Annotated in this window: 49 protein-coding genes (2 of these 49 only partly in view); 28 read left to right on the top strand and 21 right to left on the bottom strand. The window is 75.0% G+C overall.

Going from position 1 to position 56,605, the window contains the following annotated elements; all coding sequences use genetic code 11:
• The 9 genes from ACP7CD_RS14885 to ACP7CD_RS14845 all read left to right on the top strand — a co-directional run.
• Positions 1-179 carry the 3' portion of a Gfo/Idh/MocA family protein gene (locus ACP7CD_RS14885; protein WP_095650257.1) on the top strand. The gene continues 1,024 nt to the left of window position 1, outside the view, so the window shows 179 of its 1,203 coding nt (coding positions 1,025-1,203); the start codon falls outside the window, past its left edge; the stop codon is at positions 177-179.
• A complete protein-coding gene (locus ACP7CD_RS14880; protein WP_426120535.1) occupies positions 176-1,441 on the top strand; it encodes a dihydrodipicolinate synthase family protein in 1,266 nt (421 codons plus the stop codon). Before ACP7CD_RS14885 ends, ACP7CD_RS14880 begins: the two co-directional genes overlap by 4 nt.
• Positions 1,438-2,337, top strand: coding sequence for a sugar phosphate isomerase/epimerase family protein (locus ACP7CD_RS14875; RefSeq protein WP_284562872.1), 900 nt, complete (start codon positions 1,438-1,440; stop codon positions 2,335-2,337). Before ACP7CD_RS14880 ends, ACP7CD_RS14875 begins: the two co-directional genes overlap by 4 nt.
• 13 nt (positions 2,338-2,350) lie before the next feature.
• Entirely contained in the window at positions 2,351-3,559 is a 1,209-nt protein-coding gene (locus ACP7CD_RS14870; RefSeq protein WP_426120534.1) for a glycerate kinase, read from the top strand.
• Between the two features lie 152 nt (positions 3,560-3,711).
• Entirely contained in the window at positions 3,712-4,668 is a 957-nt protein-coding gene (locus tag ACP7CD_RS14865) for a carbohydrate ABC transporter permease (RefSeq protein ID WP_017834668.1), read from the top strand.
• Positions 4,661-5,605 (top strand): carbohydrate ABC transporter permease, encoded by a 945-nt coding sequence (locus ACP7CD_RS14860; protein WP_251356022.1) that lies wholly within the window; start codon positions 4,661-4,663, stop codon positions 5,603-5,605. The genes ACP7CD_RS14865 and ACP7CD_RS14860 overlap by 8 nt, the downstream gene beginning before the upstream one ends.
• A gap of 97 nt (positions 5,606-5,702) precedes the next feature.
• Entirely contained in the window at positions 5,703-7,091 is a 1,389-nt protein-coding gene (locus ACP7CD_RS14855) for a Gfo/Idh/MocA family protein (protein WP_126346627.1), read from the top strand.
• Positions 7,088-8,053, top strand: a complete 966-nt coding sequence (locus ACP7CD_RS14850; RefSeq protein WP_017834671.1) for an NAD-dependent epimerase/dehydratase family protein — start codon at positions 7,088-7,090, stop codon at positions 8,051-8,053. Before ACP7CD_RS14855 ends, ACP7CD_RS14850 begins: the two co-directional genes overlap by 4 nt.
• Entirely contained in the window at positions 8,050-9,141 is a 1,092-nt protein-coding gene (locus tag ACP7CD_RS14845; RefSeq protein WP_426120533.1) for a mandelate racemase/muconate lactonizing enzyme family protein, read from the top strand. Before ACP7CD_RS14850 ends, ACP7CD_RS14845 begins: the two co-directional genes overlap by 4 nt.
• Before the next feature lie 80 nt (positions 9,142-9,221).
• Here ACP7CD_RS14845 and ACP7CD_RS14840 read toward each other — a convergent pair whose 3' ends face one another.
• From ACP7CD_RS14840 to ACP7CD_RS14825, 4 genes are all read right to left on the bottom strand, one after another.
• Positions 9,222-10,286 (bottom strand): M24 family metallopeptidase, encoded by a 1,065-nt coding sequence (locus ACP7CD_RS14840; RefSeq protein ID WP_095650262.1) that lies wholly within the window; start codon positions 10,284-10,286, stop codon positions 9,222-9,224.
• Complete coding sequence (locus ACP7CD_RS14835; RefSeq protein ID WP_426120531.1) at positions 10,283-12,310, bottom strand: DUF6807 family protein; 2,028 nt, start codon at positions 12,308-12,310, stop codon at positions 10,283-10,285. Before ACP7CD_RS14835 ends, ACP7CD_RS14840 begins: the two co-directional genes overlap by 4 nt.
• A gap of 112 nt (positions 12,311-12,422) precedes the next feature.
• On the bottom strand, positions 12,423-13,697 hold the full coding sequence (locus ACP7CD_RS14830; RefSeq protein ID WP_043739617.1) for an ABC transporter substrate-binding protein: 1,275 nt from the start codon (positions 13,695-13,697) through the stop codon (positions 12,423-12,425).
• A 148-nt stretch (positions 13,698-13,845) separates the two neighbouring features.
• Positions 13,846-14,979 carry an L-talarate/galactarate dehydratase gene (locus tag ACP7CD_RS14825; protein WP_426120530.1) on the bottom strand — a complete coding sequence of 378 codons (1,134 nt, stop codon included), beginning with the start codon at positions 14,977-14,979 and terminating at the stop codon, positions 13,846-13,848.
• Between the two features lie 214 nt (positions 14,980-15,193).
• Here ACP7CD_RS14825 and ACP7CD_RS14820 point away from each other — a divergent pair, with 214 nt between their 5' ends.
• Genes ACP7CD_RS14820 through ligM form a run of 3 tightly spaced genes read left to right on the top strand, consistent with a single transcriptional unit; the run spans position 15,194 to position 18,405 of the window.
• Positions 15,194-16,066, top strand: a complete 873-nt coding sequence (locus tag ACP7CD_RS14820) for a methylenetetrahydrofolate reductase (RefSeq protein ID WP_426120529.1) — start codon at positions 15,194-15,196, stop codon at positions 16,064-16,066.
• Positions 16,067-16,083: 17 nt separating this feature from the next.
• Positions 16,084-16,938 carry a formyltetrahydrofolate deformylase gene (purU, locus tag ACP7CD_RS14815; RefSeq protein WP_109268461.1) on the top strand — a complete coding sequence of 285 codons (855 nt, stop codon included), beginning with the start codon at positions 16,084-16,086 and terminating at the stop codon, positions 16,936-16,938.
• A 57-nt stretch (positions 16,939-16,995) separates the two neighbouring features.
• Positions 16,996-18,405 carry a vanillate/3-O-methylgallate O-demethylase gene (ligM, locus tag ACP7CD_RS14810; protein ID WP_017834679.1) on the top strand — a complete coding sequence of 470 codons (1,410 nt, stop codon included), beginning with the start codon at positions 16,996-16,998 and terminating at the stop codon, positions 18,403-18,405.
• Here ligM and ACP7CD_RS14805 read toward each other — a convergent pair.
• Genes ACP7CD_RS14805 through ACP7CD_RS14795 form a run of 3 tightly spaced genes read right to left on the bottom strand, consistent with a single transcriptional unit; the run spans position 18,402 to position 21,666 of the window.
• The gene (locus tag ACP7CD_RS14805) at positions 18,402-20,519 is read right to left on the bottom strand and encodes a bifunctional anthranilate synthase component I family protein/class IV aminotransferase (RefSeq protein WP_176336960.1); all 2,118 of its coding nucleotides are present in this window, start codon (positions 20,517-20,519) and stop codon (positions 18,402-18,404) included. The two genes, ligM and ACP7CD_RS14805, sit on opposite strands and share 4 nt — an antisense overlap.
• Positions 20,520-20,526: 7 nt before the next feature.
• On the bottom strand, positions 20,527-21,237 hold the full coding sequence (locus tag ACP7CD_RS14800; RefSeq protein ID WP_426120528.1) for a FadR/GntR family transcriptional regulator: 711 nt from the start codon (positions 21,235-21,237) through the stop codon (positions 20,527-20,529).
• A gap of 45 nt (positions 21,238-21,282) precedes the next feature.
• Positions 21,283-21,666 carry a hypothetical protein gene (locus ACP7CD_RS14795; RefSeq protein WP_017834682.1) on the bottom strand — a complete coding sequence of 128 codons (384 nt, stop codon included), beginning with the start codon at positions 21,664-21,666 and terminating at the stop codon, positions 21,283-21,285.
• Between the two features lie 136 nt (positions 21,667-21,802).
• On the opposite strand from ACP7CD_RS14795, the gene ACP7CD_RS14790 reads away from it, so the two are divergent.
• Complete coding sequence (locus ACP7CD_RS14790; RefSeq protein ID WP_017834683.1) at positions 21,803-22,123, top strand: putative quinol monooxygenase; 321 nt, start codon at positions 21,803-21,805, stop codon at positions 22,121-22,123.
• A gap of 82 nt (positions 22,124-22,205) precedes the next feature.
• Positions 22,206-23,003 (top strand): IclR family transcriptional regulator, encoded by a 798-nt coding sequence (locus ACP7CD_RS14785; RefSeq protein ID WP_017834684.1) that lies wholly within the window; start codon positions 22,206-22,208, stop codon positions 23,001-23,003.
• A gap of 21 nt (positions 23,004-23,024) precedes the next feature.
• Here ACP7CD_RS14785 and ACP7CD_RS14780 read toward each other — a convergent pair whose 3' ends face one another.
• Together ACP7CD_RS14780 and ACP7CD_RS14775 are read right to left on the bottom strand one after the other, a co-directional pair.
• On the bottom strand, positions 23,025-24,623 hold the full coding sequence (locus tag ACP7CD_RS14780) for a GMC family oxidoreductase (RefSeq protein ID WP_426120527.1): 1,599 nt from the start codon (positions 24,621-24,623) through the stop codon (positions 23,025-23,027).
• Positions 24,620-25,234 carry a hypothetical protein gene (locus ACP7CD_RS14775; protein WP_017834686.1) on the bottom strand — a complete coding sequence of 205 codons (615 nt, stop codon included), beginning with the start codon at positions 25,232-25,234 and terminating at the stop codon, positions 24,620-24,622. Before ACP7CD_RS14775 ends, ACP7CD_RS14780 begins: the two co-directional genes overlap by 4 nt.
• Positions 25,235-25,364: 130 nt before the next feature.
• Between ACP7CD_RS14775 and ACP7CD_RS14770 the strand changes: the two genes are divergently transcribed.
• On the top strand, positions 25,365-25,802 hold the full coding sequence (locus ACP7CD_RS14770) for a GNAT family acetyltransferase (protein ID WP_017834687.1): 438 nt from the start codon (positions 25,365-25,367) through the stop codon (positions 25,800-25,802).
• 7 nt (positions 25,803-25,809) lie between these two features.
• Here the strand turns inward: ACP7CD_RS14770 and ACP7CD_RS14765 are convergent, their stop codons facing one another.
• Positions 25,810-26,736 (bottom strand): DUF5996 family protein, encoded by a 927-nt coding sequence (locus tag ACP7CD_RS14765; RefSeq protein WP_109221395.1) that lies wholly within the window; start codon positions 26,734-26,736, stop codon positions 25,810-25,812.
• A 218-nt stretch (positions 26,737-26,954) separates the two neighbouring features.
• Between ACP7CD_RS14765 and ACP7CD_RS14760 the strand changes: the two genes are divergently transcribed.
• Together ACP7CD_RS14760 and ACP7CD_RS14755 are read left to right on the top strand one after the other, a co-directional pair.
• Positions 26,955-28,415, top strand: coding sequence for an MFS transporter (locus ACP7CD_RS14760; RefSeq protein WP_017834689.1), 1,461 nt, complete (start codon positions 26,955-26,957; stop codon positions 28,413-28,415).
• 187 nt (positions 28,416-28,602) lie between these two features.
• A complete protein-coding gene (locus ACP7CD_RS14755) occupies positions 28,603-30,183 on the top strand; it encodes an alpha/beta hydrolase (protein ID WP_109243154.1) in 1,581 nt (526 codons plus the stop codon).
• Positions 30,184-30,393: 210 nt separating this feature from the next.
• On the opposite strand, the gene ACP7CD_RS14750 is transcribed toward ACP7CD_RS14755, so the two are convergent.
• The gene (locus ACP7CD_RS14750) at positions 30,394-31,356 is read right to left on the bottom strand and encodes a DMT family transporter (protein ID WP_109221392.1); all 963 of its coding nucleotides are present in this window, start codon (positions 31,354-31,356) and stop codon (positions 30,394-30,396) included.
• Positions 31,357-31,449: 93 nt separating this feature from the next.
• Here ACP7CD_RS14750 and ACP7CD_RS14745 point away from each other — a divergent pair, with 93 nt between their 5' ends.
• From ACP7CD_RS14745 to ACP7CD_RS14735, 3 genes are all read left to right on the top strand, one after another.
• Positions 31,450-32,625, top strand: coding sequence for a PQQ-dependent sugar dehydrogenase (locus ACP7CD_RS14745; protein WP_035923394.1), 1,176 nt, complete (start codon positions 31,450-31,452; stop codon positions 32,623-32,625).
• 190 nt (positions 32,626-32,815) lie between these two features.
• A complete protein-coding gene (locus ACP7CD_RS14740) occupies positions 32,816-33,997 on the top strand; it encodes a glycosyl hydrolase family 8 (RefSeq protein WP_126349750.1) in 1,182 nt (393 codons plus the stop codon).
• A gap of 119 nt (positions 33,998-34,116) precedes the next feature.
• Positions 34,117-35,292 carry a DUF418 domain-containing protein gene (locus ACP7CD_RS14735; RefSeq protein ID WP_035923391.1) on the top strand — a complete coding sequence of 392 codons (1,176 nt, stop codon included), beginning with the start codon at positions 34,117-34,119 and terminating at the stop codon, positions 35,290-35,292.
• Between the two features lie 54 nt (positions 35,293-35,346).
• Here ACP7CD_RS14735 and ACP7CD_RS14730 read toward each other — a convergent pair whose 3' ends face one another.
• From ACP7CD_RS14730 to ACP7CD_RS14710, 5 genes are read right to left on the bottom strand one after another with little or no spacing between them, the layout of a single operon-like run.
• Positions 35,347-36,399 carry a siderophore-interacting protein gene (locus ACP7CD_RS14730; RefSeq protein ID WP_426120526.1) on the bottom strand — a complete coding sequence of 351 codons (1,053 nt, stop codon included), beginning with the start codon at positions 36,397-36,399 and terminating at the stop codon, positions 35,347-35,349.
• The gene (locus ACP7CD_RS14725; protein ID WP_017834696.1) at positions 36,396-37,361 is read right to left on the bottom strand and encodes an ABC transporter ATP-binding protein; all 966 of its coding nucleotides are present in this window, start codon (positions 37,359-37,361) and stop codon (positions 36,396-36,398) included. The genes ACP7CD_RS14730 and ACP7CD_RS14725 overlap by 4 nt, the downstream gene beginning before the upstream one ends.
• On the bottom strand, positions 37,358-38,437 hold the full coding sequence (locus ACP7CD_RS14720) for a FecCD family ABC transporter permease (RefSeq protein ID WP_426120525.1): 1,080 nt from the start codon (positions 38,435-38,437) through the stop codon (positions 37,358-37,360). Before ACP7CD_RS14720 ends, ACP7CD_RS14725 begins: the two co-directional genes overlap by 4 nt.
• On the bottom strand, positions 38,434-39,525 hold the full coding sequence (locus tag ACP7CD_RS14715) for a FecCD family ABC transporter permease (RefSeq protein WP_426120524.1): 1,092 nt from the start codon (positions 39,523-39,525) through the stop codon (positions 38,434-38,436). The genes ACP7CD_RS14720 and ACP7CD_RS14715 overlap by 4 nt, the downstream gene beginning before the upstream one ends.
• 13 nt (positions 39,526-39,538) lie before the next feature.
• The gene (locus ACP7CD_RS14710; protein ID WP_373419185.1) at positions 39,539-40,645 is read right to left on the bottom strand and encodes an iron-siderophore ABC transporter substrate-binding protein; all 1,107 of its coding nucleotides are present in this window, start codon (positions 40,643-40,645) and stop codon (positions 39,539-39,541) included.
• A gap of 213 nt (positions 40,646-40,858) precedes the next feature.
• Here ACP7CD_RS14710 and ACP7CD_RS14705 point away from each other — a divergent pair, with 213 nt between their 5' ends.
• From ACP7CD_RS14705 to ACP7CD_RS14685, 5 genes are all read left to right on the top strand, one after another.
• The gene (locus ACP7CD_RS14705; protein WP_426120523.1) at positions 40,859-42,328 is read left to right on the top strand and encodes a pyridoxal phosphate-dependent decarboxylase family protein; all 1,470 of its coding nucleotides are present in this window, start codon (positions 40,859-40,861) and stop codon (positions 42,326-42,328) included.
• Entirely contained in the window at positions 42,328-43,686 is a 1,359-nt protein-coding gene (locus ACP7CD_RS14700; protein WP_251356034.1) for a lysine N(6)-hydroxylase/L-ornithine N(5)-oxygenase family protein, read from the top strand. The genes ACP7CD_RS14705 and ACP7CD_RS14700 overlap by 1 nt, the downstream gene beginning before the upstream one ends.
• Positions 43,683-46,082, top strand: a complete 2,400-nt coding sequence (locus ACP7CD_RS14695) for a GNAT family N-acetyltransferase (RefSeq protein ID WP_426120522.1) — start codon at positions 43,683-43,685, stop codon at positions 46,080-46,082. Before ACP7CD_RS14700 ends, ACP7CD_RS14695 begins: the two co-directional genes overlap by 4 nt.
• A gap of 91 nt (positions 46,083-46,173) precedes the next feature.
• Positions 46,174-47,286 carry a hypothetical protein gene (locus ACP7CD_RS14690; RefSeq protein WP_109221383.1) on the top strand — a complete coding sequence of 371 codons (1,113 nt, stop codon included), beginning with the start codon at positions 46,174-46,176 and terminating at the stop codon, positions 47,284-47,286.
• Positions 47,287-47,379: 93 nt separating this feature from the next.
• The gene (locus ACP7CD_RS14685) at positions 47,380-48,396 is read left to right on the top strand and encodes a DNA topoisomerase IB (RefSeq protein WP_052132701.1); all 1,017 of its coding nucleotides are present in this window, start codon (positions 47,380-47,382) and stop codon (positions 48,394-48,396) included.
• A 43-nt stretch (positions 48,397-48,439) separates the two neighbouring features.
• Here the strand turns inward: ACP7CD_RS14685 and ACP7CD_RS14680 are convergent, their stop codons facing one another.
• Positions 48,440-49,675, bottom strand: a complete 1,236-nt coding sequence (locus ACP7CD_RS14680; protein ID WP_126346612.1) for an FG-GAP repeat domain-containing protein — start codon at positions 49,673-49,675, stop codon at positions 48,440-48,442.
• A gap of 280 nt (positions 49,676-49,955) precedes the next feature.
• Positions 49,956-50,189 carry a hypothetical protein gene (locus ACP7CD_RS14675; protein WP_017834706.1) on the bottom strand — a complete coding sequence of 78 codons (234 nt, stop codon included), beginning with the start codon at positions 50,187-50,189 and terminating at the stop codon, positions 49,956-49,958.
• 360 nt (positions 50,190-50,549) lie between these two features.
• Here ACP7CD_RS14675 and ACP7CD_RS14670 point away from each other — a divergent pair, with 360 nt between their 5' ends.
• Positions 50,550-51,311 carry a DUF6544 family protein gene (locus tag ACP7CD_RS14670; RefSeq protein ID WP_126346611.1) on the top strand — a complete coding sequence of 254 codons (762 nt, stop codon included), beginning with the start codon at positions 50,550-50,552 and terminating at the stop codon, positions 51,309-51,311.
• A gap of 58 nt (positions 51,312-51,369) precedes the next feature.
• Here the strand turns inward: ACP7CD_RS14670 and ACP7CD_RS14665 are convergent, their stop codons facing one another.
• Together ACP7CD_RS14665 and ACP7CD_RS14660 are read right to left on the bottom strand one after the other, a co-directional pair.
• Positions 51,370-52,956 carry a DUF4389 domain-containing protein gene (locus ACP7CD_RS14665; protein WP_426120521.1) on the bottom strand — a complete coding sequence of 529 codons (1,587 nt, stop codon included), beginning with the start codon at positions 52,954-52,956 and terminating at the stop codon, positions 51,370-51,372.
• Between the two features lie 154 nt (positions 52,957-53,110).
• The gene (locus ACP7CD_RS14660) at positions 53,111-54,109 is read right to left on the bottom strand and encodes a zinc-dependent alcohol dehydrogenase family protein (protein ID WP_426120520.1); all 999 of its coding nucleotides are present in this window, start codon (positions 54,107-54,109) and stop codon (positions 53,111-53,113) included.
• Between the two features lie 287 nt (positions 54,110-54,396).
• On the opposite strand from ACP7CD_RS14660, the gene ACP7CD_RS14655 reads away from it, so the two are divergent.
• The gene (locus tag ACP7CD_RS14655) at positions 54,397-55,269 is read left to right on the top strand and encodes a VOC family protein (RefSeq protein WP_426120519.1); all 873 of its coding nucleotides are present in this window, start codon (positions 54,397-54,399) and stop codon (positions 55,267-55,269) included.
• 66 nt (positions 55,270-55,335) lie between these two features.
• Here ACP7CD_RS14655 and ACP7CD_RS14650 read toward each other — a convergent pair whose 3' ends face one another.
• Complete coding sequence (locus tag ACP7CD_RS14650) at positions 55,336-55,593, bottom strand: DUF6480 family protein (protein ID WP_133411055.1); 258 nt, start codon at positions 55,591-55,593, stop codon at positions 55,336-55,338.
• A 288-nt stretch (positions 55,594-55,881) separates the two neighbouring features.
• On the opposite strand from ACP7CD_RS14650, the gene ACP7CD_RS14645 reads away from it, so the two are divergent.
• Positions 55,882-56,605 carry the 5' end (the start) of an ABC transporter substrate-binding protein gene (locus ACP7CD_RS14645; protein ID WP_426120518.1) on the top strand. The gene runs 968 nt beyond the window's last position, so the window shows 724 of its 1,692 coding nt (coding positions 1-724); the start codon lies at positions 55,882-55,884; its stop codon lies off the right edge, out of view.

Raw genomic sequence — 56,605 nt, 5'->3', positions numbered from 1 at the left:
AGGAGTTCCTGGCCGACGTCGCAGCGGGCCGCGAGCACCGGTTCGGGCTGCTCTCCGCCGCGCGCGGGGTGCAGCTGGCCGAGCTTGGCCTGCGCTCCTCGGCCGAGCGCCGCACCATCGACATCCCGGCGATCGAGCTCTCCCCGGCCGAGCGGCGCACCGCCGAGGCCGTCCGGTGAGCGCCGTGCTCCTGCCCGACGGCAGCGGATCCCGCACCGAGCACGTGCTCTCCGGGCCGGGGAGCTGGACCCGGCCGCAGGCGCCCCTCACCGCGCGCAAGGCCTACGCCGCCGCGCACGTGGTGCCCCTGGTGCTCGCGGACAACACCCCCGGGGCGCCGGCGCAGCTGGACTGGGACGCGACCCTGGGCTTCCGCCACGACGTCTGGTCCTACGGGCTGGGCGTGGCCGACGCCATGGACACCGCCCAGCGGGGGATGGGACTGGACTGGCCGGCCACCCAGCAGCTGATCCGGCGCTCGACCGCCGAGGCCTCGGCGGCGCTGGCCACCGGCAGCCCGGCCCTGGCGGGCAGGACCGTCCGCGACCTCATCGCGTGCGGGGCGGGCACGGACCAGCTGGACCCGGCGGGCGTCACGCCCGGCGAGAACGGGCTGCGCGCCGTGCTCGAGGCCTACCGGGAGCAGGTCGAGGTGGTCGAGGGCGCCGGGGCGAAGGTCATCCTGATGGCGTCCCGCGCACTGGTGCGGGCCGCCCGGGACGCCGACGACTACCTGCGGGTCTACTCCCAGCTCCTGGGCGAGGCCCGGCACCCGGTGGTCCTGCACTGGCTCGGGACGATGTTCGACCCGGCGCTGGCCGGCTACTGGGGCAGCGACGCGGTGGACACGGCCACGGAGACCTTCCTCGAGCTCATCCGGTCCCACCCGGGGCAGGTCGACGGCGTCAAGGTCTCCCTCCTGGACGCCGCGCACGAGACCCGGCTGCGGGCGGCGCTGCCGGAGGGGGTCCGCCTCTACACCGGCGACGACTTCAACTACCCCGAGCTCATCGACGGCGACGGCACCCGGCACTCCGACGCGCTGCTGGGGATCTTCGCCGGCATCTACCCGGCGGCGTCCACCGCGCTGCAGGCCTACGACGCCGAGGAGCCCGGCCGGGCGCGGGCGATCCTCGACGCCACGGAGGAGCTCGGGCGCCACGTCTTCAGTGCCCCGACCTTCTACTACAAGTGCGGCATCGCGTTCCTGTCCTGGCTCAACGGCAGCCAGCCGGGGTTCCAGATGGTCGGCGGACTGCACTCGGGCCGCTCCGTGCCGCACCTGGTCGAGGTGTTCAGGCTGGCCGACCGGGCCGGGCTCCTGCTCGACCCGGAGCTCGCCGCGCGGCGGATGAGCACCTTCCTCGACGCGGCGGGCCTCGGCGCGCCGGTCCTCGCACCGGCTCTCGTGCCGGCCGGCAGCACCGGAGGTGCGGCATGAGCGCGGACTTCCAGCTGTCGCTGAACACGGGCACCACCCGCGGCCTGACCCTGCAGCAGGCGGTGGACGCCACCGCCCGCGCCGGGCTGGGGCACATCGGCGTGTGGCGCGACCGCGTGGCCGAGGCAGGGCTCGAGAACGCGGCCCGGATCATCGAGCAGGCCGGGCTGCAGGTCTCCAGCCTGTGCCGCGGCGGCTTCCTCACGGCGGCCGACGAGGCCGGGCAGCGGGCCGCGCTCGAGAGCAACCGGGCCGCCATCCGGGAGGCCCAGGTCCTGGGCACGAGCGAGCTGATCATGGTCGTGGGCGGCCTGCCCGCCGCCGCCCACGTCCTGGGCGGCGAGGGCGACCGGGGCGACAAGGACGTCGTGGCCGCCCGCGAGCGCGTGGCCGAACGGCTGGCCGAGCTCGTCCCCTACGCCCTCGAGCACGGGGTGCGCCTCGTGCTCGAGGCCCTCCACCCCATGTACGCGGCCGACCGGGCCGTGCTCTCCACGCTCGGGCAGGCCCTGGACCTCGCCGCCCCGCACCCGGTGGACGCCGTGGGCGTGGTGGTGGACACCTTCCACGTCTGGTGGGACCCCGGGCTGGAGACCCAGATCGCCCGGGCCGGCGCGGAGGGCCGGCTGGCGTCCTACCAGGTCTGCGACTTCAACCTGCCGATCGCCTCCGACGCCCTGCTCTCCCGCGGGATGATGGGGGACGGGGTGATCGACTTCGGCACGATCGGGCGCTGGATCGCCGCCGCCGGCTACACGGGCCCGGTCGAGGTCGAGATCTTCAACCAGGAGATCTTCGACCAGGACCCGGACGTCGTGCTCGCCGTGATGAAGGAGCGCTGGGAGTCCCTGGTGCTGCCGTCCCTGACCGGCGCACCCGCCCGCGCCACCGCCTGACGTGGGGCCGCACGTGCTCGGCGAGCGGCCCCGGGTGGTCGTGGCCCCGGACAAGTTCAAGGGGTCGCTGACGGCGGCCGAGGCCGCCGCCGTGCTCGCGGCCGGGGTGCGTGAGCACCGGCCCGGGGCCCGGATCCGGGCGGTGCCCCTGGCCGACGGGGGCGAGGGCACCGTCGACGCCGCGGTGGCGGCCGGGGCGCGGCTGCGCCGCACCCTCGTCCGGGGCGCCGTGGAAGGCAGGGTGCGGGCGCGCTGGGCGCTGCTCACGGCGCCCTCCGGCGCCACCACCGCGGTCGTCGAGTCCGCCCAGGCGAGCGGGCTGGACCAGGTGCGCCCGAGTCCGGCGACGGCCCGGGCGGCGCACAGCTACGGCTGCGGCCAGCTGATCCGGGCGGCGCTGGACGCCGGGGCGACCGACGTCGTCGTCGGGCTCGGCGGCTCGGCGATGACGGACGGGGGCTCGGGCGCCCTGCGGGCGCTCGGCCTGGACGTCCTCGACGACGACGGCGCGCCCGTCCCCCTGGGCGGGGAGGGGCTGCTGTCCGCCGCCCGCCTGGACGTCTCCGCCCTGGACCCGAGGCTGCGCACGGTGCGGCTGCGGCTGGCCGTGGACGTGCAGAACCCGCTGCACGGCCCTGACGGCGCCGCGCACGTCTTCGCCCCGCAGAAGGGCGCGAACCGCGATGCCCGGCGCGAGCTGGACGCCGCGCTCCGGCGCTGGGCCGGGCTGCTGGCCGGTCTCGAGGGCGCCCGTCCGTTCCTGCTCCCGGGGGCCGGCGCCGCCGGCGGCTTCCCGTCCGGCTTCCTGGCCCTGACCCCGGCGACGCTCGAGCGCGGCTTCGACCTCGTGTCCTCCCTCGTGGGGCTCGAGGAGCAGCTCGAGGACGCGGACCTGCTCGTCGTCGGCGAGGGGTCGCTGGACGCCCAGTCGCTGCAGGGCAAGGCGCCGCTCGCCGCGGCCGCGCTGGCCGCGGCCCGGGGGGTGCCCGTCGTGGCCGTGGCCGGGTGGCTGGGCCTGTCCGCGGAGCAGCTGCGCGGCGCGGGGGTCCTGGCGGCGGCCTCGCTCGTGGGCGTCGCGCCGTCCGTCCGGGCCGCGCAGGACGAGGCGGAGCGCTACGGCCCGCCGGCGACGGTCGAGGCGCTGCGGCTCCTGGCCGGGCTCCCGTCCGACGGCGGGTCGGCCCCGCGAGTGGGCGCCGACACAACCGTAGATTGTGGTTGACGTCACAGGAGCCGGCTACTAGCCTGGACGCAACGCAGCTCTGGAAAACGCTTTCCCACACGCTTCGAGGAGATACCGATGACAACGACGCACATCGACACCGAACCGCTCCGGGTCTCCCGGGCGCGGTTGCGCCGAGGGGCGGTCCCGGCATGAGCGTCGTCGAGGAGCTGACCCGGGAGGGCCTGCCCGGGAAGCGGGCCAAGCGTGCGGCCGGCCGGCGGAAGCCCCGCGCCGACAGGCGGGACAACAAGGCCGCGGCGGTCTTCCTGGCACCGTGGATCGTGGGACTGGTGGTCATCACCCTGGGCCCCATGCTGATGTCCCTCTACCTCTCCTTCACCGACTACAACCTCATGCGGGCGCCCGACTGGATCGGGACGGAGAACTTCTCCCGGATGCTCGCGGACGAGCGGCTGCACAACTCGCTGCAGGTGACCTTCACGTACGTGCTCGTCGGGGTGCCGCTGCAGCTCATGCTGGCCCTGGCGATCGCCATGGTCCTCGACCGGGGCCTGCGCGGCCTCGCGTTCTACCGCTCCGTCTTCTACCTGCCCTCGCTGCTCGGCTCCTCGGTGGCCATCGCCATCCTCTGGAAGCAGCTCTTCGGCACCACCGGACTGGTCAACCAGCTCCTGGCCCTCGTGGGCATCGAGGGCATCGGCTGGATCGCCGACCCCCGGACCGCGCTCGGCAGCATCATCCTGCTGCACGTGTGGACCTTCGGGGCGCCGATGATCATCTTCCTCGCGGGCCTGCGCCAGATCCCCACCATGTACTACGAGGCGGCCTCCATCGACGGCGCCGGGAAGATCACAAAGTTCTTCCGGATCACGCTGCCGCTGCTGAGCCCGATCATCTTCTTCAACCTGGTGCTGCAGATCATCCAGGCGTTCCAGTCCTTCACGCAGGCGTTCATCGTCTCCGGCGGCCGAGGAGGTCCGTCCGACTCCACGATGTTCTTCACGCTGTACCTGTACCAGACGGGCTTCGGCCGCTTCGACATGGGCTACGCCGCGGCCATGGCCTGGCTGCTGCTCCTCATCATCGGGGCATTCACCGCCCTCAACTTCATCGCGTCTAAGTATTGGGTGTTCTACGATGACTAATTCGACAATCGCCGACAGCGCCGTCCGGACGGCCGACCAGGGCCTCGTCCCGGCGCAGACCGAGGGCTCGCAGAGCGCCCCGGCGCCGAAGCCCCGCGGTCCGGGGACCCGGGCACGGATCCGCTCCCTGCTCAAGCACCTGGCGCTGATCCTCACCGGCGGCGTGATGATCTACCCGCTGCTGTGGATGGTGGCCAGCTCCCTGCGCCCCGACGACATCATCTTCCGCGAGCCCGGGATCCTGCTGCAGACGCTCGAGACCGCGAACTACTCGGACGGGTGGGGCGCCCTGTCCAGCCCGTTCAGCGTGTACCTGTTCAACTCCGCGGTGGTGGTGCTCGGGTGCATCGTCGGCAACCTGGTCTCCTGCTCCATGGCGGCCTACGCGTTCGCCCGGCTGGAGTTCCGCTTCAAGAAGCCGGCCTTCGCCCTCATGCTCCTCACGATCATGCTGCCGTTCCACGTGGTGATCGTGCCGCAGTACATCATGTTCTCCCAGATCGGGTGGGTGAACACCTTCTGGCCCCTGATCGTGCCGAAGCTGCTCGCCACCGACGCGTTCTTCGTGTTCCTCATGGTGCAGTTCATCCGCGGCATCCCGAAGGACATGGACGAGGCGGCGCGGATCGACGGCGCCGGGCACGCCCGGATCTTCGGGCAGATCATCCTGCCGATGATGGTCCCGGCCCTGGCCACCACCACGATCTTCACGTTCATCTGGACCTGGAACGACTTCTTCAGCGCCCTGATCTACCTGACCGACCCGAACATGTTCACCGTCCCCGTGGCGCTGCGGGCCTTCGTGGACGCCTCCGGGGAGTCCTCGTGGGGATCCCTGTTCGCGATGTCGATCGTGTCCCTGCTGCCGGTGTTCATCGCCTTCCTCGTGGGACAGAAGTTCCTCGTGAAGGGCATCGCCACCACGGGCATCAAGTAGCCGGCGACGGGCCCCGGTGTCCCCGGCCCGCCCGGGCCGGGGACACCCGGCCGCCGGCCCCCACCCCCGCACACCCCTCCAGAACCAGGAGCAACCGATGGACAGCGCAGAGCACAGCGGCACGGACGGCACGGCACGGCAGGGGAGGCGGACCCGGTACGTCCTGGTCGGCACCGGCAACCGGTGCGAGATGTACCTCCGCTCCCTGCTGGACGACCACGCCGACGTCGCCGAGCTGGTGGCGGTGGGCGACACCAACCCCGGGCGGGCCGAGCACTACCGCCGGCTCGCCGAGGAGACCTCGGGCGTCCGGATCGGCGTCCTGGACCCCGCGGAGCTCACCCGGACGATCCGCGAGCAGGGGATCGACCGGGTCATCATCACCACCCCCGACCTCACCCACGCCGACTACATCTGTCAGACGCTGCGCGCCGGGGCGGACGCCGTCGTCGAGAAGCCCCTGACCGTGGACGCCGAGGGCTGCCGCCGGATCACCGCGGCCGTCGACGAGACCGGCCGCCACGTGGTGGTCACCTTCAACTACCGGTACTCCCCGCGCAACACCGCCCTCAAGGACGTCGTGCAGTCCGGGGCGATCGGCACGGTCACCTCCGTGGACTTCAGCTGGATGCTCGACACCGTGCACGGCGCCGACTACTTCCGCCGCTGGCACCGGCAGAAGGAGAACTCCGGCGGGCTGCTGGTGCACAAGTCCTCCCACCACTTCGACCTCGTCAACTGGTGGCTGGCCGACACCCCGGAGCGGGTCTTCGCCTCGGGCGGGCTGCGGTTCTACGGCCGGGACAACGCCGAGGCCCGGGCGCGCGCGGGCGCCCCCGCACGGGACGCCGACGGGGGCGACCCCTTCGCCCTGGACCTGCGCACCGACGAGCGGCTGAGCCGGCTCTACCTCGACCACCAGCACCACGACGGGTACCGCCGGGACCAGGACGTGTTCTCCGACGGGATCAGCATCGAGGACAACCTGGCCCTCGTGGTCGACTACGCCCGCGGCGCCACCCTCTCCTACTCCCTCAACGCCCACTCCCCGTGGGAGGGGTACCGGGTCGCCGTCAACGGCACCGAGGGCCGGGCCGAGCTGGAGGTCGTCGAACGGGCGGCGGTCCTGCCGGCGAGCGGTGGCTCCCCGGTGGACCCCTCGGTCACGGTGGGCCCCCGCCGGGGCGGTGCCCGCAGCCGCGGCGAGCGCCTGACCGTCCAGCGCCACTGGGGCGCCGCCGAGGAGGTCGTCATCAGCAACGGGGCGGGCAGCCACGGCGGCGGGGACCGGCTGCTGCTGGCCGACGTCTTCCGCGGCCCCGGCGAGGACCCGTACGGGCGGCCCTCCGGCTACCGGGACGGCGTGGCGGCGGTGGCCGTGGGCATCGCCGGCAACCGCTCCCTCGAGTCCGGGCTGCCCGTCCGGATCGCCGAGCTGGACCTGGGGGCGACCTCCGGGGCGAGCCGGAGCGAGGTCCCGGCATGAGCCGCGTCCTCGTCACCGGCGGCGCGGGCCGGCTCGGCCGCAGCGTGGTCGCCGGGCTGGCGGAGGCCGGCTACGACGTCCTCAGCGTCGACCGGTCCCTGCCCGCGGACCCCGCCGGCTCCCACCCCGCCGTGGAGCACCGCGGCGCGGAGCTCACCGACCCGGACGCCGTGCACGCGCTGATGCGCGCGGTCCGCCCGGACGCCGTGATCAACCTGGCGGCCATTGCCGTCCCGTTCAGCGCCCCCGAGCACGTCATCCTGCAGACCAACGCGGTGATCGCGCACAACGTGGCCGGCGCGGCGACCGAGGCCGGGGTGCGGCGGATCGTCATGGCCAGCAGCCCCACGGTGCTGGGCTACGGCTCCCCGGCGGGCTGGCTGCCGCCCGCGCTCCCGCTCACGGAGGAGACCCCTCCCCGGCCGTGGCACGCCTACGGGCTGTCCAAGCACGTGGCGGAGCAGGTGGCACAGATGTTCGCCGCCGCCCGGGGCGAGGCCGTGCGCTACGCGTCCTTCCGCCCCTGCTACGTGATCGCCCCCGAGGAGTGGGAGGGCGCCCCCACGCAGCAGGGCCACACCGTGCGGGAGCGGCTCGACGACCCCGCGCTCGCCGCGCCGGCGCTGTTCAACTACGTGGACGCCCGGGACGTCACGGCCTTCCTGGAGGCGCTGCTGGAACGGATGGGCGCGATCCGCAACGGCGACACCTTCCTGGTGGGCGCCGCCGACGCCCTGGCCCGGCGCCCGCTCGCGGAGCTGCTGCCCGAGTTCGTCCCGGGCAGCGAGCAGCTCGCCGCGGGGCTGACCGGGACGGCCCCCGCCTTCAGCATCGACAAGGCCCGCCGGGTCCTGGACTGGGAGCCGGCGCGCAGCTGGCGCACCGAGCTCCGGGAGGAGCCCGTGGCCGCCGCGGCCGGGGAGCCCGCGGGCGCCGGCCGGCACGGGAAGGACACCGCATGAGCATCGCCGCCCTGCACACGGAGCTCATCACGGCCCGGCTGCCGCGCAGCTGGGGGCCGGAGGCCCCGCAGAACCACGTCGTGGCCGTCACGGTCGTGGCCGACGACGGCGCCACCGGCACCGGCTTCTCCTGGACCCCGACGATCGGGGCGACGGCCGTCAAGGCGCTCCTCGACGACGACCTCGCGGGCTTCGTGCGCGGGCGCACCGAGAACCCCGAGGCCCTCTGGGACGACGCCTGGAAGCACCTGCACGAGGGCGGCACCGGGCTGACCGGGGTGGCGCTCGCGGGCGTGGACCTCGCGCTGTGGGACCTGCGGGCGCGCCGGGCCGGGGTCTCGATCACCGCGCTGCTGGGCCGGCGGCAGGAGAGCGTGGCCGTCTACGGCTCCGGCGTGAACCTGCACTACACCCTGGAGGAGCTGCAGGAGCAGGTGCGCCGGTGGGTCGCCGCCGGCTTCGGCGCGGTCAAGATCAAGGTGGGCAGGGCCGACCTGCGCGAGGACGTGGAACGCGTGGCGGCCGTCCGCGAGCTGCTCGGCCCGTACCGCGGGCTCATGGTCGACGCCAACCAGCGGTGGGACCTGCCCACGGCGCGCCGGGCCCTGGACGCCCTCGCCGAGTTCGGGCCGTCGTGGCTGGAGGAGCCGCTGCGCGCCGACGACCTCGAGGGCTACCGGCAGCTGCGCCGGTTCAGCCGGGTCCCCATCGCCCTGGGGGAGAACCTGCACAACGTCTACCGCTTCCGGGACTTCATCACGGCCGGCGCCGTGGACGTCGTCCAGCCGAACATCGTCCGGGTGGGCGGCATCACGCCGTTCCGGCGGATCGTGGAGCTCGCGCGCACGCACAGCGTGGGGATCGCCCCGCACCTGCTGCCGGACCTCTCCGGGCAGCTGGCCCTGACCCTCGCCGAGCCCACCACGGTCGAGGTCGTGGAGGACGCCGGGTTCGCGGACCTCGGCATCCTGGACGGGCCGTCCCCGGTCCGGGTGACCGGCTCGCGGCTGGAGACCCGGGACCTGCCCGGTCTCGGGCTGGCGCTGCGGCAGCAGGTGCTGCCCGCCCTGGACGGTGCGCGTCCCTGAGCACCGGAGCCCGGACCGCCGGAAGGCCCGCACCCCCGGGGGCGCGGGCCTTCCGGCTCGGTGCGGGCGGACGGGGGCGGTCAGCGCTCCAGCACGGCCGGGCGGTCCCGGCCCCGGACCCGGACCACGGGCCAGCGCGGGTCCACGGACAGGGGCACGACGCCGCCGGGACCCAGCAGCACCGTGTCCTCGATCTTCGTGCCCGGCGCGGACGGGTTCCACGTGAAGGCCTGGTGCTCGTGCACGAGGTCCGGCACCCCGGGGGCGAGCCGCGGGTCCCGCCCGGCGTACCCGGCGGGCCCACCCTGGTGGTGGCGGGTCCACTCCTCGGCGTCGAAGCCGTGGCGCGGATAGGCGTGCCGGAGCACCGGCAGCAGGTCGGCGAGGGGCAGCCCGGGGCGCAGCGCGTCGAGGACGTCGGCCTCGACCTCCGCGATCCTCGCCTCCGCGTCCGTCTCGGCGGGCTCGGCCGGGCCGAAGCGCACCCAGCGGGTCGCATTGGCGATGAGTCCGCCGCGGCGGGCGCAGACGACCGCCATCGCGCGCCGGCCCAGGGGCCCGGCGGTCGGCAGGGGGTGGCGGTGGGGCAGGCGGTCGGCGCCCCCGCACAGCACCACGACGGGTTCCGCGCCCGCGCGCACCAGGCCGGCGGTCAGCTCGGCGGCGAGCTCCCGCTCGGTGGTGCGCGGCGTCGCCCGGGTCAGCGCCCCGGTCAGCACCGCCGCGGCGTCCCGGCACAGCTGCGCGTAGCGCTGCGCCTCGCCGGGGAGCAGCGAGGCCCGCGCCGCCCGCAGCGGTGCGGCGACGCACTCCTCGGCGGCCACGGCCATCGCGCGCGCCCCGGGGAACCAGTCCTCCGGCGCTGTGAGGGACCCGTGCCAGGGCACCTCGTGCAGCCGGAGGCCCGCGGGCAGCTCCTCGGCCACCAGGCGGGCGGCCTCGTTGGCGGAGGTCACGACCTCGTCACCGTCCCGGTGCACCAGGACCGCGGCCACCGGCGGACCGGCGAGCGAGACGTGCACGCGCGCGCCGTCGAGGTACCAGGACACGGCGGAGTGGCTCTGCAGCAGCACGGCGTCCACCCCGTGCGCGTCCAGCACCCGCAGGACCCGCCGGCGCTTCTCCGCCCGCTCCGGGGCGCTCACGCGGTCCGGCCCCGGGCCGCGTCCCCGAGCAGGGCCTCCACCCGGGGGGTGTCGAGACGGCCGTCGACGACGAGCACGCGCACCTCCCGCTCGACCGGCCGGTCCGTCGTCGTCGTGACGGGCGCGTCCCAGGCCAGGGCGAGACCCACCCCCGGGTACCCGGCGTGCCGGACGAACCAGGGGTCGGCCGAGTCGTCGCCGCGCCGCAGGACGAGGGTCGCGGGGCGCCCCGCGAACTCGGCGGAGAAGGCGAGCCACGGGGAGGTGCTGCCGTGCACGGCCTGCTCGCCCGCCGCGTCCGCGGTGAACACGTCCGCGTCGGTGCAGGCGGGGAGTCGCCAGAAGAATCCTCCGTAGCCGCCGCCGGCCCGCCCGTTGGAGCCGGGGCTGCCGAGCCGCACCGGGTGGTCGCCGGCGGGGGAGAGGCGGAAGCGCAGGCCGAGCTCCCAGGCGCGCTCGTGCACGGGCCGGAACGTCCAGCGGCGCTCCTCGGTCAGCACCGCGGCGCCGTCCGGGCCCGTCCAGGCGAGCTCCTCGTCGAGGCGGTCGTCGGCGTGGTGCGCCGCGACCCGGAGCACGCGGCCGTGGTCCTCCCGCCACACGTAGCGCTGCGCCTCCCGGGTGTAGGTGCGCCCGCCCCAGAAGTTGAGGCCGTCCACGTCCTGGAGCGCCGTGCCGACCCCCAGGTGCCAGACGTGGTCCAGGGGCTGCTGGTCCGTGAGGACGACGCCGCCGAGGGTCCGCACGGGGTGCAGGAACGGGCGGGGGGAGGAGCTCGGGGCGACGTCCTCGCCCGTGCGGACCTGCGCCACCTCGCGCTCGCCGAGGAGCACGCTCCCGCTCGTGGCGGCGGGTTGCGCCCAGGGGGCGCCCAGGCCGGCGAAGTCCGACTGCGCCCTGACCGCCCGCGCCGCCCAGTCCTCGATCCCGTCGAGGACGGCGCGCGGCGCCGTCCCGTCCTCCTGGTGCCAGCGGACGTGCTCGGGGGCGATCGGGACGGGGTCCGGGGCGGTGCGGACGGCGTCCAGCACCCGCACGAAGGCCCCCGTGGCGACCAGCGGGCACAGCAGCGCGGTGCCCCGGGCCCGGGCGTCGATCAGGTTCTCGAGCAGGTTCGTGCGCCCGGACTCGACAACCCGCGTCCCCTCCGGGCCCGTGACGGTCAGCCGGTCCTGGGTGTAGTGCAGGACGGCCTGCCCCTCCGTGCCCTCCACGGTGATGAACGGGTCCTGCTGCTCGGCGGCGCACAGGGTCAGGGCACACGTGACCGGGATCCCGGCCGCGGTGCGCACCCGGACCACCGAGGTGTCGTCGGACTCGATGGCGTTGGCGCGGTAGAGCTCGGTGCTCAGCTCGGCGACGTCCTCGCGGGTGCGGGCACCGGCGAGGTGCAGGGCGGTCATCACCGCGTGGGCCAGCGGGTTGGTGACCACGCCGTCCACCACGTCCACCCCGCCGATGCGGCGCCGCCCGGCCCACGGGGACCGGGTGAAGTAGTCGGTGTCCCGGGACCACAGCCCCGTGGCGCCCACCGCGCGCAGCCGCCCGATCTCCCCGCTGGCGAGCAGTCGCTCGACGACCTCCAGGGAGTGGGAGCCCAGGCTCTGGAAGCCCACCTGGACGAGCCGGTCCGCCGCCCCGGCGGCCTCGAGGAGGCGGTCGAACTGGTCGAGGCTGGCCACGGGGGGCTTCTCGAGCAGGACGTCGGCCCCCATCCGGAGGGCGGCCAGGGCGAGGTCGAAGTGGGTGTCGATGGGGGTGGAGACCACCACGACGTCCACGTCCGGGCCGGCGTCCTCCAGCTGCGCCAGGTCGCCGAACATGGGCACGTCCGGTCCGAGCACCCCGTCGTCGTCGACCCGCCGGTCGACGGCCGCCACCAGGCGGACACGGCCCTCCTCCTCGAGCCGGCGGATGTTCGCGAGGTGGCGTCCGCCGAAGCCGCCGATCCCCACCAGGCAGACGCGCACGGGTCCCTCCGGCGCGGTGCGGGCGGCGGGGGCGGACACGGTCTGGGTCTGCACAGGTTCTCCTGGATTCGGCGGGCGGGTTCGGCGGGCGGGTTCGGCTGTCGGAGGCAGGTGGAGCCGCGGGCGCCGGACGGTGCCGTCCGGCGCCCGCGGAGTGTGCGGGGGGTCAGCTGATCGCCGACTCCATCTCGGACATCATGCGCTCGGCGGCCTCCTCGGGGGTCGAGCGCTCGAAGAGCACGTCGAGCTCGTAGCGGTAGATGATCTCCTGCAGGGTGCTGAAGCCCAGCGGCGGGACCGGCAGCGCCTCGCCCAGCTCGGGCTGGATCTCCTCGACGAACTCCGCGGCCGCGGTGTCCGCCTCGCTGAGCTCGGGCAGCACGGCCTCGCGCACCGTCTCGTTGGCGGGCAGGCCGCGGTCCGCGAGGTTGATCTTGCCGGCCTCCTCGCTGTTGACCATGAAGTCGATGAACGCCTTGACCTCCTCGGGGTGCTCGGTGCGGGCGGAGGCGGACATGAACATGGCCGACTTCTGGAAGAGCTGCGCGCCGCCCTCGGTGCCGTCGGTGCTCGGGAAGCGGAGCGGGACGAGCTGGTTGCCGGACGCGGCGTTGAGGGCGCTCAGCTGGTTGGTCCACCACATGCCCATGGCCGCGCCGTTGGTGCCGGTGAGCGACTGGTCGGGGCCCGGCTCCTGGTCCTCCGTGACCACCGAGGCCGGGGGCAGGGCGCCGTCCTCCATCATCTGGTGCCACATGCCCAGGTAGCCGGCGGCGTCGCTCGCCTCGAAGCCGAGCTGCCCCTCGGGCGTGGTGAGCTCCTTGCCCTGCTGGCGCAGCCAGATCTGGAAGCCGGCCGGCTCGTTCGGGCCGCTGGTGCCGTGGACGTCCGTGTTCTCGGCGATCTGCTGGGAGACCTCGGAGAAGTCGTCCCAGGTCCACGTGGAGTCGTCCGGCAGCTCGACCCCGGCCTCCTCGTAGATGGTGGGGTTCGCCATCATCGCCATCACGTTGACGCCCGTGGCCACGCCGAAGAGGCCCTCCTCGGTCCGGCCGCTGTCCACGACGCCCTCGTCGAGCTCGGCGACGTCCACGTCGGAGAGGTCCAGCAGCGCGCCGTTGTCCGCGTACTCGCGCAGGTACTTCTCGTCCATCTGGATGATGTCCGGGGCGTCGCTGGAGGCCGTCTGCGTGGCCAGCTTGTCCCAGTAGCCGCCGAAGTCGCCGTACTCGCCCACGATGGTGACCCCCGGGTTCTGCTCCTCGAAGGCGTCGATGATCTCCTGCGTCTGCTGGTGGCGGGTGTCCGAGCCCCACCAGGCGAAGCGCAGCTCGACGTTGCCGTCGGCGTTCGCATCGTCGGCGCCGCCGCAGCCGGTCAGGGCCAGCGCCGACACGCTGAGGACGGTGGCGGCCTTCGCGAGGGTTCCCGTTCGCTTCATGCTGATCATGTCTCCTATGGGTCGAGGCAACGCCTTCTGGAAAGCGTTTTCCCGAGCGTAGCTGTGACCTGCCTCACGGGTCAAGAGGTCACTCGGAATTCGCCGGCCGTGTCGCGCCGGCGCCCTCGGAGGGCGCCGGCCGCGGCTCCTACGGCCTGCCGAACGCCACGCTGTCCGTGGTCCAGGCGCGGGCCTGGCCGCTGAGCGTGACGCCCAGTCCGGGGCGCTCGGGGACGAGCATGCGCCCGTCCCGGGTCTCCAGGCGCTCCTCGAAGAGGGGGTCGAGCCAGTCGAAGTGCTCCACCCACGGCTCGCGCGGATAGGCCGCCGCCAGGTGCAGGTGGATCTCCATGGCGAAGTGGGGGGCCAGGCCCAGTCCGCGCTGGTCGGCCAGGGCCGCCAGGCGCAGGAACTGGGTGATGCCCCCCACGCGCGGGGCGTCGGGCTGGATGATGTCGCAGGCCCGGGCGTCGATGAGCCGGACGTGCTCCGCCACGGAGGCGAGCATCTCGCCCGTGGCGATCGGCGTGTCCAGGGCCGCGGCCAGCTGGGCGTGGCCCTCGGCGTCGTAGGCGTCCAGGGGCTCCTCGATCCAGACGAGGTCGAACTCCTCCAGCCGGCGCCCCATGCGCAGGGCCGTGGCGCGGTCCCACTGCTGGTTGGCGTCGACCATCAGGGGCACGTCCGTGCCGATGTGCTCGCGGACGCCCGCGACGCGGCGCAGGTCCTCGGCGGAGTCCGGCAGGCCCACCTTGATCTTGATCCCGCCGATGCCCTCCTCGAGGGAGCGGGTGGCGCGGTCCCGGACCTCCTCCAGGGAGGCGTTGAGGAACCCGCCGGAGGTGTTGTAGGTCCGCACGGAGTCCCGGTGGGCGCCCAGCAGCTTGGCCAGCGGCAGCCCGGCCCGCTTGGCCTTGAGGTCCCAGAGGGCGACGTCGATCGCGGCCAGCGCCTGGGTGGCCACGCCGGAGCGGCCCACGGAGGCGCCCGCCCACAGCAGCTTGTCGTACACCCGGGCGATGTCGTTGGGGTCCTCGCCGAGCAGGCCCTCGGCCACCTCCTTCGCGTGGGCGTACTGGGCCGGGCCCCCCGCGCGCTTGGAGTAGCTGAAGCCCACCCCGGTGTGCCCCTGCGCCGTGGTGATCTCGGCGAAGAGGAACACGACCTCGGTCATCGGCCGCTGGCGGCCGGTGAAGACCTTGGCGTCGGAGATCGGGGTGCTCAGCGGCAGGGTGGCGGTGGAGAGCTGGACGTGGCGGACGGCGTCCGGGGTGTACGGCATGGCGGGATCCTCGAGGGTCTCGGCGGTGGCGGTCACCACGAATAGTACAAATAAACAACTTGTATGACTAGTACCTCGGGGCGATCCCTGGGCCGCCCGGCACCGAAACACTCTGTACATAGTTATTGTGACCTGCAACACTGGCGGCGAGACCGTGTGAACCCCGCGCCCGCGGCGCGCCCCCGGGCACGCACCGCGGAAAGGATGTGGACCGATGCCGATCGACCCGCCCCACGCCGGACCGGCCGCCGCGCTGCTCCGGGACTTCTCCCTCGAGATGACGGGCAAGGACGTGCCGGCCCTGGAGGAGGCCGCCGCCGTGGTCCCGGCGGGCACCCGGATCAACGTGACCTTCCTCGGCAACGAGGACCTGGGCATGCGCGTGGCCGCGGCCCGCGCGGTGCGCGAGCACGGCTTCGTCCCCGTGCCCCACTTCTCGGCGCGGAGGCTGCGCTCCCAGGGCGAGCTCGAGGAGTTCCTCGCGGCGCTCGCGGAGGTCGGCGCCGCCGAGCACGTGTTCGTGGTGGGCGGGGACCCCGAGACCCCCGAGGGCCCCTACCCGGACTCCCTCTCCGTCATCCGCACCGGGGTGCTCCCGCGGCACGGCGTGCGGGGGGTGGGCGTCAGCGGCTACCCGGAGGGCCACCCCGGCATCGACGACGCCGCCCTCTGGTCCGCCCTGACCGACAAGACGGCCGCGATCCGCGAGCAGGGCCTCGAGCCCGAGATCATCACCCAGTTCGGCTTCGACAAGGACCCGGTCCTGGAGTGGCTGGCCGAGGTGCGCCGCCGCGGCGTCGACACCCCGGTGCGGATCGGGGTGCCGGGGCCGGCGGGCGTCCGGCGGCTGCTCGGCTACGCGCGCCGCTTCGGCGTGGGCACCTCGGCGGGGATCGTCCAGAAGTACGGCTTCTCCCTGACGAACCTGCTGGGCACCGCGGGCCCGGACCGCTTCCTGCGCAACCTCGCCGCCGGCCTCGATCCCGCCGTCCACGGGCAGGTGCTGCTGCACTTCTACACCTTCGGCGGGCTGCGGGCCACGGCCGAGTGGGTCCGCGAGTTCGGGACGGACGGGGGGATCCCGTGAGCGCGGCCCGCCCGTCGATGCTCCGCCCGGACCACGCCAGCCTCGTGGTGCACGGCCGGGACCAGCCGGGGATCGTCGCCGTCGTCACCGACGTCCTCGCCCGGCACGGGGCGAACATCGTGGCCCTCGACCAGCACTCGGACGACCCCGAGGGCGGGGCGTTCTTCCAGCGCACGGTCTTCCACCTGCCCGGCTACCCGGCCCTGCGGCCGGCGCTCGAGCAGGACCTCGGCGCGGCCCTCGCGGACGGGTTCGAGCTGGAGTGGCGGTTCACGGACCTCTCGGTGCCGCGGCGCGTGGCGATCTTCGCCTCGAAGTCCGACCACTGCCTGCTCGACCTCGTCTGGCGCCAGCGCCGGGGCGAGCTGCCCATGACGATCTCCATGGTCGTCTCCAACCACCCCGACATGGCCGAGGACGTCCGCGGCTTCGGCATCCCCTTCTTCCACGTCCCCACCCAGGACAAGGCCGCGGCCGAGGCGGAGCACCTGCGCCTGCTGCAGGGCAACGTCGACCTCGTGGTCCTCGCCCGCTACATGCAGATCCTGTCCTCCACGTTCCTGACCGAGGTCGGGGTGCCGGTGATCAACATCCACCACTCGTTCCTGCCGGCCTTCATCGGGGCCGAGCCGTACCGCAAGGCCAAGGAGCGGGGCGTGAAGATCATCGGCGCCACCGCGCACTACGTCACCGAGGACCTCGACGAGGGCCCGATCATCGAGCAGGACGTGGTCCGGGCCTCGCACCGGGACTCCGCGCAGGAGCTCGCCCGCCGCGGCGCGGACGTGGAGCGCCAGGTGCTCTCCCGCGCCGTGCTGTGGCACTGCCAGGACCGCATCATCCGGCACGACCGCCAGACCATCGTGTTCTGATCCCCGCCCCGGCCGCGCCGTCGCGGCCGGGGCACCACCGCAGAGAAGGAGTCAACCGTGGCACCCCGCACTCTCCAGGACGTCCTCGACGCCTCGAACGGCACCGTCGAGCTGCTCCGCAACTCGCAGATCGGCGCGTACGTCTACCCCGTGGTCGCGCCCGAGTTCCACAACTGGCGCAGCGAGCAGAAGGCGTGGCGGGAGACCGCCGTGCTCTACGACCAGTCCCACCACATGGACAACCTGTTCATCCGCGGCAAGGACGCCCTGCGACTGATCTCGGACACCGCGATCAACAGCACGAGGACGTTCCCCGTGAACAAGGCGAAGCAGTACGTGCCCACCACCCCGGCCGGCCACGTCATCGGCGACGGCATCCTGTTCCACCAGGAGGAGGACGAGTACGTCTACGTGGGCCGCGCCCCGGCCGCCAACTGGCTGCTCTACCACGGCGAGACCGGCGGCTACGACGTCGACATCGAGGTCGACCGCCGCTCCCCGTCCCGACCGATGGGCAAGCCCGTGGTCCGGAAGTACTGGCGCTTCCAGATCCAGGGCCCCAGCGCGTGGCAGATCATCGAGAAGCTCAACGGCGGGCCGCTCGAGCAGCTGAAGTTCTTCACCATGGACCGCATGAGCGTGGGCGGCGCCCGGGTGCGCACCCTGCGCCACGGCATGGCCGGCGCCCCCGGGCTGGAGATCTGGGGCCCCTACGAGTCCTACGACCAGGTGCGGGCCACGATCCTGGAGGCCGGCGCCGAGTTCGGCATCGTGCCCGTCGGCGCCCGGGCGTACCCCTCGAACACCCTCGAGTCGGGCTGGATCCCGTCCCCGCTGCCGGCGATCTACACCGGGGAGGGCACGGCGGACTACCGGAGGTGGCTCGGGGCGGACAGCTACGAGGCCACCAACGCGCTCGCCGGCAGCTTCGTCTCCGAGAACATCGAGGACTACTACCTCACGCCGTGGGAGCTGGGCTACGGGTCCTTCGTGAAGTTCGACCACGACTTCATCGGCCGCGACGCCCTGGAGCAGGTCGACCCCTCGACCCAGCGCCGGAAGGCGACCCTGGCCTGGAACGCCGAGGACATGACGAAGATCTTCGCCTCCCTGTTCGACACCGAGGGCCCGGACTACAAGTACTTCGACCTGCCCCTGGCCAACTACGGCTCGTCCAACTACGACGCGGTGGTCGACGCCGACGGCCGCACGGTGGGCCTGTCCATGTTCACCGGCTACAGCTACAACGAGCGCAAGGGCCTGTCCCTGGCGACCATCGACCCGAACGTGCCCGAGGGCACCGAGCTGAAGGTCGTCTGGGGCGAGCCGGACGGCGGCAGTCGCAAGACCACCGTGGAGCCGCACGAGCAGCTCGAGGTCCGGGCCGTGGTCAGCCCCGTGCCCTACTCCGAGGTGGTCCGCAAGGACTACCACGGGGGGTGGCGGACCGCCTCGGCGAAGGGCTAGCCGAGGAGCGGTCCGAGGGCGCGCAGCACGGGCCCGGGCTCCCAGCGCCCGAGGCCGTCGACCGCCCCGACGGGGTGCACGCCCGCCACCGAGTTGGTCACGAACACCTCGGTGGCGCGGGCGAGCTCCGCCCACGCCACCGGGCGCTCGCGGACGTCCGTGCCGGCGGCGCGCAGCGCCGCCAGCACGCGGGCGCGCACCACCCCGGGCAGGATCCGTCCGTCCGCGGGCGGGGTGAGCACGGCGCCGTCGACGACGACGAAGACGTTCGCCCGGCCCGTCTCCAGGAGCATGCCGTCCGCGTCCACGAGCAGCGGGTCGCAGCTGCGCGACCACAGCCCGGGGACCGGCTCGTGGGCGAGCACCCGGCGGTCCGCCCACTTGTGCCCCCCGAGGCCGCCGGGCAGCCGGACGGGGACGAGCCGCCACGGCGGCACCGGCTCCGGGGGGAGGGCCGTGGCCGTGACCGTCACGGTCACGGCGCCCCCCGGGGCGGGCACGGCCGTGATCCGCAGCCGGTGCGGACCGGGCAGCGCGGCGGCCCGGTCCAGCACCTCGCCGCGGACGCCTGCGGGCAGGGCCGCACCGCAGCAGGCGAGGCAGCTGGCGCCGAGCCGGGCGAGGTGGGCCTCGAGGTCCACGGGCGCGCCCTCGCGCACGAGCAGCGTGGTGAACACCCCCTCCTCCCGGGCCGGCGGGAGGACCGGCAGGGCCGGGAGGAGCTCGAGCACGGTCGCGGGCCGGTGCCCGTCCCAGTCCCGCCGGAGGTCCTCGTCCAGCACGGCCCCGACGGCGTCGAGCAGGGGCACCGCCTTCACGAGCGTCTCGTGCGCCTCGTCCGCGGGGTCGGAGTCGGCCACGATCCCGCCGCCCACCCCGAGCCGGACCCGGTCGCCGGTGAACTCGAAGGTGCGGATCGCCACGTTGAGCACCAGACCGGCCGGGCCCGCGCGGCCGATCGCCCCCGTGTAGATCTCGCGGGCCGCGGGCTCGAGCGCGTTGACGATCTCCATGGCCCGGATCTTGGGCGCACCCGTGCAGGACCCCGGGGGGAACGTGGCCCGCAGCAGCGCCCCGTCCCCCAGCCCCGCGGGCAGCCGCCCGTGCACGTCCGCCACCAGGTGGTGGACCCCGGTGTGCGGCTCGACCCGGGGCGTGGCCGGGGCGCGCACCGACCCGGGCACGCACGCCCGGGAGAGGTCGTTGCGCATCAGGTCCACGATCATGACGTTCTCCGCCCGGTTCTTCGCCGAGCCGTGCAGCGCCGCGGGGTCGCTCGCGGCCGGTGCGGTGCCCTTGATCGGGGACGTCAGGACCGTGCGCCCGGTGCGGCGCAGGAACAGCTCCGGGGACAGGCTCGCCACCGCGGCCCCCTCCGGGAGGCGCAGGAACGCGGCGAAGCGCGGGGCCAGGGCCTCCTGGCCGGCGCAGAACAGGTCCAGCGGGTCGCCCCGGAAACCGGCCTCGAGACCGCGGCAGACGTTGGTCTGGAAGACGTCGCCGTCGCGGATGTGGCCCAGCACCGCGGTCACGGCGGCGGCGTGCGCGGCGGCAGAGGCGTCGGCCGTGAAGGGCCCGCACCGGTAGGGCGCCGGTGCGTGCGGGGCGTCCGGCGCCGTGCGGGCGAGCTCCCGCGCGGCCGCCACCCGGGCCGGGTCCGTGCCCGGCAGCCACTCGAGCACCCAGGCGCCGTCCGCGGCGCGGTGGCGCAGGACGTGGTCGTAGTACCCGAGGTGGTGGTCCGGCAGCCGCGCGGGGCGCGGCGGGGCGGTGGGGAGCCGCTCGAGGCGCCGGGCCAGCTGGTAGCCGAGGTAGCCGATCCAGCCGCCGCCGAAGGCCGCCTCCTGGGGGTCGTCCGGCGGGGGATCCCCCTCCGGGGTGGCACCCGGCAGCGGGGCGTCCGGCAGCGGGGCGTCCGTCAGCGGGACCCGGGCGTCCAGGGCCGCGAAGGGGTCCTCGCCGGCGCCCAGCACCCGGAGCGGCCGCACGCCGATCACGGTGTCGCCGCCGGACCAGTCGCCGAACAGCCCCACCAGCCCGGGCTGGTCCCGCAGGGCCCGCAGCATCTGCACCGGGGACAGGCGGACCCCGGTGAGGACCTCCTGCGTCGTCACGGCCGCCTCAGCCGTTCCCCGGGGCGGTCGCGGACGGCCCGTCGCCCGCCTCCGCCTCGAGCCGCCACCGGGAGTTCGCCAGGTGCGCGCGCATCGCCGCCGACGCGGCGAGCGGGTCGCGGGCCCGGATCGCGTCCAGGACCGACCGGTGCTCGGCGGCGACCCGGGCCGCGCGCCCGCCGCCGGGGGCGCCGTCCAGCCGGCGCGGCGGCATGGTGATCATGGCGGGCCCGAGGCCGTTCAGGGCGTCCACGTAGTACGGGTTCCCGCTGGCCTCCGCCACGGTCCGGTGGAACTCGAAGTCGTTCTCCAGGGACGCGGCCGGGTTGTCGACCTCCTCCTCGGACCGCGCCAGGGCGTCCTCCATCCGGGCGAGCTGGTGCTCCTCCCGCGCCGTGGCCGCCAGCGCCGCGGCCTCGGACTCGACCCCGGTGCGGAAGGCCAGCAGGCGGCGCCGGTCCTGCAGGGTCCGCACCGGCCGGCTCGTCCCGCCGGGCGCGGCCGGAGGGGTCAGCACGAAGCTTCCGCTGCCCCGCCGGGTGTGCACGAGTCCCTCCGCCTGCAGCCGGGCGACGGCCTCGCGCACCACCGTGCGGCTGACCCCGTGCTCCGCGATCAGGGTGCTCTCGCTGGGCAGGCGCTCGCCGGGGGAGATGCGCCCGTCCACGATGCGCGCCCGGAGGTCGTCCACGAGGGTGGAGGTGAGGTTGCGGCTCATGGGGACATGATCCCACCCCGGGAGCGGCCCCCGCAGCCCGGGGCGTCAGGGCCGGCGGCCGACCTCCTCGACCACGCTGCGCCCCGTGCCTGCCCTGGACTCCCAGGCCCAGGTCTCGTGCAGGCGCACCCTGCCGTCCCCGAGCACCTCGATGCGGGACGTGCACGCCCCGCCGGCGGTCTCCCCGGCACGGTCCAGGTGCGAGTAGCGGAAGCTCAGCCCGTCCCCGGCGCGCGTGCCGACGAGGAAGCCCCGGCGCACCGAGCCGCCCGCGTACTCGGCCCACACGAGGTCGTCCTCCTGGTGGTAGTCGAAGACCGTGTCGGAGCCGACGTCCCCGTCGGCGGCGTTGGACACGCCCACGAACGTCCTCCCGTCGAGGTCCACGGCGTCCGGCGCGGTCGGCGGGGTGCGGTGCAGATCGGTCATGGGTCCACCGTACGGTGCGCCGGGCGCCGTCGTTATCGGTCCGCGATAACCTCCCTTGGCGGGCCCTTCCACGGGCCGCGACACTGGCACCGAGAGTCCCGGGGTGAACCGGGACGTCCGCGAGAGGGGAGCAGGGATGATCTTCATCGTCGTCAAGTTCAAGGTGAAGCCGGAGTGGGCCGACCGCTGGGTCGAGTTCTCGAAGGAGTTCACCGAGGCCACCCGCGCGGAGCCGGGCAACCTGTGGTTCGACTGGTCCCGCAGCGTGGAGGACCCGCACGAGTTCGTGCTCGTCGAGGCCTTCGCGGACGACGGCGCGGGCCCGCACGTGAACAGCGACCACTTCAGGAAGTTCACGGCGGAGGCGCCCCAGGCGCTCGTGGAGACCCCGCAGATCATCAGCGAGCAGATCTCCGCCTCGGGCTGGAACCGGATGGGGGAGATCACGGTCGGCTGACCGTCCGACGGCGCGCCGCCGGCCCGGGAGCGAGGCTCCCGGGCTGTTGGCATGTGCAACCCGGCACGCCACAATGTGAGGCATGACCGCACGCGACACCGGCATGGCCTCCGTCCAGAAAGCCTTCGCCCTCCTGGACGTGGTCGCGCGGGATCCCCGGGGCGCCACGGCCAAGGACATCAGCACCGAGCTGGGGATGCCGCTGCCCTCGGTCTACCGGCTGCTGCAGACGCTCGTGGCCTCCGAGCACGTGGTGCACCTCCGGGACCAGCGCCGCTACGGTCTGGGCTACAAGCTGCACGCGCTCGACGCCTCGCTGCGCCAGCAGGTCGCGACCCCGGCCACCGTGCAGCGCGCGGTGCGGGAGCTGCACGGGAGCGCCGACGCCGCCGCATACTTCGCGGTCTACCGCGGCGACGCCGTGGTGGTGGCGCACGTGGTCGACTCCCCGCGCCGGCCGCGCATCGACCCCATGGACTTCGGCTTCACGGGCGGCGCGCACGCCACGGCCTTCGGCAAGATCCTGCTCTCCCGCATGGACGACGACGAGGTGGCGGACTACCTCGGCCGCCACGGGATGCGCCCCCTGACGGACCGCACGCTCACCACGCCGGACGAGCTGGGGCGCGAGCTCGGGCGGGTGCGCGCGGAGGGCGTCGCCGTGGAGCGCGAGGAGTTCGTGCCCGGCGCCTCGTGCCTGGCCGCGCCGGTGGTCGACTCCGCCGGGCGCACCCTGGGCTCCGTGGCCGTGTCCCTGCGGCCCACCGACTTCGAGCGGCGGCACCGGGCGATCGCGCCGGTCCTGCGGGACGCCGCGGACCGGGTGGGACGGGCCCTGCGCGCCGCGGAGGGCTGCCCGGTCCGGTCCGCGACCGGCTGAGCAGCCCTCCACGTCCGGCGGCTACAGGTGGCGTCCCGCCAGCTGCTCGGCGATGTAGTCCGCCTGCCGGGCGGCCAGGGCCACGATCGTCAGCGTCGGGTTCGCCGCCGCGCCGGTCGTGAACAGGGAGCCGTCCGCGACGAACAGGTTCGGCACGTCGTGGGTCTGGCCGAACGCGTTGGTCACCCCGTCCTCGGGGCGCTCGCTCATCCGGGCCGTGCCCATGTTGTGCGTCGACGGGTAGGGCGGCGTGTGGTGCACGGAGGTCGCGCCCACGGACTCGTAGAGCAGGGACGCCTGCTGATAGCCGTGGTTGCGCATCGCCACGTCGTTCGGGTGGTCGTCGAAGTGCACGTTGGGCACGGGCAGCCCCAGGTGGTCCGTCACGGAGGAGTTGAGGGTCACCCGGTTGCTCTCCTGCGGCATGTCCTCGCCCACCACCCACATCCCGGCGGTGTTCTCGTAGCCGTCCAGCAGGGCTGTGAACTCCGGCCCCCAGGAGCCGGGGTCCACGAAGCTGGCGAGGAATGCGGGGCCCAGGGAGATCGTCTCCATGTAGTAGCCCCCGGCGAAGCCGCGGTCGACGTCGTGCCGGGACTCGTCCGCCACGAGCCCGGCCATCGTCTCGCCCCGGTACATGTGCACCGGCCGGTCGAACTGCGCGTAGATCGAGCCCGTGGTGTGCCGCATGTAGTTGCGGCCCAGCTGCCCGGAGGAGTTCGCGAGCCCGTCCGGGAACAGCGGGGAGCCGGAGAGCATGAGCAGCCGGGGCGTCTCGATCGCGTTGCACGCCACCGCCACCAGCCGTGCCCGCTGCCGCTGGACCCGGCCCTCGCCGTCGACGTAGAGCACGCTGTCGACCAGGCCCTTCTCCGTGTGGGTGATCTGCACGGCGTGGCAGTCCGGACGCAGGTCGAGGTTCCCGGTGCGCAGGGCCTTGGGGATCTCCGAGACGAGCGTGGACCACTTCGAGCGGTTCTTGTCGCCCTGGAAGTTGAACCCGTCCTGGACGGAGGCCGGCCGCCCGTCGTAGGGCTCCGCGTTGGTCCCGTAGGGGCCGGTCGCGTAGTGCCGGTAGCCGAGCTTCTGCGCGCCCGCGGCGAGCACCTTGTAGTTGTTGTTCGCGGGCAGCGGCGGCCGGCCGTGGCGGTGGGTGCTGCCGATCTTCTGCTCGGCCCGGTCGTAGTACGGGGCGAGGTCCTCCAGGCCGATCGGCCAGTCCAGGAGGTTGGCGCCGTCGACGCGCCCGTAGACGCTGCGCGTGCGGAACTCGTGGGCCTTGAACCGGGGCGTGGCCCCGGACCAGTGGGTGGTGGTCCCGCCGACGGCCTTGACGATCCACGCCGGGAGGTTGGGGAAGTCCCGGGCGATCCGCCACGACCCCGTGGTGGTGCGCGGGTCCAGCCAGGCCATCTGGTGGAAGGCCTCCCACTCGTCGTTGACCCAGTCCTCACTGGTCAGGTGCGGCCCGGCCTCGAGGAGCACCACCTTGATGCCCTTCTCCGTGAGCTCGTGGGCGAGGGTGCCTCCGCCGGCTCCGGAGCCGATGACGACGACGGCGGAGTCGTCGTCGAGCTCGATCCGTGCGGCGCGCTGCTGGTCCTGGGGCGTGGTGGTCATGCGGTCTCCCCGTGCTCGATGACGTCCGACCCCTTGAAGAGGTCGCTGAAGGGCTGCTCGGTGGTTTCGGAGGCGCCCTGCTGGTCCAGGTTCCACCCCTCCTTGGGGGCCGCGGTCGCCACCGGGTAGCCGAGGGGCCCGCACTCGGCCAGCTCCTCCTCGGACTCCTCGACGCGCGGGTCCGGCAGCCAGTCGAGGTCGTCGAAGCCGCGGTGCAGGTAGCCGCCCTTCGAGAAGGACTCGCCCTCGTAGCCCAGGGCCTCCCACACCTCGTGGTCGTCGTAGAGGTGCAGCACGGTGGTGCGGCGGATGAAGCCGAAGAACTCGAGGTCGGCGATCCGCTTGAGCACCTTCAGCGCGGCGTCGTCGGACAGCTCCACGAACGGTGCGTCGCTGAGCGAGTTCAGGGTCAGCAGCCCCTGGGTCAGGGCCATCCGGAACCACGTGGAGTCCTCGGCCTCGGCGGCGATCTTCTCCGCCATCCGTTCGTACGGGCCGTCGGGGATCCGGGGGTGGGGGAACGCCACCCGGATGACGCGGGTGAGGGTGCGCTTCGCCTCGTCCGTCAGGGCGAGGGCGTTGAGAGCGGAGTACTTCGCGGGATAGACCATGGGTCTCCTCCTCGTCGGCGGTGACGGGTGTGTCTCAGAGTGTGAGCCAGCGCACGTCCGCGGGCCAGGTCCGTTATCGCAGGACGAGAATCGGCGCCCGTGAGAGCATGGGCCGACCGAAGGAGGCCGTGTGATCGTCGAACGACTGCCGGAGCACCTGCACGAGGACGCCGTGTCCCTGTGGGAGGAGGCGGGGCTGACCCGCCCCTGGAACGACCCGCGGGCGGACCTGGACCGGGCGCTCGCCGGCCCGACCTCCACCGTCCTGGCCGCCGTCGAGGAGGGGCGTCTCGCCGGCACCGCCATGGTGGGCCACGACGGCCACCGGGGGTGGGTGTACTACGTGGCCGTGCACCCGTCCCGCCGGGGCCAGGGGCTCGGCCGCGAGCTGATGGTCGCCGCCGAGGGGTGGGTGGCCGGGCGCGGCATCCCGAAGATGCAGCTCATGGTCCGCAGCACGAACACGGGGACCCGGGAGTTCTACGAGCGGATGGGCTACGCCGTCCAGGACACCGTGGTGCTCGGGAAGTTCTTCGACCCCGAGCGGCAGGCCCGGCAGAGCGGCTGAGCCCGGCTCAGCGCAGGGGGTCGGTGACGCCCTGCGGGCAGTCGTAGCGGGCGAAGTCCCAGGCGCTGCGGCGCGCCCCCGCCCGGTAGGCGCTGTCCCAGAACTCCAGGACGGCGCCGTGCGGATCGGGCAGCGCCCGCACGTCGTCGTAGCGCAGGACCGCGAGGTGGCTGCCGCCGCGCTCGCGCCAGGACGCGGCGGCCGGCCGCAGGGGCTCACCGGCCAGCCCGTCGGGCTCCGGGGCGGTGTAGGAGTAGAAGGCCGGTTCCGGGAACGTGGGGTCCCCGAACCAGAACCCGGAGCTGATGACCTCCCGGGAGTAGGCCTCCCGGGTGACGGGGTCCGTGCCGGGCGGGGGATCCACGAAGCGGTCCGCGAAGCGGGTCACGGCGATGTCGAACGTGTGCCAGAAGTGGTGCACGGGGCTGGTCTTCCCGGACCAGCCGGCCGCGAACTCCTCCAGCAGCAGGTTCACCTGGCCGAGGACCTGCCAGTAGCGGGTGACGGCGGCGGTGTCGTAGGCGGCGTGCTCGGTGTCGGCGCCGAACGGGCGCCCGGAGTCGGGCAGGTCGAACGGGTGGGGACGGGCGATCGTCACCTCCACCCCCACCGCCTCCAGGGCGTGCAGGACCCGGGCGTGGAACTCGGCGACGGACAGCCCCGGCAGGGCGAAGGAGTGCCGGGCCCCGGCGGCGGTGCTCACGTCGAGGCGGTGGTCCAGGAGGTCGAGGTCGACGGCGAAGACCGGGTCCCGTCCCATCGGCCGGGTGGTGATGCCGCGGCCGGTCAGGTGGAACGGCACGTTCCACCAGTGGTTGCGCCGCGGCGCGGACGCCAGCCGCACCTTGCCGACCACCTGCGCGAACCGGTGGAGGGTGTCCAGGGTGTCCCGCCAGGACTCGTAGGGCATCTCGGGGAACGCGACGTGGGTCATGGTGGCCTCCTGCGCCCCAGTGTGCTGCCCCACCGGGCGGTCCGTCCAGGGCGCCCGGGGCCGCGGGCACGGGACCGGGGGTCCTCCCGGTGGGACACTGGGCGGGAACGATCCGGTGACGGCGCGGGGTGCTCCGGCGGGGCCCGTGCCCGACCCCGTGCCGGACCCCGGGACCGACCCCGGTACCGACCCCCGTACCGAGGAGGAACGAGCTGCCCATGGTGCGATCCTCCGGCGACGGCCCTCCGTCCGAGCCGCTGGCCTGGGGTGAGCGGCGGGCTCGCTGGGTGCTGGCCGCCACCGTGCTCGGCTCGGCCCTGACGTTCATCGACACGACGGTGGTGAGCATCGCCCTGCCGTCCGTCGCCGCCGACCTGGGCGCGGGGAGCACCGGCCTGACCTGGGTGGTCAACGGGTACACGCTGACCCTGGCCGCCCTGGTCCTGCTCGGCGGCTCGCTGGGGGACCGGTACGGCCGGCGCCGGATCTTCCTGATCGGCGTCGGCTGCTTCGCCGGGGCCTCCGCGCTGTGCGGCCTGGCCCCGGACGTCACCGTCCTCGTCGCCGCGCGGGCCGTCCAGGGGATCGGCGGCGCCCTCCTGGTGCCGACCGCGCTCGCGATCCTGCAGGCCTCCTTCGCCCCGGAGCACCGCGCCCGCGCCATCGGCGCCTGGTCGGGGCTCACAGGGGTCGCCTCGGCCGTGGGGCCGTTCGCGGGCGGCTGGCTCGTCCAGACCACCTCGTGGCGGTGGGTGTTCCTGGTCAACCTCCCGGTGGCGCTCGCCGTGGCGCTGATCGCCCGCCGGCACGTCCCCGAGTCGAGGAACCCGGCGGCGTGCCCGCAGCTGGACGTGCCCGGCGCGGCGCTGCTGGTGGCCGGTCTCGGGGCGCTGACGCTCGGGCTGACCACCGCGTCCGGCGACGACCCGTCGGTGCCGGCGGCGGGCGGGGCGCTCGCGGCCGGGGCCGTCCTGCTGGCGGCGTTCCTGCTCCGGGAGCGGCGTGCGAGGTCCCCGCTGCTGCCGCCCGCCCTGTTCCGCCGGCGCCTGTTCGTGGCGGCGAACGTCATCACCTTCGTGGTCTACGCCGGCCTGGGCGCGGTCTTCTTCGTCCTCGTCGTCGCCCTCCAGGTGGGAGCCGGGTTCTCGCCCGTGGCCGCCGGACTGGCCCTGCTGCCCGTCACCGTCCTGATGCTGCTGCTCTCGCCGTCCGCGGGCGCCCTGGTGCACCGGGTGGGTCCGCGGGCGCCCATGACCGCCGGGCCGCTGATCGCCGCGCTCGGGGTGCTCCTGCTGGGCCGGGCCGGGCCCGGGGCGCACTACCTCCTGGAGGTGCTGGTGCCGGCCGCGGTGTTCGGCGCCGGGCTGACCCTGCTGGTCACGCCGCTGACCGCCACGGTCCTCGGCGCGCTGCCCACGGAGCAGGCCGGGCTGGCCAGCGGGGTCAACAACGCCGTGGCGCGCACGGCGGGCCTGCTCGCGGTCGCGGCGATCCCGCTGGTGGGCGGGCTCGGGGAGACCGGTCTCACCGACCCGGCCCGGCTCCGTGCGGGGTTCCCCGTGGTCATGGGGCTGTGCGCGGGCCTGCTCGCGGCGGGCGGGCTGCTGTCCGCCGTGGTCCTCCAACCGCCCGCGGCGCGGGGCGGGCCGGGAGGCCTTCGCGCCACGACACATCCTTGACCGCCCGATCGGCGCGCTCCTAGCCTGAAGCCCCTGGTGGGACGCCGGTGGGGTGCGGAGGCCGGGGCGCGGGGGCGCCCGGTGCCCGGGCGGGCCGCGAGGCCGGTGGCAGGATCCTGACGTGCGCGTCCGCGCTCGTGCTCGCGCACCGGCGTCCGGCCGGTCCGACCGAAAGCAGTGGTGAGCCATGCGTGCTCCCGAGAACGACCACCGCCCCGCCTCCGGCCCCGGTCCCCGCGACCGGAGGCGCCGGCGCACGCGCCGGGCGGGCTCCGCACTGGCCCTGGCCGTGCTGCTGGCGACCGCTCCGGCGGCCGGGGCGGCCACGGTCGCCGCACCGCCGCCAGGCGTCCTCGTCACCGCCCAGGTGCCGCCCGGGCTCGAGGAGTTCTACGCCCAGCAGCCCGTCTGGACCCCGTGCGGGGCGGCGGCGGAGTGCGCCCTGGTGCAGGTGCCGCTCGACCACGAGAACCCGGCCGCAGGGCAGATCCAGCTGGCGGTCACCCGGGTGCCGAGCACGGACCCCGCCGCCCGGCAGGGCTCCCTGCTCGTCAACTTCGGCGGCCCGGGCGGATCCGGGACGGCTTCGATCGAGGCGTGGGCGGCCGGACTGGACCCGCGCGTCCGGGCCGCGTACGACATCGTGGGCTTCGACCCGCGGGGCGTGGGCAGCTCCACCGCGGTGGAGTGCCTCGACGACGCCGCAATGGACGCGAGCCGGGCCACCACGGTCGACCCCGACACCCCGGAGGGCCTGGCCCAGGCCGTCGCGGCGGCCGAGCGGTTCGCCGCGGCGTGCGCGGCGAACACCGGCCCGCTGCTCGGCGAGGTCGACACGGTCAGCGCCGCCCGGGACCTGGACATCCTGCGGGCGGTGCTCGGCGACGAGGAGCTCGACTACCTCGGCTACTCCTACGGCACCCGGCTCGGCGCCACGTACGCCGACCTCTTCCCCGAGCGGACGGGACGGTTCGTGCTGGACGCGGCGGTGGATCCGTCCCTCGACGGGGCCCGACTGACCCTCGATCAGGCCGCCGGCTTCGAACGTGCCCTCCGGGTGTACGTCGAGTCCTGCCTGCCCCTGGACGGGTGCCCGTTCGAGGGGACCGTCGACGAGGGGACGGCCGAGATCGAGGCGCTGCTCCGGCAGACCGAGGTGCAGCCGCTGCCGACCGCCGACGGGCGGCCGCTCACCGTGAACGACGCCGTCAGCGGGCTCATCAAACCGCTCTACGACTCGCGCATCTGGTGGTTCCTGACCCAGTCCCTCACGCTGGCCACGGAGCACGGGGACGGGACGGGACTGATGCGCCTTGCGGACATCGCCTACGGCCGGGGACCCGACGGCACCTACGCCAACTCCAGCGCGGCGAACATCGCGATCAACTGCCTCGACCTTCCCGAGGACGACGACCCCGCCGCGATGGCGGCGCTGGACGCGCAGCTGCAGGAGGTGTCCCCGACCCTCGGTGACTGGTTCAGCCACGACGAGGTCACCTGCGGGGCCTGGCCGCACGAGCCCGTCGGCGTGCCCGCCCCGATCGACGCCGCCGGTGCCGGGCCCATCCTGGTGGTCGGCGGCACGGGGGACCCGGCCACGCCCTACGCGTGGTCGCAGGCGCTGGCCGAGCAGCTCGAGGGCGGGCACCTGCTGACCCGGGTGGGCGAGGGGCACGGGTCCTACGCGACCGGCAACCGGTGCATCGACGAGACGGTCACCGCTCATCTCCTCGAGGGCGTGCTGCCCGCGGAGGAGCGGATCTGCTGAGCCGGAGGGCCCGCGGCGGAGCGGGCAGAAAGCGGCCGGTACGAGATCGCCCCCGCACCGGCCCAGCCACCAGGGAAATCAGGAAGATCCGGCGGCCTCGCCCCATCCTACTGAGACGCCGGTCACGGATCACCCCTGGATTTTCCGGACCGCGTGCGAACCGGCGCGGACCGCCGCCGCCGATCGACCGGCAGGACGTCCGGCGGCAGCTCATGAAGAACCATGACGGGCTCCGCGGCCGCTGCGGTGTGGTCCGTCTCCGCCCGGGCGGGACCGGCCGGCGTCCCCGCGGCGGAGCCCTGCGCGCGGCAGGCCCGGCAGCTGTCCCGCCAGGGACGCGACGAGGGCCAGGCCGAAGCCCGCGGCCTGGAGGCCCGTGAGCGTCTCGTCCAGCAGCAGGAGGCCCAGGGCCGCGGCCGTCACCGGAGTCAGCGGGATCAGCAGGGTCAGGCTCGTGGCCGGCACGCGCCGGCCGGCGTGGAACCACGCGGCGTAGGCAATGGCGCCGCCGGGCAGCGCCAGCCAGGCGTAGCCGAGCACGGCCGGCAGGTCCAGGAAGAAGGCACCGGTGTCCAGCAGGGGCACGAGCGGGGCGATCATCAGACCGCCCAGGGTCAGCTGCCAGCCGGTCGCCGCGAGCCCGCTCATGCCGTCGGGCAGACCCCACCTGCGGGTCAGGACCACCCCGGCGGCCATGACCGCGGTTCCGGCGAAGGCCGCGGCGAGCCCCAGGGCGTCCAGGGTGACGGTCCCGGCGAACACGGCCACGGACACGCCCGCCACTGCGGCGAGGGCCCACAGCATCCGGGGCAGCGGCGTGCGCTGCCGGAAGGCCAGCAGCAGCAGGAGTGCGGCGACCAGGGGCTGGGCGGAGCCCACGACCGCGGCGAGACCGCCCGGCAGGCGGTAGGCGCCGAGGAACAGCAGGGGGAAGAACGCCCCGAAGTTGAGCAGCGCGAGCACCGCGAACCGTCCCCACCAGTCCCGCGGCGGCCGCTGCCGGGTCAGGGCGAGCAGCAGCAGCCCGGCGGGGAGGGCCCGCAGGAGGGAGGCGGTCATGGGCCGGTCCGGCGGCAGCAGCTCGGTGGTGACCACGTAGGTGGTGCCCCACACGACCGGCGCCACGGCGCCCAGGAGGATCAGCCGGGCACGACCGGCCGGGGCGTGGTCCACCGGCGCACCTCCGATCCGCTCCGCGCCCCGTCCGGGGCAGGATGCCCCGATCCTACGGGTCCGGCCCGGCGGCGACCGGAGTAGATTGCCACCATGGACATCCGCGGGGGGATCGTGAGCACGCTGTCCGTGCTCGTGCTGCTGCTGAGCGCCTGCGCCCCGGAGGGCGGCGGGACCGTGGCCACCGGCGAGCGCCTGGGCGCCCCGGCGGACGCCCCCGCCCTCGACGTCGAGGTCGTCGTGGACGAGCTCGAGCTCGCGTGGGACGTGGCCCGCACCCCGGAGGGGACCGTGCTGGTCACCGAGCGGGGCGGCCGGCTGCTGGCCCACGACGAGCAGGGCACGCGGGAGGTCGCGGCCGACCTGGACGACCTGTTCGTGGGCAGCGAGGCCGGGCTGATGGGCCTGGAGGTCTCCCCGGACTTCGGGCGGACCCGGGAGATCTTCCTGTGCCACGCGACGCGCACCGGGGACGGCCTGCCGCAGGACGTGCGGGTCACCCGCTGGCGGCTCGACGAGGGCGCCGCGGCGGCCGAGCGCACCGGGACGGTCGTCGACGGCCTGCCCATCAGCTCCGGCCGGCACAGCGGCTGCCGGCTGCGCTTCGTCCCGGACGGCACGCTCCTCGTGGGCACCGGGGACGCCGCGCAGGGCGCGAACCCGCAGGACCCCGACTCGCTCGGGGGCAAGACGCTGCGGCTGCACCCCGACGGCACGGTCCCGGAGGACAACCCGTTCGCCGACCGGGACGGGCCCGGGGCCGCCGTCCACACCCTGGGCCACCGCAACGTCCAGGGCCTGGCGGTGCAGCCCGGGACGGGCACGGTGTGGTCGGCGGAGCACGGCCCCGGCACCGACGACGAGATCAACGTCCTGGAGCCCGGCGCCAACTACGGGTGGGACCCGGCGCCCGGCTACGACGAGTCCGTGCCCATGACCGATCTCGAGGAGTTCCCGGACGCGCTCCCGGCCGCGTGGTCCTCCGGGCGCCCGACGGTCGCCCTCAGCGGGGCCGCCTTCCTCGAGGGGGACCAGTGGGGGGCGTGGGAGGGCGCCCTGGCGGTCGCGGAGCTGAAGAACACCGGCGTGGGGGTCTACCGGGTCGAGGACACCGCGGTCACCGGGCTGACCCGCATGGCGGAGCTGGAGAACGACTACGGCCGGCTGCGCTCGCTGACCCTCGACGACGAGGGCGCGCTGTGGGTCACCACCTCCAACGGCGACGACGACGCCGTCCTGCGCGTCACGGCGAGCGCCGGCGACTCCTGAGCGGGGCGCACGACACGCCGGAGGGCGCCCGTGCCGCCCGCCCGCCGGGCGGCTCCGGTTGACTGGCGCCTGACACCGTCCCCCGAACGGCCCCCGCGGAACGGTCCCCCCGGTGACGCGGCCCCCGACCTCGTCACGATCCCCCTCCCGCACCCCCACCCCCCCCCTCTCGGGCCCAGGGAGTTCCCCCATGCACCGCCGCACCCTTCTCGCGCTGGGCGCCGCCCTCGCGACTGTCCCCGTCGCCGCCCCGACGACCCCCGCACAGGCAGGAACCACGCTCAGCCCGAGCAGCACGACGCAGCGGCAGCTGGACGCCGCGATCCGCACGCTGTGGGCCGACTGGACGTCGCTGCTGCGGCACGACGCGGCCCGCGGCTGGTGGGCCGTCCGTGCCGATGCCCAGAACGGGGCCAACCCCTACGTCGCGGAGGGGCAGGGGTACGGGCTGATACTCAGCGCCCAGCTGGCGCCCCTCGACCCCCGGGCCCGCGGCTACGTCGACGGGATCACCCGCTACGTCCTGGACCACCCCTCCCGGATCGACCCGGGCCTGCACGCCGCCGAGCAGGACGACCGCATGGTCTCCCACCACGGCCGGGACAGCGCCACCGACGGCGACCTGGACCTCGCCATGGGGTGGCTGATGGCGCACCAGCGGTGGGGCTCCGGGGGGACGTACGACTACCGGCGGCTGGCCCTGACCCGCATCGCCGCGATCAAGCGCTCCCTGATCTCCCCCACCACCGGGCTCGTCGAGCTCGGGGACTGGTCCAACGGGGCCTGGCAGAACGTCTCGCGCCCGAGCGACTGGATGATCGGGCACTTCGGGGCGTTCCACCGCGCCACGGGGGACGTGAGCTGGGCGGCCGTCTGGGGGCGGCACCTGGCCGCGGTCCGGCGCCTGCAGTCGGTCCACGCTCCGCGCACCGGCCTGCTCCCGGACTTCACCGTGGGCTCCGCCTCGACCATCGCCCCCGCCCCGGCCCACACCCTGGAATCCGGCCACGACCGGCACTACTACTACAACTCGTGCCGCGTCCCGCTGCGGCTGGGGGCGTCCCGGCACCCGGAGGCCCGGGCCGCCGCGGCCCGCATCTCCGGCTGGGCGCGGACGAAGTGCGGCGGTGATCCTGCCCGGCTGCCCTCCGGCTTCACCCTGGACGGAGCGACGCTGCCGGGCGGGGGCTACCAGGACCTCGCGTTCATCGCGCCCCTGCTCGTGGGTGCCCGCTGGGGCGGCGACCAGGCCTGGCTCGACGCCCTGGGCCGCTGTCTGGCGGCCCGCACGGAGTTCACGTCCTACTACTCCAGCTCGATCCAACTGCTGTCCATGGTGAGCGTCTCCCGCGCCTACGCCCTCCACCCCTGAGCCGGCGCGGACCGCCGTCCGGCGCGTCGCCCCCAGCCCGGTCGACGGCGGACCGCCGCCCCGCCGGGCTCCGCCCCGGGGCGGATCCGCCGCGTGCCGGGGCCGGGCAGAGTGGACCCATGCCCGCTCCCGCCCCCTCCCGCATCGCGGCCCTCGACGTGGCCCGCGGTCTCGCGATCCTCGGCACGCTCGCCACCAACATCTGGATCTTCAGCCACCAGGGCGGCTTCCTCGGCTACCTGACCGATCCGCTGGCCGGCACCGCCGGCGGAGCGGCGCGCGCTGCCCAGGCGCTGCTGATGGCCGCGGCCAACGGCAAGTTCCTGGGCCTGCTGATGCTCCTCTTCGGGATCGGCCTCGCCGTCCAGCACGCCTCCGCCCGGCGGCGCGGACTCGCGTGGCCCCGGTCCTACCGGGTGCGGGCGGGGATCCTGTTCCTGGACGGGCTGCTCAACTACCTGCTGATCATCGAGTTCGACGTCCTGATGGGCTACGCGCTCACGGGGATGGTCGTGGCGTGGCTGGTGACCACCTCGGAGCGGGTGCAGCGCGGCGTCGTCCTGGCGTGCGCCGCCGCGCACGTCGCGGTGATCGGCGCGCTGACGGCCGTCCTCCTCGTCGTCCCCGCCGGGGACCCGGCCGAGGCCCTGGCCCGGCCGAACCCCTACGCCGACGGCACGTGGTGGGAGCTCGTGCTGCTGCGGCTGGACGCCGTCGTCCTGTTCCGCGCCGAACCCGTCCTGATCCTCGGACTGGGAGTGGTCATGTTCCTGGCCGGGCGGTTCCTGTGGCGGGCCGGTCTCCTCGTCCCGGACGGGGGCCGGTGGCGGCGGCGGCTCATGGTCCTGGGCCTGGGGGCCGCCCTGCCCGTGGACCTCGGCCTGAACGTCCTGGGCGGTCAGGCCGGTGCCTTCTTCGCCCGCTACACCACCGCCCCGGTCGTGGCGCTGGGTCTGCTGGCCCTCGTGGCCCACCTCGGTGTGCGTCGCCCCGGACAGCCGCCGTCCTGGGCCGCACGGAGGCTGGCAGAGGTCGGCCGGACCGCCCTGAGCTGCTACCTGCTGCAGAACCTCCTGGCCTCGGCGCTGTTCTACGGCTGGGGCGCGGGCCTGGCCGTGGCCGCGGCCCAGCACCGGCTGCCCGCCACGGTGCTCGGCTGGCTGCTGGTGTGCGCCGCCGTGCTGGTCTTCGCGCACCTGTGGCTGCGGCGCTTCCCGCGCGGCCCGCTGGAGGAGCTCACAGCGCGCGCCGCCGGCGCGCGCCGGGCCCCTGCGGCCGTGGCCCGCCAGAGCTGAGACCTCGGACCCCGGCGTCGGCTCCGGCGGCCGGGCGGCCCGGCGCGCGGCCGCTCAGGACTCCGCCTGCCCCTGCCGCCAGTAGCCCATGAAGGAGACGTGCTCCTTGGGGATGCCCGCGGCGTCGACGCACAGCCGGCGCAGCGCCTTGACGGTGCCGGACTCGCCGGCGAGGAACACATAGGGGGCGTCGGCGCGCGCGGGAGCGGCCACCGACCAGGCCCGGGGCTCCGCGGCGTTCTCCGCGTCCGCCAGGGCGGGCGCCCCGCGGCCGCGCTGCGGGCGGCGGCCCGCCAGGACGTCGTCCACGGCTCCGCCGGGCAGCTCGAGCAGGCGCGCGAGGCGCACCGCGGCCCGGTGCCCGTGCCCGGCCGGCTCGGCGCCCCCGGCGCGCGGCAGGACGTGCAGCCGGACGTCCGGCAGGTCCGCCGGCAGGCAGTGGGCGGCGACGTCCTCGGGGTGCGGGACCTCCAGCACCACGTCGAGGCGGGGGCGGGTCCCGCCGGCGGGCAGCCCGTGGTGGGCGTCCGTGAACTCCTCCGCGACGGACATCAGGGCCGGGGCGGCGGTCTCATCCCCGACGGCGAGCACGCGCTGGGCGCCGCCGTGGTCCCACGCCGCCCAGGGCCGCTCCTGGGGACCGGGTCCGAGCAGGTACACGCGCTCGCCGGGGGACACTGCGGCCGCCCACCGGCTGCCCGGGCCGTCCTGGGCGTGCCCGCCGTGCACCACCACGTCGATCACGAGCTCCGGGACCACCATCCCGCAGAACGTGGTGCGCCGGACGCCGCGCACGGTGTAGGTGCGCATCCACCCGCGCTCCTCGGCGGGCCGGGCGAACCAGCCCTCCCGCAGCCCCAGTGACAGGTCCGCCCGCTCGGGCTCGCGCCCGGGCGGCGGGACCAGCAGCTTGATGTAGGCGTCCCGGCACCGGGTCCGGCCCCCGGCCCCGATGAGCGCGGGGGACAGGCCGGCGAGCTCCGGGCCCGCCAGGGTGATCCGGCGGAAGGACGGGCACAGCTGGGTCACGGACGTCACGGCGGCCTCGACGCACAGCACGGGGTCCGCGCGGGCACCGGTGGCCTCGGGGGTGGGGATGACGGTCACGGCAGGGTCCTTCCGATCTCGGCGGCGGCCCGGGGCGCGGGCTCCAGGGCCACGGGTGCGGCGGGCGGTACGGGGTGGGAGCCCTCGCGGGCCCGCCCGCGGGGCAGGACGACGGGCCGGCCGCCCACGGGGTCCCGCGCGACGTCCGCCCGGAGCCCGAAGACCTCGGCCAGCAGCTCGGGGGTGAGCACCTCGGCGGGCGTGCCCACGGCCACGATCCGTCCCGCGGCCATCGCCACGAGCCGGTCGGCCACGCGCGCGGCCAGGTTCAGCTCGTGCAGGACGGCGACGACGGTGGCCCGGCCGGCACCCGGCCCGTCCGGGTGCTCCAGCCCCCGGAGCATGTCCAGCAGGTCCACCTGGTGCGCCAGATCGAGGTAGGAGGTGGGCTCGTCGAGGAGCATCGTGCGGGCGCGCTGGGCCAGGGTCAGGGCGATCCAGACCCGCTGGCGCTGCCCGCCGGAGAGCTCCTCCACGGGCCGCGCGGCCAGGGCCGTGAGCTCGGTGAGCTCCATCGCCCGGGCCACGGCCGCGTCGTCGTCGGGGGAGGGGGCGCCCCACCACCGGCGGTGCGGGTGCCGTCCGCGCTCCACGAGCTCGGCGACGGTCAGGCCCTCCGGGACCACGGGCGACTGCGGCAGGAGGCTGACCGAGCGGGCGTACTGGCGGGCGTGCCACTCGCGCACGCCGCGGCCGTCCGCCTCGAGCGTGCCGGCGAGCGGGCGCAGCTGCCGGGACAGGCCCTTGAGCAGCGTGGTCTTGCCGCAGCCGTTGGCGCCGATGAGCACGGTGGTGGCCCCGTGCGGGATGTCGAGGTCCACCTCCCGCACCACGGTGCGGTCCTGGTAGCCCAGGGACAGGCCGCGCATCCGGAACGCGGGGACGCCGGCCCCGGGGTCCGCCACGGGCTCCTCCACGGGGCGCAGGCCGGGGCGCACGTCGTCGCGCAGCTCGGGGCTCATGCCAGGGCTCCTCTCCGCTGCCGCACGAGCAGCCACAGCATCACGGGGGCGCCCACGGCGCCCGTGACCACACCGGCCGGCAGCTGCACCTGCGCCACCAGGCCCGCGCCGACGGCGTCGGCAACCACCACGACCACGGCGCCCACGAGGGCGCACGCCACGATCGAGGTCCGCCCGCGGGTCAGGGCGGTGGCCACCGGGGTGGACATGAGCGCCACGAAGGCGAGCGGGCCGGTCGCGGCCGTGGCCACGGCGGCCAGCAGCACGCCCAGGCCCAGGGCGAGGGCCCGGCTGCGCGCCGGGCGCGCCCCGAGCCCGGCCGCCAGCTCCGGGCCGAGCTCGGCGGGCTCGAGCGCGCGGTGCACGGCCACGGCCGCGGGCACGGCCAGCAGCAGGCACGCCCCGAGGACCGTGATCCGGTCCCACGTGGCGGCGTTGAGGGAGCCCGCGGTCCAGAGGGCGGCGTCCTGGGCGGAGTTCAGGGACAGCCGTGCCAGCAGGGCCGCGGTGAGGGCCTGGGCGAGCGCGGCCACGCCGATGCCGGCGAGCAGGAAGCGCTCGCCCACGATCCCCCCGGTGCGCAGCCGCACCGAGGCGGTGGCGATGAGGGCCGCGGCGAGCAGCGCCCCGGCCAGGGCGGTCCAGGACACGGCCGTGCCCCGCAGACCCCACAGCGCGGTGCCGGCCACGGCTCCCGCCGCGGCGCCGTAGGTGATGCCCAGGATGTCGGGGCTGGCCAGGGGGTTGCGGAGCACCCGGCGGAACAGGGCGCCGGAGCAGCCGAGGGCGGTCCCGGCGAGCGCGCCCAGCACGGCGCGCGGCAGCTTCTCCTGCAGCACGATGAAGCTCGCCCCGGGGATCTGCTCCCCGGCGAGGATCGCGAAGAAGTCGGGGACCGTCACGGTGTAGCGCCCGAGCAGCACGCGCACGGCCAGGGCCGCGAGCAGCGCCAGGGCCAGCAGGGCGACCGCCCGGCGGGTGCGGCGGGTCCGGTCGCGGCGGACGCCCCGGACGAGCTCGGTGGCGCCGGAATCCGCGGGGGCGGCGGGCGCGGGGGCGAGCACGGTGCCGGTCACAGCGTCACGCTCCGGCCCCGGCGCAGCAGCGCCAGCAGCACGGGCACGCCCAGCACCACGGTGGTGACGCCCACGTGGATCTCCTGGGGCGGGGTCAGCACCCGGCCCAGGACGTCGGCCGAGAGGAGCAGCACGGGGCCCAGGACCACGCTGAACAGGACGATCCAGCGGTAGTCGCCGCCGAGGAGACGGCGCACGGCGTGGGGCACGAGCAGGCCCACGAAGGCGATGGGGCCCGCGAGCGCCGTGGCCGAGCCGGAGAGCAGGACCACGCCCACGAAGACGAGGACGCGCTGCACGCCCAGGTCCACGCCCAGTCCGTGGGCGAGCTCGTCGCCCAGGGCCATGGCGTTGAGCCCCGAGGAGCCGCCGAGCACGAGGAGCACGCCGAGCAGCACGAGCGGCGCCACGGCGGCGAGATCGGTGGTCTCGGCGCGGGCGACCGAGCCGATGCTCCAGAACCGGAAGCGGTCCAGGACCGCGGGCAGCATCAGCACCACGGAGGAGGTCAGCGCGGTGAAGCCGGCGTTCACGGCCGCGCCGGAGAGGACCAGGCCCGCGGGGGTCGGGGCGCCGCCGCCGAGCCGGGAGGAGCCGAAGACGAGCACCGCGGCCACGGCCGAGCCGGCGAGGGCCAGAGCGGTGAGCTGCCACGTGGCCACGAGGCCGAGCCAGCCGATGCCGAGAACCACCGCGCACGCGGCGCCGGCGGTCAGCCCCAGGAGCCCGGGGTCGCCCAGCGGGTTGCGGCTGACCCCCTGCATGCCGGCGCCGGTCACGGCCAGGGCCGCCCCCGCGAGCACCGCGGTCAGGGTGCGGGGGATCCTGCTCTGCACCACGGCGGCGTCGATGCCCAGGCCGGCGGAGACCTGCGCCCAGCCGCCCTCCAGGAGCGCGGCGGGCAGGCCGGTGAGCACGGCGACCACGGTGGCCGGGTCCACCGAGCGGGCCCCCCAGAACAGGGAGGCCGCGGCGGCGAGGGCCAGCAGCAGCACGGCCGCGGACAGGGCGAGACCCCGGCGCCGCTGCGCGGTGCCGGGGACCTGCCGGGTGGCCCGGGCGGGGGAGACCGTGCTCGAGCTGCTCACCGGGACCGCGGTCTCACCGGCCGCCGGCGGACGCGGCGGCCTCGGCGATGTCCGGCAGCACGTTCTCGAGCGCCCACGGGATGCTCAGCGGGGAGGCGGCCGAGACCGAGAGCACCTCCTGCTGGTCGCTCTGGAGCACCAGGGCGTCGTTCTCGACCGCGGGGACGCGGCTGAGCAGGGGGTCGTTCTCGATGGCCTCCCGCACGCTGTCGTCCTCGGCCCAGCTGACGAAGACGTCGGAGGTCAGCTCGTCGGCGCGCTCCGGGGACCAGGTGATGAAGAACTCGTCCTCCTTGCCCTCGGCGGCCTCCGCGACCGCCTCGGACTGGACCATGCCGAGGGACTCGAGGAACTTGGGGCGGTTGTCCACCGCGGTGTAGGCGAAGATCTGGTCGGCCGCGGACGGGTCGAGCGTGCCGTACACGAAGGACGTGCCCTCGAGCTCCGGGTGCTCGGCGGCGGCGTCCTCGATCTGCTGCTCGACGTCCGCCACGACCTCGGCGGCCCGCTCCTCCCGGCCCAGGGCCTGGCCGATGAGCTCGGTGGAGTCCTGCCAGGACGTCCCGTAGGCCACGGCGTCCTCGGGGAAGCCGACCACGGGCGCGATCTCGGAGAGCTTGTCGTAGTCCTCCTGCGTCAGCCCGGAGTAGGCGCCCAGGATGACGTCCGGCTGGAGCGCGGCGATCGCCTCGAAGTTGATGCCGTCCGTCTCGGCGTAGGTCTCCGGGGCCTCGGCGCCGGACTCCTCGAGCGCGGCGTCGAACCAGTCCGTGGAGCCGTTCTCGTTGGCGCCGAAGTCCAGGGCGGGCACCCCGACCGGGACCACGCCGAGGGCGGTGGCGACGTCGTGGTTGACCCAGGACACCGTGGCCACGCGCTCGGGGGCCTCCTCGATCGTGGTCTCGCCGAAGGCGTGCTCCACGGTGCGCGGGAACTCGCCGGTGGCGCCCTCCGCAGAGGCGGACCCGCTCCCGGACTCCCCGCCCGCCGGTCCGGTGGAGCACCCGGTCAGGACCAGGGCCCCCGCGGCCAGCAGGGCGGACGGGGCGAGGACGCGGCGGCGCGCGGCGGACGGGGCGGGGAACAGCGGGCGCGGAGCGCGGGGGAGCAGAGAGGCCACGGCCACCCTTTCGGACGTCGACGGCGGAACCGTCGGTGGGACGCGAGGTGAGGCAAGGGTTGCCTAACCCGGAAGACAGGGATCACCCTAGGGCGTGATCCGGCGAATACGCAACACGAGCATGATGTAATCGCTCCGCCGATGTGGTTAGGTATGCCTTGCCTAACTCCACGAGGGGCCCGAGCGGCCCCGTCCACCCCCTGCGAGGAGCCCATGCACGACTTCCTGCTGACCCACGACACCCCGGCGCAGTACGCCCGCGCCCTGCACGAGACCGTCGACGTGCTCGCCGTCCACCTCGCCGGCGCCCGGAGCCCCCGCTCCGCCGCCACGCCCGAGGAGCTCGAGGAGCTGGTCGCCGCGGTGGACCTCGAGCGGCCCCTCGGGGACCTCGGCGCCGTGGTCGAGGAGACCCGGCGGCTCTACCTCGACCACGCCGTGCACTTCCACGCCCCGGGCTACATGGCCCACCTCAACTGTCCCGTGGCCATCCCGGCGGTGGCCGCCGAGGCGCTCACCGCCGCGGTGAACACGGCGGTCGAGACCTGGGACCAGAGCACCACCGCCACCCTGGTCGAGCAGCGGATCGTGGACTGGACCGCCGCGCGGATCGGCTTCCCCGCCGCGGGCGAGCCGGACGGCGTGTTCACCACCGGCGGCACCCAGTCCAACCTCCAGGCGCTGTTCACGGCCCGGGAGGAGCGCCTGTCCCGGGCGCACCCGGCGTCCCGCGGGGAGCGGCTCGGGCGGCTGCGGATCGTGGCGGGGGAGCACGCCCACTTCAGCATCGCGAAGGCGGCGCACCTGCTGGGCCTGTCCGCGGACGCGGTCGTGCCCGTGCCCGCCGCGCGGGGCGGGGCCCTGGACCCGGTCGCCCTCGAGCGCGTCCTGCACGAGGTCGCCGCGTCCGGCGCGGAGGTCGCCGCGGTCGTGGCCACGGCCGGCACCACGGACCTCGGGGCGATCGACCCCCTGGCCGACGTCGCCCGGGCGTGCTCCGCCCACGGCGTCTGGCTGCACGTCGACGCCGCCTACGGCGGCGGCCTGCTCGTCTCGCCCGCCCACCGCCACCGGCTGGACGGGATCGAACGGGCGGACTCCGTCACCGTGGACTTCCACAAGTCCTGGTTCCAGCCGGTCGCCGCCTCCGCCCTGCTGCTGCGGGAGGGGCGGAGCCTGCGCTTCTCCACGTGGAGCGCCGAGTACCTGAACCCCCGGCACGCGGCGCGGCCCAACCTCGTGGACAAGTCCCTGCAGACCACCCGCCGCTTCGACGCCCTGAAGCTGTGGATGACCCTGCGCACCGTCGGCGCCGAGGGGATCGGCCGCGCCCTCGACCGGGTGCTGGAGCTCGCCCAGGAGGCGGGCCGGATCGTGGACGAGACCCCCGACCTGGAGCTGGTGGCCGAGCCCGTGCTCTCGACCGTCCTGTTCCGGCACCGGTCCCCGGACGCCGACGACGACGCCGCGGACCGGCTCGTGGAGACCGTGCGGAGCGCGCTGTTCGACTCCGGCCGCGCCGCGGTCGCCTCGACCGTCCTCGACGGCCGCCGGTGCCTGAAGCTCACGCTCCTCAACCCGGCGACGACCACCGAGGACGTCCGGGGCGTGCTGGACCTCGTCCGGGCCGCCGTCCGCGGTGCCGCGCCCCGCCCGCTCGAGGCCGCGGCGGGGGCCCGCTGATGGCCCCCGCGAACGGGCACGTCCACGACCTGCTGGGCATCGGGATCGGCCCCTTCAACCTGGGCCTGGCCTGCCTCGCCGCACCGCTGGAGGACCTCGACGCGGTGTTCCTCGACGCGAAGGACGCCTTCGACTGGCACCCCGGGCTGATGCTCGAGGACGCCACGATCCAGGTCCCGTTCCTCGCCGACCTCGTCACCCTGGCCGACCCCACCTCCCCCTACTCCTTCCTCCACTACCTCAAGCGGACCGGACGGCTGTACCCGTTCTACATCCGGGAGGACTTCAACCCGCTGCGCGCCGAGTACAGCGCCTACTGCCGGTGGGCGAGCGAGCAGCTCGGCAGCCTGCGCTGGGGCCGGGAGGTCGTCGGCGTCGAGCGCGACCCCGCCGACGACGCCTACGTGGTCACGGCCCGGACGGCCGCCGAGACGGAGCAGTGGCGGACCCGCCGGCTGGTCCTCGGCGTCGGCACGGTGCCCGCAGTGCCCGCGGGCGTGGATCCCGCCGCCGGCACCGTCCTGCACACCAGCGACTACCTGCCCCGGCGCGAGGAGCTGCTCGGGCGGGGGAGCGTCACCGTGCTCGGCAGCGGCCAGTCCGCCGCCGAGGTCTACCGCGACCTGCTCGAGCGCTCCGGCGCCGACGGCCCGCGGGTGGACTGGATCACCCGCTCCCCGCGGTTCTTCCCCATGGAGTACACGAAGCTCACCCTCGAGCTGACCTCCCCCGAGTACGTGGACCACTTCCACGGCCTCGGCGCGGACCGGCGGGACCGGCTCAACCGCGAGCACGCCAGCCTCTACAAGGGGATCAGCGCGGAGCTGGTGAACGACATCCACGAGCTGCTCTACCGCCGCTCGGTGCACGGGCACCCCGCCGGCCTGCTGACCACGAGCACCACCCTCACGGGTGTCGAGCAGGACGGCCGCGACCTGGTTCTGGCCCTGCACGACGACGAGCTCGAGCGCGGCTGGCGGCACCCCACCGGCGCCCTGGTGCTGGCCACCGGATACCGCGCCGAGGTGCCCGGCTTCCTGGCCCCGGTCCTCGACGACATCGCGTGGGACCCCGCCGGCCGCTACGACGTCTCCCGCGACTACGCGGTCGACCACGAGCGCTCCCGGATCTGGGTGCAGAACGCCGAGGTGCACACCCACGGCCTGACCTCCCCCGACCTCGGCATGGGCGCCTACCGCAACAGCGTCATCCTCCGGGCCGTCACGGGCCGGGAGGTCTACCCGGTCGAGCCCGCCATCGCCTTCCAGACCTTCGGCGTCCCCCGGGGCGCCGCCCAGGACGTCCCCCGTGACGTCCCCCGCGACATCCCCCGCGACATCCCCCAGGAGACCGCATGACCGCCCGCCCCGCGCCCGCCCGTCTCGCCACCCCCGGCGGCGTCCTGACCCTCGAGCCGCTCGTCCCGGACGCGACCACCGTCGAGCTCCTGCACGCCTGGCTCACCCACCCCCGGTCCCGGTTCTGGGACCTGCTCGACGCCGACCCCGAGCGCGTCCGGCGCACCTTCGCAGCCGTCGCCGAGGACCCGCACCGCGACGCGTGGCTGGCCCGCCTCGACGGGGTCCCGCTCGGGCTCGTCGAGACCTACGACCCCGGCGCGGTGCTCCTCCCCGGCCACTACGCGCACCGGCCCGGCGACGTGGGGATGCACCTGCTCCTCGCCCCCGCACGGACCCCCGTGCCGGGCACGAGCGCCGCCCTCATGGCCGCCACGCTGCGCTGGCTCTTCGAGGCGCGCGGGGCCCGGCGCGTCGTCGTCGAGCCCGACGTCCGCAACACCGCCGTCCACCGGCTCAACGCCCGCGCCGGCTTCGAGGTCCACGGCCCGCTCGAGCTGCCGGGCAAGACCGCCCTGCTCAGCACGTGCACCCCCGAGGGGTTCGCGGCCTCCGAGCTGGGCCCCGCGGCCGCCGTGGTCCCGGCCGTGGTCCCGGCCGTGGTCCCCGGGGAGGAGGCCGACGACGGGCCCGCCCACCTCGGCCTGCACCCGATGCGGATCGCCCACCGCCACCTGTGCTGCAAGGCCCTGGCCGAGTTCGCCCACGAACGGCTGATCGCCCCCGAGCCCGTGGGGGAGGGGCTCTACGAGGTCCGCACCGGCGGGGACCGGGTCCGCTACCGGTTCCGCGCCCGGCGCACCGCCCTGGAGCACTGGGTGCTGGACGAGGGCTCGCTGCGCCGTTCCGTGGACGGCGCGGACGCCGAGCCGGACGCCCAGGCGCTGGTCACGGAGCTGGCCCCCGCGCTCGGCATCCCCCCGCACCTGCTGGCGACCTACCTCGAGGAGATCGCCGGGACCCTCGCCTCGGCCGCGTACAAGCTGGTGCACCGGACCCGGCCCTCGGCCGCGCTCGCGGAGGCGGGCTTCCAGGACGTCGAGGCGGCGATGACCGAGGGGCACCCGGGCTTCGTGGCCAACAACGGCCGGATCGGGATGGGCGTCACCGAGCACGACCGCTTCGCCCCCGAGGCCGCCCGTCCGGTGCGCCTCGTGTGGCTCGCCGTCCGCCGGGAGCTCAGCCGCCTCGACACCGGGCGCGGCCGCACCGAGGAGCAGCTGTGGGCCGGCGAGCTGGACCCGGCCGTGCGGTCCCGCTTCCGGGCCCGGCTGACCGGTCTGGGCCTGGACCCGGAGGACTACCGTCCCCTGCCGGTGCACCCCCACCAGTGGGAGCACCGGATCGCGGTGACGTTCGCCCCCGACCTCGCCCGCCGGGACCTCGTGCTGCTGGGCACCACCGGGGACGAGCACCGGGCGCAGCAGTCGATCCGCACGTTCTTCAACGTCTCCCGTCCCGACCGGCACTACGTGAAGACCGCCCTGGCCGTGCAGAACATGGGCTTCCTCCGGGGGCTCTCCCCCCGGTACATGCGCGACACCCCCGCGATCAACGACTGGGTCGCCGACGTCGTCGCGGCCGACCCGGTGCTCGCGGAGGCCGGGTTCTCGGTCCTGCGGGAGGTGGCCGCGGTCGGCTACACCGGGGACGCGTACCACCGCGCCGCCGCCTCCGGCCACGGGGAGGAGGGCCCGCACACCAAGATGCTCGCGGCGCTGTGGCGGGAGAGCCCCGTGCCCCGGCTCGCGGACGGGGAGCGGCTCGTGACCCTCGCGTCCCTGCTGCACGTCGACGCCGGCGGCACGCCGCTGGTCTCCGTGCACGTGCGCGCGTCCGGGCTGGACGCCGCGGAGTGGGTGCGGCGGCTGCTCGCCGTGTACCTCGCCCCGGTGGCCCGGTGCCTGCTCACCCACGACCTCGTGTTCATGCCGCACGGCGAGAACGTCGTCCTCGTGCTGGACGGGCACGTCCCGCGGCGGGCGGTCATGAAGGACATCGGCGAGGAGGTCGCCGTCGTCACGGACCGGCCCCTCCCGGAGGGCCTCGAGCGGATCCGCCACGTGGTGCCGCCCGCCACGGCGGCGCTGTCCGTGCACACGGACGTGTTCGACGGCGTGCTGCGGCACCTCGCGGGCCTGCTCGAGGCCGACGGGCTGCTGGCCGCGGACGAGTTCTGGGACCTCGCGGCGCGGTGCCTCCAGGACGTCGCCGACGCCGACCCGGCCGGCGCGGACCGCGTGCCGCTCTTCGCGCCCCGGTTCGAGCACTCCTGCCTCAACCGGCTGCAGCTGCTCAACACCCTGCAGATGGTCGACCTGACCGACCAGGCGGCGTCCCTGCAGTACGCCGGGACCCTGGAGAACCCGGTGGCCGGGCGGATGCCCGTGCACTGAGCACGACGCGGCCCCACTCGGGGCCCGGGCGGGGCCCCGCCCGCCCGGACCCCGAGTGGCGTTTCCCCGGGGCCTGCCCCAGGATTGAGCGGTGCCCGACGACCGTTCCGCCACCGCCGACCCCACCCCCGGCCACGAGCCCGCCCACGACTCCGTGCCCGAGCTGCTGGTCGGCCTCGTCCTCTCCCCCCAGATCGCGGGCGCCCTGCCCCGGGACCTCGCGGCCTCCCTGCCGGGGCCGCTGCACGCGCGCTATCCCGGGGTGCGCTGGCGGGTGGCGGCGGTGACCGACCGGCTGGTCGTCCCGCCCGCCGACGGCCTGGACCTGCTCGAGGCCGCTCGCGACCGGATGCTGGACGAGGACTGGGACCTCGTCGTGGTCCTCACGGACGTCCCGCTCAAGGACGGCCGCAGCCCGGTGCTCACGCAGCTGAGCCCCGTGCACGGCGTGGGCCTGGTCGCCGTCCCGGCCCTCGGCGCGCTGCACGTGGGGCAGAAGGTGCGGCAGACGACCGTGCGGGTGGTCGGCCACCTGCTCGGCCACGACACGGAGGACGCGGACGACGCCGACGCGCAGGAGGAGCTCGTGCGGCGGGCGCGGCAGCGGTCGGAAAACCTGGAGGACCGGCCCGAGGACAACGCCGTGCAGTTCACGGCCCGCGTCCTCGGCGGCAACGTGCGCCTGCTGCTCGGGATGATCCGCGCCAACCGGCCGTGGACCCTGGTGGTGCGGCTGTCCCGCACGCTCGCCCTGGCCGCGGCGACCGGCGTGCTCACCCTGGTCGCCTCGGACCTGTGGCTGCTCGCCGCCGCCTACGGGCCCTGGCGGCTCGGGCTGCTGGGTCTGCTGTCGATCGCCGCGGTGACCGGTGCCCTCGTCGTCGGCGCCCGGCTGTGGGAGCGCCCGCGCCGGCGGGCCGAGCGCGAGCAGGTGGCCCTGTTCAACCTCGCCACCGCCGCCACCGTGGCCATCGGCGTCTCCGTCTTCTACCTCGCGGTCTTCGCCCTGTCCTGGCTCGGGGCGCTGCTGCTCGTGGACGGCGGAGTCTTCGCGGCGGTGATCGGCGCCCCGGCCGGGGCGGTGGAGTACGTCAAGCTCGCGTGGCTGACCGCCACGCTCGCCACCGTGGGCGGGGCCCTCGGCGCCGGGCTGGAGGACGACGACGCCGTGCGCGCCGCGGCGTACACCCGCTCGGAGCCCTGACCGGACCCGCCGCGGGCCTCGTCCGCGCGGACGCCGACAGTCAGTAGACTTGGTGTTCCCGGGGTGCTCCCGGAGCCGACCCGGGAGGACACCATGGCCGCCGCGCAGCAGAGCCCCGCGAAACCCCGCACGCCCCGCACGCCGCGCCTGCGGCGCAGCAACTGCAGCCGTCCCGGGATCACCCGCCGCGGGTACGGCAAGGGGTTCGCCTACCGGCACGCCGACGGCACGAAGGTCCAGGACGGGGACGAGCTCGACCGGATCCGCGGGCTGGCGATCCCCCCGGCCTGGAAGGACGTGTGGATCAGCCCCCAGCCCAACGGGCACATCCAGGCCACGGGAGTCGACGGCGCCGGACGGCGCCAGTACATCTACCACCCCCGGTGGCGGGAGCTGAAGGACCGCGAGAAGTTCGACCGCGTCCTCGACTTCGGCGACACGCTCCCGCAGGCCCGCCCGGCCGTCACCCGGCTGCTGCGGACGGAGGGCGCCACGGAGGAGAAGGCCTGCGCGGCGGCCTTCCGGCTCATGGACGAGGCCGCCCTGCGCATCGGCAACGAGGAGTACGCCCAGTCGAACGGCTCCTACGGCGTCACCACCCTGCTGGTCCGGCACGTCCGGGTGGACGGCCGGGACGTGCACCTCGACTTCCCCGGCAAGAGCGGGCACCGGTGGACGCTGGACCTCCGGGACGCCGACCTCGCCGCCGCGCTCGCGCCCCTGCTGGAGCGCGGCCCGGACGAGACCGCGCTCGCGTTCCGCGACGAGGACGGGCAGTGGACCGGCATCACCAGCGCCCGCCTCAACGACTTCGTGCGGGACCGGTGCGGCCCCGACTTCACCGCCAAGGACTTCCGCACCTGGCAGGGCACGGTGACCGCCGCGATGGCGCTCGCCGCCCGCGCCGGCACCCGCCCCAGCGAGAGCGCCCGGAAGAAGGCCGTGTCCGCCGCCATGCGGGAGGTCGCCGAGCACCTGGGCAACACCCCCGCCATCGCCCGCAGCTCCTACACGGACCCGCGCGTGATCGACCGGTTCCTGGACGGCGAGACCATCGACGCCGCCACCTACCGGGCCGCGGAGCGGTCCCTGCGCGGATTCCTCACCTGAGCCGCGGGCCCGGGGTGGCCGGGCGGCCGCCCCGGGCCCGTGCTCAGGACAGGCCCACGTAGGTGGCCGAGTAGCCGAAGCCGACGACGTCGTCGCGGCCGTCGCCGTCGACGTCCCCGAGCAGGCGCGGATACCGCGCCGGGTCCCAGCCGGCCGCCCAGCCGAAGGAGCCGGACGTCAGCTCGGGCCCGGTCAGGAAGTCGTCGTCCCCGTAGGCCACGAGCACGCCCGCGTTGCCGAAGCCGACCACGTCCAGGATCCCGTCGCCGTTGATGTCCGCGAGGTCCCGGGGGTGCCGGTCGGTGCGCCAGCCCTGCGCGGCGCCGAAGTCGGCGAGCTCGAGCGAGACCGGCTGGTACCTGGGCTCGCCCGGGGCGGAGGGCCGGGAGTAGGCGGCGAGGGCCCCGCGGTGGCCGAAGCCGACCACGTCCGGGGGAAGGTGACCGCTGACGTTGCCGACGACCCGGGGGTGCTGGTCGACGCGCCACCCCTGGGCGTAGCCGAAGTCGCGGATCTCCAGGGCGGGCTGGGTGAACGTGTCCCCGAGCGCCGAGAAGTAGGAGACGTACGTCCCGGCGTCGCCGAAGCCCACGATGTCCGCCGTCCCGTTGCCGTCCATGTCGGCGAGCATCCGGGGGTTCTTGTCGATCCGCCACCCGCGGTCCCAGCCGTAGCTGTCGATCCGCTTGCCGGTGCCGTCGAAGGTGCGGTCCGCACGGCCGTGGGAGATGGTCACGCCGGAGTACCCGAAGCCGACGATGTCCGCCGTCCCGTTCCCGGAGAGGTCGGCCAGCTCGCGGACGTGCTGGTCGACCCGCCAGCCCTGGTTCCAGCCGAACTCGCGGACCTCGAGCTGCGGCGCGGTGAAGCTGCCGTCGGGCTGCGCGTAGGAGACGATCACGCCGGCGTTGCCGAAGCCGACGAGATCGTCCCGGCCGTCGCCGTCGACGTCGGCGACCGTGCGCGGGTGCCGGTCGGTGCGCCAGCCCTGCGCGGTGCCGAAGTCGCGGACCCTCAGCACCGGCGCGGCGAACGTGCCGTTGGTCTGGCCCAGGGCGACGAAGACGCCGGGGTCGCCGAAGGCCACGACGTCGGCGCGGCCGTCCCCGTTGACGTCGGCGAGCTCGCGCACGTGCTGGCCGACCCGCCAGCCGTCGACGTAGGAGAGGAACCCCTGGGTGGACACGGCGTGGGCCGGTCCGGCGAGAGCGATGCCGGTGGTGGCCAGCGCCGCCGCGGAGAGCCCGGTGAGCAGCCGGGCCGTCGGTGAGCGTTTCATGGTGGAACCTCCAGGTTCCGTGGAGCGGAGAACTCGGTCCGGAGCGCCGGACGGCGGGTGGGACGCCGGTCGGCCCCCACCGCCCGGCGATCGGCCGTGCGCTCGGCCGGGGTCCCGGGACCGTGGGTCCACCGGTGACCGCCCTCTGCCGAGCGGACGGAACTGCTGGTGGGACCAGTCTAGATCCGTGCGTATGCGATCGCTAAGTGTTCTCCGTGCCGTGCTGAATCGTTATCCCGGATCCGTGACCGGGAGGCCCGGGTCCCCGTCCCGGGGCCGCTCAGCGGCGGATGCCGCGGCGGAAGTACAGGACCGGGCCCACGAAGTTGACGGCGATGATCGCGGCCCACTTCCCCTTGCCGCCGTTGACCTCCGCCGCGGGCCGCAGAGCGAGGTCCGCCCAGGCGGTGGCCGCCAGTGAGACCTGCACGGACGCCAGCGTCAGCAGCGCGGTCCGCTGCCCCGGCGTGAGGTCCTTCCACCGGGTGCTCCTCCTGGTGCCGATGCGCGTCATGGTCGTCCTCCCGGTGCTCGGGGACTCGGGGTCCCGGCGGCCGCTCCGCGGGCGGCCCGTGGCACTCATGCTGGTGCGGGCGCCGCCGGCAGTCAACGCCTGACCGGCATGCGGGCCCCGGGCGCCGGTGCACGCGCATGGGGACATCCTGCTCCACCGACGGGTCCCGTGTCCGAGTGCGACCGAGGATTCAGGGCGTCGGCGGGCTCCGGCGTCCGCCGCGGGGCCGGCACCGGTCCGGCGGTCTAGCCTGGGAGGCATGACCCGGTCCCGGACCTTGTCGCCGTCCGTTCCCGTCCCCGTCCCCGTTCGGGGGCCGGGCGCCCGCGCGGCCGCCGCCGTGCCGCTCGGGGTCCAGCCGTGACCGGGCGGTTGCCGCGCGGCGCCCGCCGGCACTGGGCGGACCTGGAGCGCCCGGGCCACCCGGTGCCGCCCCCGGTGGACACCGCGGCGTTCGCCGGCCTGCCCGAGCCCGCGCGCCGCTGGCTGGGGCACGCCGTGCCGCCCGGCACCCCGGCGTGGGTCTCGGCGGAGCTGTCGATGCGCGGCGAGATCCGGCTCGGCGGGGCGTGGCGCCCCTTCTCCGCCCGGCAGCTCATCACCCCCGGGATCGGCTTCGTCTGGGCCGCCCGCACCCGGGTCCTCGGCCTGCCGGTCGCGGGCTACGACCGGTACGGGCCCGGCGGGGGCGAGCTGCGGTGGCGGCTGCTGGGCCTCGTGCCCGTGCTGTCCGCCGCGGGACCGGACATCACGCGCAGCGCCGCCGGGCGGCTCGCCGGCGAGGCGGTCGTCGTGCCGTCGGCCTGCCCGGCCGCCGCGTGGTCGGAGGGGCCCGTCCCGGACACCGCCGTCATGACCTGGGTCCTCGACGGGGAGCGCGAGGACGCCCTGATCCGGGTCGACCCGGACGGCCGGCTCCGGGAGCTGAGCATGCAGCGGTGGGGCGACCCCGACGGCACCGGGTACGGCCGCCACCCCTTCGGGGTCGCGTTCTCCGAGGAGGCCGATCTCGCCGGCGTGCGCGTGGCCACCGTCCTGCGCGCCGGCTGGGCCCGGGGCACCGACCGGCAGGCCGAGGGCGAGTTCTTCCGGGCGCGGATCGAGGGCGTCCGGTTCCGCTGAGCGGCCCTCCCGGGACGGGACTCCCCGAACGGGGCGACCTGCCCCGGAGGCCGTCCGGTCAGCGGTTCGGTCCCTGGTCGACCGGTCCGTCCCCGGGCCGGTCCTGCGGCCGGTCGTGCGGCCGGTCGGGCGCCGGGGAGGACCAGGGCACCGGCGCGGCCGCAGGGGACCGGGGCTCGACCGGCCCCTGGTCGAGCCGGAACGGCGGGTACTCGTCCCGCAGGAGCAGCACGTAGGCGAGGACCCGGTTGACCCAGCGGTTGATGCCCACGACCAGCGCGAACAGCTCGGGACGGTACCGGCCCGTGAAGAGCAGGACCACGGCGGCCACCAGCACGAGCAGCCCGAGCAGGGACGGTCCCCAGCTGGTGGTCGTCGTGCCGTCGTCGCCGCTGCGGGTGGTGCTCCACGTGCCTCCGCCCGTGAGCACCCCCACGATCAGCAGGTGCGGGATCGCCAGGAGCCACCACTTCACGAGCACGAGGCCGCGGGAGAGCCGCTCCGGGTAGGCGACCTCCAGCTGCGCCGGATGGTCCGCGCGGGCCAGGGTGAAGGGCGGGTACCGGTCGGTGCCCAGGGCCGAGTAGGAGTAGAACGCCACCCGCCAGCTCCACCGCAGGACCCCTACGCTGAAGGAGAACCACGAGGGCGGGTACCGGCCCGTGAACAGGATGGCGAACCCGGCGGCGACCGTGGTGACCACCAGGGCGAACCACAGCACGGCCAGCACGATCAGGTGCGGGATCACCAGGAGCCACTTGACCAGCCACAGCCACCGGGACAGCCCCGCGTCGAGGAAGCCGGTCAGGCGCACGGGCGAGACCGGCGGCGGGGTCCGGTCCCGCCCCGGGTCCTCGGCGAGGGCCGCGCCCGGGCCCGTGCCGCGCGGCGGGGTGCGCGGGTCGATGTCCCGGCCGAGTCCGGCGGCGCCGAGCAGCAGCAGCGGGAGGCCCACGACCAGCCCGGCCAGCCCGCCGACCAGCTGGCCGCCGGCCAGGGGGCCCAGGAGGTCGGAGCGCGCCCCGAGCTGCAGGTCCGCCCAGACCGGCCGGGTGGCGTCGGCGTTCATCACCACGAGCGTCCAGCTGCCCGAGCGCAGGTCCAGGGTCAGCTCCCGGGTGCCGGGGCCCTGGTCCGAGTCGGCCCAGAAGGTCTGGTTCCCGGGCCGGTCGGGCACCCGTTCGCCGGGCACCCGGGCCCGCATGTCGTCCCCGGACTCCGTGGCGCGGCCGAGCTCGGCGTGGGCGACGCCGTCGAGGTACCGGTCGACGTCGGCGGTCTCGGCCACGCCCACGAAGATGTCCTGCTGCGGGTCGGCCGCCGTCACGCGCACCTGCACCCTGCCGAGCTGGTCGAGGAAGGGCACGGGGGAGAGCTGGGCGTCGCCGACGTCGAGCACGGCGGGCGGGCCCACCAGGGCGTAGGTGATGGTCTGGTGCCGGTCCGGGGACGCGGTGAGGAAGCGCCCGTCCTGCTGGGCCGCGGCCGCGCCGGCGAGGACCAGACCGCTCACTAGCGCCGCCAGGCCCAGGGCGGTCAGCAGGGTGCCCAGGACCAGCAGCACCCACTGCCCGGGTCTGGTGCGGCGCGGGGCGTCCTGCCGGTCGGCCGGACGGGGCGGGCGGGAGGCGGGGTGCTCGTTCACGGGAGCTCCTGAGGAGTCGGACGGTGGCCGGAGCCCGGTGCGGGGCGTCCGCGGGATGTCGGCGGGCGGTCTCTTCGATGTGCTTCCGGGGTCCGCTGCCCTGCGGTGCGGTCCCTGCGGTGCGGTGCGGTGCGGTTCCGGCCGGGCCCGGGGCTCACCCGCGCAGGACGGCGGCCCCCGTGATCCGGTCCGCGGCCAGGTCGGCGAGGGCCCGGTCCGCGGCGCGCAGGGGATAGGGGACGGTGGTGGGGCGCAGCCCCAGCCGGGCGGCCAGCCGCAGGAACTCCTCGCCGTCCTGCCGGGTGTTGGCGGTCACGCTGCGCAGCTGCCGCTCCTGGAAGAGCTCCGCGGCGTAGTCGAGGGCCGGGACGTCGCTGAGGTGGATCCCGGCGACGGCCAGGGTGCCGCCCCGGTCCAGGGCGCGCAGCGCCGGGGGGACGAGGGTGCCCACGGGGGCGAAGAGGATCGCCGCGTCCAGCGGCACCGGGGGAGGCTCGTCCGCCTCCCCCACGAAGGCGGCGCCGAGGTCGCGGGCCAGCTCGCGCGCCGCCATCGAGCGGGTCATGACGTGGACCTCCGCGCCCTGGTGCAGGGCCACCTGGGCGGCGAGGTGGGCGGACGCGCCGAAGCCGTAGATGCCCAGCCGGCCCCCGGGGGGCAGCTGGGCCCGCCGCAGCGCCCGGTAGCCGATGATCCCGGCGCACAGCAGGGGGGCCGCGTGCTCGTCGTCGAACTCCTCGGGCAGGCGGTAGGCGAAGGCCTCCGGGGCCAGGGTGAGCTCCGCGTAGCCGCCGTCCTGGTCCCACCCGGTGAAGCGCGGGGCGGTGCAGAGGTTCTCCCGGCCGCGGCGGCAGAACCGGCAGCGGCCGCAGGTGTGCCGCAGCCACGCGACGCCCACGCGCTCGCCCTTCCGGAACCGGGCGCAGCCGGGACCCGCGCCCACCACCTCGCCGACGATCTCGTGGCCCGGGATCACCCCCGCCCGGTGCAGGGGGAGGTCGCCCTCCACGAGGTGCAGGTCGGTGCGGCACACCCCGCAGGCCCGCACCCGGAGGAGCAGCTCCCCGGGCCCCGGCACGGGGTCGGGGCACTGCCCGAAGCGCATCGGCCCGCCGGCCGCGGGACCGGGCTCATCGATCCACCACGCGCGCATGCTGTCCTCGTCGATCCCCCGGGGAGGGCTCCGGCCGCGGCCGTGACCCCTGTCCTGGCTCCGAGTCTAGGAACGGATCGGGGGCGCCGTCAGGAAACGAGGAATGTTAATGCACGGCCCCGGAGCCCGGAGCCCGGGGCCGTGCGGGCCGCCCCCGCTTCTCGGCGGGAGGTGTTCCCAATCGGGACGCGGGGGACGAGCATGGGGACGAAGGACCGCGCGGGTGCGGCCAGCGTCGCAGGCACCCGGGCGGAACCCGATCCGGCGCGCGACGAGAGGACTCAGGGATGACCGAGCGCATCGACCGATGGCCCACGGGGGCTCCGTGCTGGGCGGACATCATGGTCTCGGACCTGGACCGTTCCATGGACTTCTACGCGAGCGTGCTCGGGTGGCGGTTCACGCCCTCGGACCCGGAGTACGGCGGCTACTGCAACGCCCTGGTGGACGGCCAGCCGGTGGCGGGGATGTCCCCCGCGCTGCCCGAGATGGAGGACGACCCGCACGCGTGGGCGGTCTACCTCGCGTCCGACGACATCGTGGCCACGGGCAGGGCCGCGGTGGCGGCCGGTGCCCGGCAGCTGTTCGAGCCGATGGCGGTGGGCAGCTTCGGCACCATGGGCGTGTGGATCGACCCCACGGGGGCGGCCTTCGGGGTGTGGCAGCCGCAGGAGCACACCGGGTTCAGCATCGTCGGCAGGCACGGGACCGTGGCCTGGTGCGACCTCCTGACCACCGACCAGGCGGCCGCCGAGCGGTTCTACGCCGAGGTCTTCGGCTACACGTACCAGGACATCGGGACGCGGCACGAGGCGTACGCGGTGTTCACGGTCCCGGGCATGGACCGTTCGGCCGGCGGCATCGGCGTGGCCGCCGAGGACGTCGACCACCTGCAGGAGGCGCCGCCGCTGTGGTGGGTCTGCTTCGAGGTCGACGACGCCGACACCGCCGCCGAGCGGGTCGTCGCCGCGGGGGGCGCGCTGGTCCAGGAGCCGGAGGAGTTCGGCTACGGGGAGCTGGTGTTCGCCGCCGGCCCGGACGGCGAGCGCTTCGCCATGATGGGCCCGTCCTCGGAGGACTGGACGGAGGAGGACGACGAGGACGACGAGGACGCCGACCAGGACGACGACGGCACCGACGGGGACGCCGGCCGGCCGTGAGCGCCGTCCCGGCCCGCCCCCGCCCGGCGGCGGGCCGGGACGGTCGGGTGCCTCAGGTCGGCGGGCTCAGAACATCCCGACGACGGCGCCGACGAACCACAGCACCACGAACAGCGCCACGAGGCCGATGATGACGGCCAGCGCGAGCTTCCCCTTCGAGGAGTCGCCGGGCCGGTCGACGTCGAGCTCGTGGTTGGTGGGGCCCACGCCCGAGCCGGCGTCGGGCGGGGTGTCGCCCTCGATGCTCAGGCCGGACTCCTCGTTCAGGGCGTCACCGGCCTTCTTCGGGTCGTTGCGTGCCTGCTCGGGATTGATCTCGGCCACGGGGTCCTGCTCTCTTCCGGTGGGACGTGCTGGGACGGGTGCTCCCAGCAGAATAGCAAGCTTACTGGTGAAACGGTGGGGGTCGCCGGGGTGCCCCGGGAACGGGCGAACCGGTGTGCGCGATCGGAAAAATGCCCGCCACGCGGGCATGAGATGACTTGAGTGCAACTCGTGGTATCACTTGTACCGTGTGGTACCCGTCACACGCCTGCCGGCCGTCCGGGGACCCGCGTCCCCGCTCCGCCACCCGGAGCCGGTCCTGCCGCTCGCCCCTCGAGGAGTCCGTTCATGTCCACGCCATCCCGTCCGGGGCGCGCCCGCCGCCCCCTCGCCGTCACCTCCCTGGCCGCCGTGGCCGCCCTCGTCCTCACCGGCTGCCTCTCCTCGGACCGCGAGGAGGGGGGAGCCGGCGCCACCCAGGCCGCCGGCGGCGACGTCGACGGCACGTTCGTCTTCGCGGCGTCGTCCGACCCCAAGACGCTCGACCCGGCGTTCGCGCAGGACGGGGAGTCCTTCCGCGTCTCCCGCCAGATCTTCGAGGGTCTCGTGGGCGTGCAGGAGGGCTCGGCGGACCCCGAGCCCCTGCTCGCCGAGTCGTGGGAGCAGTCCGAGGACGGGCGGACCTACACGTTCCAGCTCCGGGAGGGCGTCACCTTCCACGACGGCACGGCGTTCGACGCCGAGGCCGTCTGCGCGAACTTCGAGCGCTGGTACAACTTCGAGGGCCTCCTGCAGTCCGAGAACATGGCCTACTACTACGGCTCGCTGTTCAAGGGCTTCGCGGACGCCCCCGAGGACGCCATCTACGCCGGCTGCGAGGCCACGGGGGAGGGGGAGGCCGAGGTGACCCTGAACAAGCCGTTCGCCGGTTTCATCGCCGCTCTGTCCCTGCCGGCGTTCGCCATGCAGTCCCCCACGGCCCTCGAGGAGTACGGCGCGGACACCGCCGGCGGCACGGAGGAGTCCCCGGAGCTCTCCGAGTACGCCCAGGGCCACCCGGTGGGCACCGGAC

The organism is Kocuria sp. LHG3120 (assembly GCF_049897445.1).
In the GTDB taxonomy this organism is placed as follows: domain Bacteria; phylum Actinomycetota; class Actinomycetes; order Actinomycetales; family Micrococcaceae; genus Kocuria; species Kocuria rosea.
Note: the sequence above shows the minus strand (reverse complement) of the source record. Positions and strands in the feature narration are given on the sequence as shown.

Coding starts and splice junctions, on each gene's coding strand:
- ACP7CD_RS14875 (WP_284562872.1), top strand. CDS start 1,438: ATGAGCGCGGACTTCCAGCTGTCGCTGAACACGGGCACCACCCGCGGC.
- ACP7CD_RS14865 (WP_017834668.1), top strand. CDS start 3,712: ATGAGCGTCGTCGAGGAGCTGACCCGGGAGGGCCTGCCCGGGAAGCGG.
- ACP7CD_RS14860 (WP_251356022.1), top strand. CDS start 4,661: ATGACTAATTCGACAATCGCCGACAGCGCCGTCCGGACGGCCGACCAG.
- ACP7CD_RS14855 (WP_126346627.1), top strand. CDS start 5,703: ATGGACAGCGCAGAGCACAGCGGCACGGACGGCACGGCACGGCAGGGG.
- ACP7CD_RS14850 (WP_017834671.1), top strand. CDS start 7,088: ATGAGCCGCGTCCTCGTCACCGGCGGCGCGGGCCGGCTCGGCCGCAGC.
- ACP7CD_RS14845 (WP_426120533.1), top strand. CDS start 8,050: ATGAGCATCGCCGCCCTGCACACGGAGCTCATCACGGCCCGGCTGCCG.
- ACP7CD_RS14830 (WP_043739617.1), bottom strand. CDS start 13,697: ATGAAGCGAACGGGAACCCTCGCGAAGGCCGCCACCGTCCTCAGCGTG.
- ACP7CD_RS14825 (WP_426120530.1), bottom strand. CDS start 14,979: ATGCCGTACACCCCGGACGCCGTCCGCCACGTCCAGCTCTCCACCGCC.
- ACP7CD_RS14820 (WP_426120529.1), top strand. CDS start 15,194: ATGCCGATCGACCCGCCCCACGCCGGACCGGCCGCCGCGCTGCTCCGG.
- purU (WP_109268461.1), top strand. CDS start 16,084: ATGCTCCGCCCGGACCACGCCAGCCTCGTGGTGCACGGCCGGGACCAG.
- ACP7CD_RS14800 (WP_426120528.1), bottom strand. CDS start 21,237: ATGAGCCGCAACCTCACCTCCACCCTCGTGGACGACCTCCGGGCGCGC.
- ACP7CD_RS14795 (WP_017834682.1), bottom strand. CDS start 21,666: ATGACCGATCTGCACCGCACCCCGCCGACCGCGCCGGACGCCGTGGAC.
- ACP7CD_RS14790 (WP_017834683.1), top strand. CDS start 21,803: ATGATCTTCATCGTCGTCAAGTTCAAGGTGAAGCCGGAGTGGGCCGAC.
- ACP7CD_RS14785 (WP_017834684.1), top strand. CDS start 22,206: ATGACCGCACGCGACACCGGCATGGCCTCCGTCCAGAAAGCCTTCGCC.
- ACP7CD_RS14780 (WP_426120527.1), bottom strand. CDS start 24,623: ATGACCACCACGCCCCAGGACCAGCAGCGCGCCGCACGGATCGAGCTC.
- ACP7CD_RS14775 (WP_017834686.1), bottom strand. CDS start 25,234: ATGGTCTATCCCGCGAAGTACTCCGCTCTCAACGCCCTCGCCCTGACG.
- ACP7CD_RS14765 (WP_109221395.1), bottom strand. CDS start 26,736: ATGACCCACGTCGCGTTCCCCGAGATGCCCTACGAGTCCTGGCGGGAC.
- ACP7CD_RS14760 (WP_017834689.1), top strand. CDS start 26,955: ATGGTGCGATCCTCCGGCGACGGCCCTCCGTCCGAGCCGCTGGCCTGG.
- ACP7CD_RS14755 (WP_109243154.1), top strand. CDS start 28,603: ATGCGTGCTCCCGAGAACGACCACCGCCCCGCCTCCGGCCCCGGTCCC.
- ACP7CD_RS14745 (WP_035923394.1), top strand. CDS start 31,450: ATGGACATCCGCGGGGGGATCGTGAGCACGCTGTCCGTGCTCGTGCTG.
- ACP7CD_RS14740 (WP_126349750.1), top strand. CDS start 32,816: ATGCACCGCCGCACCCTTCTCGCGCTGGGCGCCGCCCTCGCGACTGTC.
- ACP7CD_RS14735 (WP_035923391.1), top strand. CDS start 34,117: ATGCCCGCTCCCGCCCCCTCCCGCATCGCGGCCCTCGACGTGGCCCGC.
- ACP7CD_RS14725 (WP_017834696.1), bottom strand. CDS start 37,361: ATGAGCCCCGAGCTGCGCGACGACGTGCGCCCCGGCCTGCGCCCCGTG.
- ACP7CD_RS14705 (WP_426120523.1), top strand. CDS start 40,859: ATGCACGACTTCCTGCTGACCCACGACACCCCGGCGCAGTACGCCCGC.
- ACP7CD_RS14700 (WP_251356034.1), top strand. CDS start 42,328: ATGGCCCCCGCGAACGGGCACGTCCACGACCTGCTGGGCATCGGGATC.
- ACP7CD_RS14695 (WP_426120522.1), top strand. CDS start 43,683: ATGACCGCCCGCCCCGCGCCCGCCCGTCTCGCCACCCCCGGCGGCGTC.
- ACP7CD_RS14685 (WP_052132701.1), top strand. CDS start 47,380: ATGGCCGCCGCGCAGCAGAGCCCCGCGAAACCCCGCACGCCCCGCACG.
- ACP7CD_RS14680 (WP_126346612.1), bottom strand. CDS start 49,675: ATGAAACGCTCACCGACGGCCCGGCTGCTCACCGGGCTCTCCGCGGCG.
- ACP7CD_RS14675 (WP_017834706.1), bottom strand. CDS start 50,189: ATGACGCGCATCGGCACCAGGAGGAGCACCCGGTGGAAGGACCTCACG.
- ACP7CD_RS14660 (WP_426120520.1), bottom strand. CDS start 54,109: ATGCGCGCGTGGTGGATCGATGAGCCCGGTCCCGCGGCCGGCGGGCCG.
- ACP7CD_RS14655 (WP_426120519.1), top strand. CDS start 54,397: ATGACCGAGCGCATCGACCGATGGCCCACGGGGGCTCCGTGCTGGGCG.